Genomic DNA, 57,671 nt, shown 5'->3' on the forward strand with positions numbered 1-57,671 from the left:
GTATAAAACGCTGTCAATTGCACCGCGTAAATCATTGCCGCTTATTGAAATTCCGTTTCCGGGTCTGCTGTCATCCATTTGACCACGATAAACCAACAGATCTTGTTGGTCAAACAAATAAAAATCAGGAGTACAAGCCGCTTGATAGGCTTTGGCTGCTTCTTGTGTCGGATCAAATAGATAGGGGAATTCAAAACTATTTTCAAATGCGTATTCGGTCATTAACTCTGGTCCGTCTTGAGGGAAATTAATACTATCATTGCTAGAAATTGCAACGATTCCGAGACCTTGAACTCGATAATCATTGGCTATGCGAACAACCTCTTCTATAACATGATGCACAAAAGGACAATGGTTGCAGATGAACATAACGAGCGTTCCTTTTTCACCTTTACAATCACTAAAATTGAAATTTTTAGTTTCAGAAGTTCTATCGTTTAGGTAAAAGTCAGGAGCTTTAGTCCCTAATGCGAGCATGTTTGATTCGATTCGAGCCATGGTAGAATTGTTTTAGAGTTTAAAGTTATAAAAAATGCCTTGTTTTATGCGGTTAAAAAAGTAAATTTAAATTAAAATATAGAAAAGATGATTAGTTGGCAAGATTTTGAAAAAGTAGCCATGCATGTGGGAACTATTTTAGAAGCAAATGATTTTCGGGAAGCGAAAAATTCCGCCTATCAATTGATAATTGATTTTGGCAACGAAATCGGAATTCTAAAATCGTCTGCGCAAATAACTAAGCGCTATACAAAAGAAGCATTAGTAGGTCGTCAAATTGTAGCTGTTGTGAACTTTCCTAAGAAACAAATAGGAAAGTTTCTGAGCGACTGCTTGGTGCTTGGAGCCGTGGGTGATGCTGGCGATATAGTATTGCTGGCTCCAGATGTGAAAATCGAAAATGGATTGAGAATTGGATAACTATAAGTTTTCTACAAAGGACTTTAAGTAATCTTGTCCTTCTTCCCAAATACCAAGATTAGATTCGCTATTGATATGTCCTTTAGGTCCAATAGTTGTAAATTGACTTCCCCAGCTTTTGGATAAGAATTCAGCTCGTTCTGTACTTACATATGGATCATTAGTACTTGTAATTACCAGGGATGGAAATGTTAATTTATTAAAAGGTATAGGGGCGAAATTCCAAAGGATATCTGGAGTATGTTCCGAAGAGTCAACGTCAGCGGGTGCTACTAATAAAGCACCTACAATATTTTTATTTTGAAATTGATTGGCCCATAGTGTTATCAAAATAGCGCCTAAACTATGGCCAACTAGTATTGTAGGCTGTTGGAGCTCCTGAATAGATTCGTTTAATTTTGCTAACCATTTGTCAAGTATTGGTTTTTCCCAATCTTCTTGTTCAACCATATTTGAGTTGGGATATTTTTTATGCCAAAGTCGTTGCCAATGATTGACTCCAGAGCCTCCAAGTCCTGGAATGATAAGAAGATGTGGTTGCATATTTAGAAGTTTTAACATTGAAAATAATTAGCGAATTCGTTTCCAACAAAAATAAGGAATACTTTTTTGAGAGTTTATAGAATTGGAATAAAAAACGAATGCTTTTTCAGTGCTATAATTAAAAGTAATATTTTAAATTTACAATCTGATGCACATAAACATTGTAAGTACAATTGTTTGCTTTATCTAAACCACCATTCATGAAGAATACTATAGCTGAACGTATATATGATTTTATAAAAGATTATCCACCTTTTAATTTAATTTCAAAACAAACACTTTTGGAGATTGCTAAAAGTGTTGAAATTCAGTATTTTGAAAAAGATACAATTATCTTCAATCAAGACGATATTCCACACGAACATTTTTATATTATCAATCAAGGCTCAATTCGTTTGTATCGATTTGTAAATAATGAAAAGCAAAATTTAGATATTTGCGATGAAGGAGATTTGTTTGGTTTACGTCCGTTGATTATGAATGAAAATTACCTCATGGGAGCTTCCGCAAATGAAGAGGTGATTTTATATGGAATTCCTATAAGTTTATTTCATGATATTATTGCGAATTACCCTAAAGTGAGTCAGTTTTTATTAGCGAGTTTTGCAACCAATACGCGTGATCCTTTTTCGGATAAACATAAAGGAAAATTGTTCGCAAATGTGGCCTCTGTTCAAAAAGTAGAAAATAGTTTTGCCGAAGTGCAATCCGCTAAATATACTAAGAATCCCGTTATGTGTACGGAGGAAATTAGCATTAAAGAAGCTTGCCAAATCATGAGTACAGCCAAAGTGAATTCGATTATTGTAGCAGATAATAAGATTCCAATGGGTATTATTACCGACAAAGATATTCGTATTAAAATAGGAACAGGTTTATTTTTAATTGAGGATAAAGTAAGTGCAATTATGACCTCACCAGTCATTACTTTTCCTGAAAAAATAACAGTTGCCGAAGCACAAATAGCCATTTTGAAGCATAAGGTTTCCCATATTTGTATTACAAAAGACGGAACAAACACTTCGGAATTAATAGGAGTTTTAGGAGATCACGATCTGAATATTATTCAAGGTAATAACCCGATTTTCTTGATTCGTGAAATTAAATATGCTAAAGATGTAGAAACGCTACGTTATATACGGGTACAGGCGTCAGAATTGACTAGTGGTTATTTGGAACAAGAAATCCCTATTTATTTTATTACTAAAGTCATTTCTGAAATCAATACTGCTATTACCAAAAGAATTATTAAGTTGAGTATTGCAGAAATGGGCGAGCAACCTCCAGTAGCTTACACTTGGTTAGCGATGGGAAGTCAAGGAAGAAAAGAGCAATTATTGATTACCGACCAAGATAATGCTTTAGTTTTTGAAAATGTACCAGAGGAGGATTATCCAAAAGTAAAAGAGTATTTCTTGAACCTGTCAACTAAGGTCACGGAAAAACTAAACACGGTAGGATTTGAGTATTGCCCTGCAAATATTATGGCGAGTAATCCAAAATGGTGTAACTCATTGAAGGAATGGAAAAAACAATTTAAAGATTGGGTGAATCACCCTACCTCTGATAAAATTTTATTAAGCATTATTTTCTTTGATTTTGAATATATTGACGGTGATAAAGATTTGTATAATCAGATGTCTGATAGTGTGTTTCGTTATATTAAGGATAAAGAAATATTCTTAAGTTTTTTGAGTAAAGCTACACTGAATAATCCTGCGCCATTAGGGTTTTTTAAGCAGTTTTTAGTAGAGCAAGATGGGGAGCACAAAGACCAATTTGATATTAAGAGTAGAGCCATTCGTCCGCTGGTAGATGCCGCTCGAATCTTTTCCTTACATCATAATCTCAAAATTAACAATACGATTGCACGGTATGAAAAACTGATGGAAGTAGAGCCTCAAAATCGTGACTTTTTTGAGTCTTGTGCCAATGCGTTTAAAATTTTATTACAATTTAGAACTCTACAAGGATTAGCCAATAATGATGGTGGTAAGTTTGTAGATATTAATAATTTAAGTAAAGCCGATCGGTTGAAATTAAAAAGTTGCTTCAAGCCGATTAAAAACATCCAAGAATCGCTTACAACCCGATTTAATGTAGCATTAATTCAATAGACTATGTTTAAAATTTTTAAAAGAAAAAATCATCCCGCTTTTTGGAAAAAACACATCGAAACTGTTCGGAACTGTAAGGGCTATAATAGTTTTGAAGATATACGTTTTGTAGTTTTGGATACTGAAACTACCGGTTTTGATTATGACAATGATCGTATTTTATGCATAGGCGCTGTTGCTATAAAAAATAATAAAATTCAGGTTTCGGATTCCTTTGAAGTATATATTAAGCAAGATATATTCAACAAAGAAACGGTTAAAATTCATGGTATTCGTAGAGATGGAACCGAAGTTAAAGTAAGTGAAGAAGAAGCACTTATTCAGTTTTTAGAATATCTGGATGATGCGATTATCGTGGCGCATCATACCAAATTTGATATCACAATGATGACCAAAGCGTTGCGTAGAATAGGAGGGGGAACTATTCGTTCAAAACAATTAGATACCAATTTTATCCATAAAAAATTAGCAGCTGGGGATCGTTTCAAAAAAATGTATTCACTGGATGAATTGTGTGCCATTTATAATGTCAAAAAACACGATCGTCACACTGCTTTGGGGGATGCTTTAATTACTGCTTATCTATTTTTGAAACTGACTTATAAATATAAGAAAAATAATGTTCTTGACATTGAAGGTTTGATTAAGACCAATTATCAGTTGTATTCTTGATTGTATTATCCCTATAAGAATATTTAGGATTTTAAATTAGTGCAATTTGTAATTTTTAAAAAACAATTGAATTCGAAAAAACGAATGTTGTTGTGTGCCAAATGCCCTAGCCCCGATATCCCCGAAGCGTCGGGAGCGGGAAATAGCTCCTAAATATTTTTAATTCTCTTAAACCATTTGTATATTTCAATCCAAAGAACTGATACACCGCTTACTAAAATACAAGTCAAAATGTGATTCCAATCTAGGGGGACTACTTTGAAGAAATTTGCGAATAGGGGAATATAAACTATCATGGCGAGTAGGATTAGGGTCAGACTATTCATGAAAACCATCATGTTGTTTTTGTTTTTTAAGGAAGCAAATACCGAGTAGTAAAACGAACGATTGACCAGTGATAAAATGATATTTGATAAAACTAAAGTGGTAAAGACCATCGTTCTTGTGAGGTTTTCAGTACCACCGTTTTGAACTGTTAGTTGGTACACAAATAGTACCCCCAGAGTGATAGCAAGTCCTTGTATTACACTTAATCCCATTTCTTTTAGTGATAAAAATGTTTTTCCAAGTTGTCTTGGGGGTTGCTTCATGCTGTTTTTTTCGGCAGGTTCATTTTCATATACAATCGAGCACATAGGTCCCATAATCATTTCGAGGAAAATCACATGAACAGGTGTGAAAATATCGGGATAAATCCATCCCAAAAATAACGGAAGTGAAACCGTTAGAATGATGGGGATGTGGATGGATACTATGTATTGTACTGCTTTTTTGATGTTGGTATAAATACGTCTTCCTGCGGCTACAGCGACAATCATTTTGGATAAATCATCATCGACTAGTATAATATCGGCGGCGCTTTTGGCAATTTCTGTGCCTTTTTTTCCCATGGCGATACCAATGTGAGCCGATTTTAAAGCGGGGCCATCATTGACTCCGTCGCCAATCATGGCAACGAGTTGGTGGTCTTTTTTGAGTGCGTTGATGACCGCCAATTTTGCTTCTGGAAACATGCGAGTAAACAAAACGTTGCTGTGGATGGACTTGATAAGTTGTGCATCATCCAATTTCATAATCGCCTCGCCTTCCATGACTTGATTGGTATTGGTTATTCCGGCACTTTTGGCAATAGATTGGGTTGTCGGACTATTGTCTCCCGTAATTACTTTAACCTGGATTCCGGCTTCATAAAATTGTTCAAAAACTTGTTGAATGTTTGGTTTGGGAGGATCGAAAAACACGACTAAACCCAAGAATTCGAAAGGTAAATCTTGTTGATCTTCGGGGAAATTATTGGATTCGAAACGAGATTGTGCGACTCCAAGAACGCGGTATCCTTCGGATGATAATTTAGTAATCGTATTTTGGATGGTTGTTTTATCGATCGTGTTGAGGTTGCTGACTTTTAAAATCGTTTCAGCTCCTCCTTTGGCGGCTATGATTCTTTGTTTTGTAGCATTTTCAAATACATGCGTCATCATTGGCGGTTTGCCTTCGAGCGGATATTCGTGAACGAAATTAAATTCTCTACGTTGGTCTGCAGTTGTGTTCGCTTCGTACACTTTGTGGAGTGTTTTTTCCATTGGGTCAAAAGGCACGGGTTCGCTCGCCCACATGGCAATTTCAATTACTTTTTGAGCTTCGGGAGTATTCCAGTTTTGTTTGTCGTACAATTGATTGGCTGCAAACGCATAGACTGATTGTAAAACCATTTTGTTCGCGGTGATGGTTCCCGTTTTATCGGTGCAGATTACCGTGGCACTTCCTAGGGTTTCTACAGTTCTGATTTTCTTGATGATGATTCCTTCTTTCATCAATCTCCAAGAACCTAACGCCATAAAAGTGGTAAAAGCGACCGGAATTTCTTCAGGCAAAATAGACATTGCCAATGTGAGTCCTTTTAGTAAACTATTGAGAATGTCATGCGTTTTATAAAAATAAACACCCCAAACCAACAGGAATACAATAATCCCGATGAGAGCCATTCCTTTGACAAAATTCTCGATTTGGAGTTGTAGTGGTGTCGGTTCTTCTTTTGCGTCTAAAAGAGCGGTTCCCAATTGCCCCATTTTGGTTTGGTTTCCAATAGCGGTAACGTGAAAAACAGCCAATCCAGTTGCGACCAATGTCCCGCTAAAAACGTTTTTGTTTTCTGTTTGATCCGATTTGAAAACGCTGTAGGCTTCTCCTGTAAGAGTGGATTCGTTGACCGAAAAGTCATTGCTGTGTACTATTTCGCCGTCGGCATTGACGGTGGTTCCTTCTTCGGCAATGACCAAGTCGTTGATAACAATGTCTTTGGTTGGTATTTTTATTGCCAGTCCATTACGGTAAACGGTACTGAGGGGTTCTGTCAATTTCTCTAAAGCCTCAATGGCTTTACGGCTGCGATTGTCTTGAAAAAAAGAAATACTCGAAACCGCTATGATAGCTGCTAACATGAAATAAGCTTCACTGTTTTCGCCCAAAACAAAATAAATGATTGTAACTGCTATTAATAATAGCAACATCGGTTCTTTTAGAATATCTATAATCGCGCTCCACCATTTGTATTGGGATTTATGGACTTGCTCGTTGGCTCCAAATTCTTTTCGAGATTGGAGTACTTCGGCATCAGTGAGTCCGATGATATGTTGCGGGATATTAATTTCTTTTGACATCTTTACCAAGGAATTGTATTACTCAAATATACCGATTTATTGGCGGTTCAGTTGTGTTTCAGTGGGCGGTGTTTGAAATTGATATTCAGACTAGATATAAATAAAAAGTAATGTATTACGATTTTTTTTAAACCATATAAGAAATATAAGAGTATAAAAGAATTGGATTGGAATCTTTTTTTGGAACGCAGATTTGAGAAATTAAAGAAATGAAAAAGGAGAAATTAGTGAAAATTGGTGCAATTTGTATCTGTTTTTAAATCAAAATAAATCAAAGTTTTTGGAACACTGATTAGAGAAATTTGAAAAATCTAAAAAAAGAAATAATCAAAATAAATCTGCATTAATCTGTGTTTATTTTATCCGCAAAGAATTAGTGCCAATTCGTGAAATTGCTTCACCTGTTCGCTTTCGCTCGGGTTGTGCCTAGTTTTTTAGTTCACTTAAATCTGTGTTATATTTAGCTGCCTGATGCACCACCATTTGTGGAAATGGAATCTCAATTCCTTCTTTGTCGAAAGCGATTTTTAATCTTTTTCGGAGTTCACCAGTGACTTCCCATTGTTTGCTACCAGTTGTTTCTCCTAATATTTTTACAATAATTGCAGAGTCAGCGAAATCATTAACACGCAAAAATTGCGGTGCTTTGAGAATATGTTCTTTTAATACGGGATCATTAGCAAGATCATTTCCTACTCGGTTGATGACATCTATTAAGTGATCTAAGTCAGTACTGTATCCTACCCCCATGTCAAGGTTGACTCTTGCAAAATCTTTAGATAGATTCGAAACTGTTTTTATTTCACCATGCGGAATGTGATGAACTGTTCCGTCAATATCTCTAAGTGTAGTTTTGCGTAAACTAATATTTTCTACAGAACCACCTAATGTGTCAAATTTCACAACATCTCCTATTCGATACTGGTTTTCTAGAATAATAAAAAGCCCTGTAATAACATCTCGAATAAGGTATTGACCACCAAAACCAAAAGCCAAACCTACAATTCCTGCCGCAGCAATAATAGGAGCAATTTCGATTCCAAATTCACTTAAGATCATTAATGAGCTTATAGTGATGATAACTATTTTGGAAGTGGTAGTGAAAATTTGAATTAAGGTGTTTTCTCTTTTTTCTTCAGCTTCCTTGCTTAGATGTTTCTCTGGGCGAACAGCAATCCGTACTGCTTTGGCTATGAATCGAACAAGGATTTTATGTATAATTAAAGCGCCGATTGCAATAAAAAGGACTTTAATTCCATTAGACATCGTCCATGCAATTGTTTTTTCGGCGTATAGATTTGCGTATTTTTCAAATATTTTAATGAGGTAATCTGTATTCATACTATTTTTTAAAAAGGATTATTTGATTATAAGAAATGCTACCTTATTTCTAGATTTTTGCAATTTAAAAATTTTTTAGCAGTCTCTCCAATGCCAGTTGTTTTTATTGTGTTAAAATCATTTATATTAACATTTTAAAAAAGCCTATTAAACAAAAAGTCCAAAAACGAACTCGTTTTTAGACTTTTTGTTTTTTGAATACTAAAAGAAAATCCGATTAAATATCGTCAAATTCAATATCCGTAAAAGTTGAAGTTTGTGGTAATACAGCTTCTTCAGTTGTTGCTTTACCCGTAATATATTCTTTTTTGAAATCTTTTTGATGTCTTTCAGAGATTACCTCTTCGCCTTTGTGGTTCAAGACATACGAAGTCATTTCTTCAAGAATTTCAGAGAAAGCGGTAAAATCCTCTTTGTATAAATATATTTTGTGTTTTTTGAAGTGAAAAGAACCATCTTCTTCAGTGAACTTTTTACTTTCGGTAATCGTTATATAGTAATCGTCGGCTTTAGTTGCTCTTACATCAAAGAAATAAGTTCTTCTCCCAGCACGTAAAACTTTAGAAAAAATTTCTTCTTTTTCTAACATATCATTTTCTCTCATAATCCTTTCTGACAATTTATGGTTATTAAATCGTAACCAAAAATCCTAAAAAAATAGTTATTAAACAACAATTAAAGCAATTCTTTTTCCGAAAGTTGCTTTAAGTACAAGGATGCATAGTAGCCCTCTTCATTTATCAACTGGTTATGAGAACCTTGTTGAATAATTTTACCTTCATCGATTATTATTATTTTGTCGGCATTTTTGGCTGAGGATATTCTGTGGCTTACAATAATAGTAGTTTTGTCTTTACAGATTTCAAAAAGGTTATTCAAAATCTTTTCCTCGGTTTCAGTATCCACTGCTGATAAACAGTCGTCCAAAAGTAAAATAGGAGGGTTTTTTATAATCGCTCTAGCGATAGAAACCCTTTGTTTTTGACCGCCCGAAAGGGTGATCCCTCGTTCTCCCAATACGGTGTCATATTTGTTTTTGAAACCTAAAATATTTTTGTGAACCACAGCGTTTTTGGCCGCTTGATAGACTTCTTCATCCGTTGCGTCTTCTTTCCCAAATTTGATATTGTTTTTTATCGAATCCGAGAACAGAAAAGCATCTTGCGGTACAATCCCAATGCTGTTGCGCAAATCATACAAATTCAAACTGCTAATTTCTTGACCATCTATCTCAATTTCGCCTTTACTCACATCATAAATACGCGAAATCAAAGACAAAATAGTCGATTTTCCAGATCCTGTTTTTCCTAAAATCGCCAGAGTTTCCCCTTTATTGACCGTAAAACTAATGTTTTGCAAAGCCACAATATTCGTGTCTTCATAAGTATAAGTCACATTTTTAAAAGCAATAGCCCCTTCAATAACAGAATGTTCCGGATTAGTATTCGTGATTTCGGGTTCAATTTTCAAGAACTCGTTCAATCGTTTTTGCGACGCTTCCGCCTCTTGAACCATCGACGAAACCCAACCCAACGAAGCCACCGGCCAAGTCAACATATTGACATATAAGATAAATTCGGCAATCGTTCCAATGCTTTTTATCGTTCCTTCAATATACATCAAACCACCAAAATAAATAACCACCAAGTTACTAATCCCAATAAGCGCCATCATCAAAGGCCCAAACAACGATTGCACTCGTGCCAAATCCAAGCTCTTGCTCTTACTCTCATGAGCCAAATCGACCATGTTATTTTGGTGTTGATTTTCTAGCGAGTACGCTTTAATCACACGTACTCCCGAGAATATTTCTTGAGAAAAACTCGAAACTTTAGACAAATATTGCTGAAAAACAGTACTGCGTTTGTTGATTTCAGTACTCAGTTTGAAAATTGCATAAGATAATAATGGTAAAGGCAATAGCGTATATAGCGTCAATCGCGGCGATACATTATACATATACAAAATCACGATGGCAAATCGAAAAATGGTGTTGATAGTGTACATCACCGCAGGCCCAACATACATCCGCACTTTGGAAACATCCTCGCTTATGCGGTTCATCAAATCGCCCGTTCTATTCTTTTTATAAAAGTTTTGTGTCAGATTTTCGTATTGTTTAAACACCTCGTTTTTCAGGTCAAATTCAACATGACGAGACATCACAATCAAGGTTTGACGCATCAAGAAAGTCAAGAAACCCGCAATGATAGTCGTGCCAATAATCAACAAAATATTATTGATTAACTCCGCTTGTAACACCGACGTAGGAATCGATTTATCCTTGGAGAAATTTTCGATGGCTTGAAACGATTTACTAATCAACTTGGGCGTAAACAGCGAAAATATCTGCGCTATAATGGTAAATACAATCCCCATCAAAAAACGGTATTTGTATTTGGAAAAGTATTTATTTAGATAACCTAATTCTTTCATGAGTAAGCAATAACTAGTGAGTTTGGGTACAGGAAACGGATTTCTTTAAAAGCCGTTCAAAGTGCAAAGATAACCGTTTCAAGATAATTAATTGTTAAAGTAAAGTTGTAATACAGCTATAGATTCCCAGATTAAAAATAGTTCTTTGGGCGTGCCAGCAATGACAAAAGGGGCAAATTTAGTTTGCTGTCAATTGCCCCTTTTGTCATTGCCGTCGGGCTTTCGGCTATATCTCTCCGTTTCACTACGAGGATACCGCCTCAATCCCTCACGCAAAATGGACTTGCGAGATAAAATTTGTTTCTAAAGTTTATTTAGTGGAATTATTTGTAAGAATTTTTTATATATTAGCTTAATGAATAGTAAGTTATATTAGTGACGCTAAGTCTCATGATAATGGGCCGATTGAAGCCGTTTTAGAGGCCTATGTGCTAGGTGTCAATAATTTAAAATTAAAACATGAAAAATAAGTTTAAAAATCAACTATTTCACTTAACACGAGAACTTGGTTTTTCTCCTTCAGATTTTCAACTTTCCAGTTAATACAATGTTTCAAAAAGTACGACTTGAAGTTATGCAGAAATCTAAAGAAGAGCAAATTCCTTGGGAATCTACATCATTAACTGCTGATTTCTATTTCAACAATTGATTACTATCTTCCACGACGTTAGGTTGTGAAAAATGAAGATATTTTAAAAACCAGAAATTAAAGTAAATGAACCAATCTTGATTTTAAAACCCGTTGACTCGAACTTGTAGACAAATCTAAAGGTTGGCGCAGGTATTTACCTGTGCCCACAAACTAGAGCAAGCACAATAATAGAAAGTTGTAATCATTAAAACGGTTACAGCTTTTTTGTTTATTTCTAAATGCTAAATTGTTAAGTATGGATTTGTTTTGGTTTTCAATTGGAATGGCCACAGGTAGCCCGAAGCGTCGGGAACAGTAGTAACCAAATATGGTACTCCTAATAATTGCTAGTGATTTGGTTCTTTTTTGAAATTTAAATTTTATTTTAAAAAAGGAATAACTACTTTTGCCTTCTAATTAATAAAAGTTCTTACAAGGTGGTAAACAGAAGACACATTCGCGTCAAAGTAATGCAATCCATTTATGCGATGCATCAAAATGGTTCTGATAATTTTGAGAAAGAAGAAAAATTTCTTTTTTTCAGTATAGATAGTATTCAGGATTTATATCTTACCATGATTTCATCGTTGATGGAAATTTGTAAAAAAGAAGCTGAGTTTTTGCACAAATCAAGTTTGAAACACTTGGTTACTGCTGCGGAACGCAATCCCAACAAAAAATTCATCAATAATGCTGTTTTTGAAATTTTAGCTGAAAATAACTCGCTAAGTATTGCTATCGAAACACGTAAAATTGATTCTTGGTATTTGAATGGCGATTATATTGTATTGTTGCTGAATGCGGTAAAAGCGAGTCAGTATTATATTGATTATATGAGCAATGCAAAGCAATCTTTTGAGGAAGATAAGCAGTTGATTGTGGATTTGTTTACGCATGTAATTGTTCCAAACGAAAAGTTATACGAGCACTTAGAAGACGATAAATTGACTTGGATTGACGATATTCCGTTGGTGAATACTTTAATTATTAAGCAATTGAAAGCATTGAAGCCTATCATGGATGATAACTTTAGAGTGCCAAAAGTATACAAAGATACTGAGGATAAGGATTATGCTAAAGATTTGTTTAGAAAAACGGTCTTGAACGAAAAACAATTAGGACAACAATTTGCTGATAAAACGCCGAACTGGGATAGTGATCGTATTGCAGAATTGGATACGATTATCTTAAAGATGGCGATTTGCGAATTATTGAAATTCCCTTCGATTCCTGTAAAAGTAACCTTGAATGAGTATTTGGAATTAGCTAAAGAATATTCAACGCCTAAGAGTAGTGTGTTTATCAACGGTATTTTGGATAATTTGGTCAAAGAAATGACTGCTAATAAAACCTTATTAAAAACCGGTCGCGGTTTAATGTAATTAATATTAAATTTTAAAATAAAAAAAAATCATGGAACAATTAAGTCAATTTGCACCCTTTTTATTAATGTTTGTGGTTATCTATTTCTTTATGATTAGACCACAACAGAAAAAAGCAAAACAAGAAAAAGAGTTTGAAGCTACATTGAAAGTAGGGGACAAAATTATTACTAAAAGCGGTCTTCACGGAAGAGTTTCTGAACTTGGAGATGCTACTGTGGTAATCGAAACGATGTCAGGAAAATTGAAAATGGAACGTTCTTCTATTTCTATGGAAATGAGTGCTTCATTGGCAAAAAAATAATCACTATTTAGGTGACATTAAGAAGGCTGTTCTATTTAGGACAGCCTTTTTTTTTACCATTAAGAGATTAAGAGAATTTAGGCTTAATTTTCTTAATCTCTTATTGGTTAGTATTTTTTTTTAATGGTTTTAAAAAAAAATTAGTTCCTAGATTTGTCTAATCCATAATCAGGTAAAGCAGTCAATTCGGCAATTTTTACAATTACTTCTACTGCTTTTTGCATGCTTTCTACAGGTACATATTCGTATTTTCCGTGAAAGTTATGTCCGCCTGCAAAGATATTTGGACAAGGTAATCCCATATAAGATAATTGACAGCCATCAGTTCCGCCACGAATGGGTTTGATGATTGGTTTTATATTAACTTCTTTCATGGCTTTAGCAGCGATATCCACAATATATTTTACAGGAACGACCTTTTCCTTCATATTGTAATATTGGTCTTTGACGTCAGCAATGACAATATTTTCGCCAAATTTCTTGGCGTATTTTTTGTTGAATTTGCGAGTGATTTTTTCGATTAGTTCTTTACGTTTCTCGAATTTTTTCTTGTTGTGGTCTCTAATGATTAGTTCTAAGACTGTTTCTTCAATACTTCCGTTTAAGTGGTGAACATGAAAAAATCCTTCATATCCTTTGGTTTCTTGTGGTGTTTCCTCTTTTGGTAAAGCATTGATGAAGTCATTGGCAAGCAACATGGAATTAATCATCTTTCCTTTGGCATAACCTGGATGTACGCTTTTTCCTTTGAAAGTTATTTTAGCTCCAGCGGCATTAAAATTTTCATATTCTAGTTCGCCAATTTGACTTCCATCCATGGTATATGCCCATTCGGCTTCAAATTGAGCAACATCAAAATGGTGTGCTCCACGACCAATTTCTTCGTCTGGAGTGAAACCAACTCTGATTTTCCCATGCTTAATATCTGGATTGTTGACTAGAAACTCCATTGCAGTAACAATCTCGGTAATTCCCGCTTTGTCATCTGCACCTAGAAGTGTTGTTCCGTCAGTAGTAATTAAGGTTTGCCCTTTGTATTGCAATAAATCCTTGAAATAACTTGGTGATAAAACGATGTTTTTCTCAGCATTTAGAATAATGTCTTTTCCGTCGAAATCGCGAACAATTTGTGGTTTTACATTCGCTCCAGAAAAATCTGGGCTAGTGTCAAAATGGGATATAAAACCAATAGTTGGTACTTCATGGTCAACATTAGAAGGCAAAGTCGCCATGATATAGGCTTTGTCATTAATGGTAACATCTTTCATTCCGATAGCTTTCAAGTCGGCTACAAGTTTGTTTGCTAAGTCCCATTGTTTGGCAGTGCTTGGAGTTGTTTTTGATTTTGAATCCGATTCGGTGTCAATCGTTACATAACTGATGAAACGGTCTATAATAGGTTGCATAGATTTGTTTTTTTTGTGAAGTGGTAAAGATACCTTTTTTGGTCTAATTAAAAGTTTGGTCCGCAAAGATTCGCAAAGAGAAACCACAGTGGTTCGCAAAGTTTTTCTACACAGTTTGCCATTCCGTAGGAATCTCTAGCGAGTGTTTTTTTAAACAGTGATTAGAAGAATTAAAGAAATCTAAAAAAAAATCTATGTTAATCTGTGTAATCTGTGTTTACTTTTTTTGACACTGATTTGGGAAATTTAGAAATAAATTTGTGCCAATTCGTGTTTGTTTTCAATCCACAAAAGTTCAAAAATAATCTGTGTTAATCTGTAAAAATTGTGTTTGTTTTTATTTCATCTGCTCCAAAAGTCTAATAATCTTATCTAGTTTTTCGATTTCGATGGAGTTTAATTTTGCGGCAAGCGCTTCAATTTCGAGTTTGGCTTCTTTGTTGGTGTTGTAATCGTCTTGTGCTTGCACGCGGTCTCTTTCGCTTTGACGGTTTTGAGCCATCATAATAATCGGAGCGGCATAAGCAGCTTGAGTAGAAAATAAAAGATTGAGTAGAATAAAAGGATAAGCATCCCAATGTTTGAAATAAGCAACCATGTTCAGGCCCATCCAAATGATTACAAAGACAGTTTGAATAATGATAAACCGCCAAGACCCCATTCCTTTCGCTACTTTGTCAGCAATTAGGCTACCAAATCCAAGGCTTTCACGATGTCTTTGATGCCAGTTTTTATTGAAATTCATAAGTGTTGTTTTTTATTTAAAAGTACCGAAACTTTCGGTTTTTATGGACGTTTGTATCTTAAACTTTCAGTGGAAATTTAAAGAAAAGAAAGGTTTTAAAAATTGTTCTTAACTATTTCTTTTTCGGCTAGATAGTACTATTTTTGCAGGAATTAAAAAAACATCCATGTACAAGTTATTACTACGTCCCTTATTTTTTTGTTTTGACCCAGAAGAGGTTCATTATTTTACTTTTTCATTAGTGCGTTTCACTTCCAAAATTCCAGGTTTTAGTGCTTTGTACAAAGCCTTGTTTTTGGTAAATGACAAACGATTAGAAACAGAAGTTTTTGGTTTGAAATTCAAGAATCCAGTAGGATTAGCCGCTGGTTTTGATAAGGATGCGAAGTTGTACAAAGAATTATCCAATTTTGGATTTGGTTTTATTGAAATAGGAACGTTGACACCAGTTGGACAAGAGGGAAATCCTAAAAAACGTTTATTTCGATTAAAAGAAGATTCGGCTATTATTAACCGAATGGGGTTTAATAACGGTGGGGTTCAAGAAGCGGTTGAACGATTGAAATCCAATAACGGAGTTTTGATTGGTGGTAACATCGGTAAAAATAAATTAACACCTAATGAAGAAGCAACATCAGATTATGAAATCTGTTTTGATGCACTTTACGATTATGTAGACTATTTTGTAGTGAATGTAAGTTCGCCAAATACTCCAAATTTACGTGCGTTACAGGACAAAGAACCGTTGACACAATTATTACAAACGCTTCAAAATAAGAATGTGGCAAAGCCAAAGCAAAAGCCAATTCTACTAAAAATTGCGCCCGATTTAACGGACGAGCAATTGTTAGATATTATTGATATTATCAAAGAAACCAAAATTGCGGGTGTCATTGCAACCAACACCACTATTTCACGTGATGGTTTAGAATCCGAGAATAAAGCCGAAATGGGGGGATTGTCTGGAAAACCATTGACGAAACGTTCGACAGAAGTGATTCGATTTTTATCTCAAAAAAGTAATAAAGCTTTCCCAATCATTGGAGTAGGCGGTATCCATACTGCCGAAGATGCAATTGAGAAATTAGATGCAGGAGCGAGTTTAGTACAGTTATACACTGGTTTTATTTATGAAGGACCCGCTTTGGTAAAAGCAATCAACAAAAAGATATTGGCTAGAAAGAATTAATATTTCTATGTTTGTAGATTGTCTTCAACAAGCTCAGACAGATGTTTGATAATAAATAAGGCGCAATGAAATTTTCGTTGTGCCTTATTTATTTCTACGCCTCTTTCCATAATTTTTGAACGGTATTTAGGTCTTTTTTCATTGCGCCAAAAACTACTTTTTTATCTACTGTGATGGTTTTATTGCCTTTTTCGGCACCACCTAAGTCGTATTCTAGGTGTAAAGAAACAGGTGGTTTTAGACCGTACTTCTTCAATAGTTTAAAATAAGAGGTAAAATCAACCATTCCTTCTCCAATAGGAGTATCGGTCGCTTCCCATTTTCCGTTTATTTTCATCCATTTGAAATCTTTTAAAACAATAGTTTTAATTTGCGAATGTAAGAGTTGCAGTCCATTCACCCATGAATAACCTCCTTCAGCCGTTGCATGCCGTATATCGTATTGCGTGCCAAAATAGTTTGGATTAGCCGTTTTTAAAACAGCTTCAATCTCCCAAAAAGAAGCGCCAACAGTTGTTCCAGCATGATTTTGATAACAGCCTACAATATCAAACTGCTTGTTTAATTCGCTTAGTTTTTTAATTTCTTTTTGGTATAGAAGCAAATCATTTTGCATCGAAATGTTTTCTGTGTACTTGAACCAATCCGTTCTATAAAATCCAATGTTTTCTATAGCTGCTGCCTTGATAATAGCAACGTCCAAAGGATTGTTGACACTTGAAATTGCAGTCGTGATCATGCTACAATTTGAACCTGCTTTTTTAATATCACGAATCGCTTTGGGTAAATCAGTTTGAACCGATAAAGGATCCACATGACCTTTTGGGCGAACGGTTAAATCCAAACCAGCAAATCCTATTTCAGCTGCTGCTTCCCCTGCCTGGTAATAATTTAAAAATTGTAAATGTTTTGAAAAAACATTTACAGATAAGCTGTCCATATCAGTTTCTGCCGCTTGAAATAAAGGAAACGGAAAATCAATAAAAGGAATTGCCGTCATTCCTATTGCTGATTTTTTTATAAATTCTCTGCGATTCGTTGGAGTCATGATAAAGGGCTTTTTGAATTGGTTAACCAAAAATAATGAAAATTATTGTAATTCTATAAAGTCATGAATAAGCATTTCTTAAATTTTCAAAATAATAGAAATGTTTTCAAGCTTACTTTTTAAATTATACGGATATTTGTATTCTTTTATTTTTTAAAGCACATTCATGTTCAATATCATTCTCATTTTTGGTTGTTTACTATTAGGTATCATTCTGCAAAACATCAAAAAATTCCCTGTTTTAGAAGCTTATAAAATACTTAATAAAATAGTAGTAACTGTTTGTTTACCAGCTATTGTATTGTATTATATTCCAAAATTAACTTGGAGTAACGAGTTGCTGTTTCCAATAGGTTCCGCTTGGATTTCCTTTATTGTGGCTTTTGGTCTGTTTTATTTTTTAGGAAAAAAGTGGGGATGGTCTAATAAGTTGATAGGATGTTTAGTACTTACAGCTGGTTTGGGAAACACGTCTTTTCTGGGGTATCCTATAATAAGTGCTTTATATGGCGAACAAGGGTTAAAGATGGCCATATTAGTAGATCAGCCAGGTACGGTTGTAGTACTTTCAACCTTGGGGATTTTTGTAGCGACTTATTTTTCAAAAGATAATTTGAAACCCATTCAAATGTTGGTTCGTGTTTTTAAGTTTCCACCCTTTGTCTTTTTCCTAATTGCGTGTTTGTTAAATGTTTTTTCGATAGAATTAAATGATAATTTTCAAACGGTATTCAAAGGATTAGGGAGTATTATGGCGCCCCTAGCATTGACATCCGTAGGGCTACAATTGCGTTTTGAGAGTAAAAGTCAGCATTGGCGGTTTTTAGGTTTGGGACTCTTGTATAAGTTAATTTTGACTCCAACTTTAATATTTGTGCTTTATGTTATAATTCTAAAACAAAAATCAGCCATGATAGATGTAGTGTTGATGGAAACGGCGATGGCTTCCAATATTACAGCCAGTATTTTGGCAACAAGTTACGGCTTGAAACCGCGGTTGGCGAGTATGATGGTAGGTTACGGAATCCCTATTTCCTTTATTACATTAATTTTTTGGTATTTTGTAGCTCAGTGGATATAATTGTAATCCTTTTTAGTCTTTATTTATGATTTTAATCATAAGCCGTCTGCGTTTTTTTAACTAATTTTAAGGAAATTTAAAAATCAAAATTATCATGGCAACAATACGATTAGGAGATATAGCTCCAGATTTCACTGCAGAAACATCACAAGGAACAATAAAATTTCATGAATGGTTAGGGGATTCTTGGGGAGTACTTTTTTCTCATCCAGCAGATTTTACCCCTGTTTGTACGACCGAGTTAGGTACAGTAGCAAATTATTACCCTGAATTTCAAAAAAGAAACACGAAAGTTTTAGCACTTAGCGTGGACGGAGTTGAGTCACACCTAAAATGGATCAAAGATATCGAGGAAACACAAAACGTGACCTTACAATACCCAATTATAGCCGACGAAGATAGAGCTGTGTCCACACTTTATGATATGATTCACCCTAATGCAAACGAAACCTTTACGGTTCGTTCCGTGTTTATCATTGGATCAGACAAAAAAGTTAAACTAACCTTAACTTATCCAGCTTCAACGGGTAGAAATTTTGACGAATTATTACGTGTGATCGATAGTTTACAATTGACGGCAAACTATAGTGTAGCTACACCAGCGAACTGGAAAGACGGTCAAGATGTAGTGATTTCGCCAGCCATCAAGGACGAAGATATTCCTGCTAAATTCCCAAAAGGATTTACCAAAATAAAATACTATTTAAGAATGACACCACAGCCTAATAAGTAAGGTTGTTCATATAACAAAAAAGGGAATTCAATAAGTATTGAATTCCCTTTTTTTATGTCTTTTGGGCATGCCCCTCCGAAAAAATCGGGTCGGGCTCTACGCTATATCTTTATGGCTTTTGAAAAAAAAAGCCATAAAGGATGCCGCTTCTATCCCTCATGCAGTAGGTTGGTTACGAGGTGATTTTGGATAAGATGTAGTTTTTTGGATTTATCTAAACTAAGAAGATTCAGTGAAAATTATGTAGTCACTATATATTCTTAGATTTAATTTAAGTATACCAATAATTTACTTTATTAGAAGAAAATTATTGGTGTCGATTTTTATATTTTTCCAGTCAATTTCTATTACGTCTTGAATCATTCTTGTCAAATCATGAAAGTTATAGGGTTTGACAGCATAAAAATTAGCTCCAAGGCTGATGCTCATATCTATGTCTGATTTATTAGAACTAGTAGAATAGATGATTACGGGAAATTGATTAATACTAGGTTCATTACGAATTTCTTCCAAAAACTGAAATCCAGATTTTCTAGGCATATTTAGATCTAAAAAAACAACTCCGTTGTTGTGCTTATTTTCTTTAATGCTTTGCAACAAATTCTCTCCATTTTTATGAATATGAAGTTGTATTGAATCATTAGAGTTATTAGTTATACTATCTACAGCATCATTAAATAGCATTAAATCATCGTCATCATCATCAGCATAAAAGATATTGAGATCACTCATTATAATAAATTTAGATCGTAAAATTATCTTTTTTTATTTGACAAAATTTCATGTTTTTGAGTGTAATTTTATAAATTTTATTGTTTTTGGCTACTTTAAATCTTCATTAAGCTCCTGTATTGCTATTCTTCTTTTTTCTTTTAAATTTTTAAAATGTGTGGGGTTGAAGCCTGTGATTTTTTTAAATTGAGTTGAAAAAGCAGATAGGCTACTGAAATGTAGTTTAGTCGCGATTTCAGAGAAATTGGATTCTTCAAATAATATCATTTCTTTGGCTTTTTCCATTTTAATCAAATTTATGTAATTAATGATTGTAGTAGAGGTTACTTCAGAAAAAGCATTAGAGATGTAATTGTAGTCAAAGTCTAATTTACTGGTTAAGTATTCTGAGATGTTGACTTTTATATGTTTATCAGAATTGATGTACTCTTGACAGGAGTTTTTAATTTTTTCGATTAAGATTCCACCTTTACTCTCAATTATTTCAAGTCCTACTTTTTTTATTATGGAATTTAGTTTTTGCTTTTTTTCGGCACTTAGTTCCTCTTTTATAATAGCCTCTCCAAGTTCTACTTTTACAGGATGTAAATTCAACTCTTCTAGTGCATCAGTAACAAACACTTTGCAGCTTTCGCAAGCCATATTCTTGATATAAATTTTCATCTGGATGCTTTTTAATAAAATCTATTTTCTGATTTCACATTGTAAATATATAGTTTTTGGATAAAAAAAATCTAAATCTTTATACATTATAGAGGTATTTAAAACAGTTAAATTGCACAAATTAATTTATGAAAATAAAATACTACTTAAAATAATTAATGTTTTAAAAAATATCAAAAGAGTTTTCTGCATTTTTTAGTTTTCTGTTTTATAAATTTCTTGTCAAGATAAAATTTCTTGTTTTACCTTCATTCTGCCCAGGATAGAAACGGAAAGCCCGTAAGCAAGCGCACCCTTAAAAAACAAATCCCCAAACAGCGACCGTAGGAAGCTCGTCTTGGGGATTATGTTTTTTTGGGTGCGCTGTACGGACTTGTAGTGCATGAGCCTGAATTGGCAGCCTAATATTTATGGTACATTCTCTAAAAGCCTAAATTAATCTTAGCATATTGCAATAATAAAATGGTTTTAGCATCCTTTATTTCACCAGTGACAATCATGTTGTAGGCTTTGTCAAACGACCATTCTAGGACTTCTATTTCTTCTTGCTCGTGTTCTAGTCCACCGCCTTCGCTTACCTTCATGTCGGTGTTATATTCGCCTACAAAAAGATGTAGAATTTCAGTTACAGCTCCTGGAGAAACGAAGGTTTCCATAACTTTTTGAACGTCAGTAATGCGGTAGCCAGTTTCCTCTTCAGTTTCGCGGATAATGCATTGTTCAGGATGGTCGGCATCTAGGAGTCCGGCGCAAACTTCGATCATCATTCCGCTTGGGTTTCCGTTTAAATAGGAGGGAAGCCTGAACTGTCGGGTTAAGATGATGGTTTTTTGTTCTTTATTATAAAGTAAAATCCCTGCTCCATTGCCACGGTCATAGACTTCTCTTTTTTGGGTAACCCAATTTCCTTTTCTGTTAAGGTAGTCAAAGGTTACTTTGTTAAGAAGGTACCAGTTGTCTGATAGCAATTCGGTGTTTTGAATTTTTATATTTGGATTTTCCATGGAAATAGTAGGGTAAAAAAAACGCTCTGAAATTTCAGAGCGTTTGGTGTTATTTAATGATTGTTTGTTTTCTGTCTGGACCTACAGAGACAATCTTGATAGGCACTTCGACTTCTTTTTCAATGAAATCAATATATTCTTTTAACTCAACAGGCAACTCATCATAAGTTGTCATTCCAGTTAAATCTTGTTTCCATCCTTTGAACTCTTGGTAAACAGGAGTCACGTTTTCTGGCTCAATGTTGTATGGGAAGTGTTCAATATTTTGTCCTTTGTAGTTGTAAGAAGTACAAACTTTTAAAGTTTCAAAGCCTGAAAGTACATCCCCTTTCATCATCATTAATTGCGTTACTCCATTCACTTGAACAGCATATTTCAAAGCTACGATGTCTAACCATCCGCAACGTCTTTGTCTTCCTGTAACAGATCCAAATTCGTTACCAACTTTGGCCATTGTAGAACCATCTTCGTCAAAAAGTTCTGTTGGGAAAGGTCCGCTACCTACACGAGTGGTGTATGCTTTGAAAATTCCATAAACCTCTTTGATTTTGTTTGGTGCAATACCTAAACCTGTACAAGCTCCAGCAGCGGTAGTGTTAGAAGAAGTTACAAACGGATAAGTTCCGAAATCAACATCTAATAAAGAACCTTGCGCTCCTTCACATAGAATTGATTTACCAGCTTTTTGAGCTTGGTACATGTATTCTTCACTATCAATAAAGTCTAGTTTTTTGATTTCTTCGATAGATTCAAAAAATTCAGCTTCCAATTCTTCTAAGTTGTATTCTAATTCCACTCCGTAGAATGCAATCATTGCTTGGTGCTTATCAGCAAGTGCGCGGTATCTTTCTTTGAAATCTTCTAATTCGATATCACCCACTCTAAGTCCGTTACGACCCGTTTTGTCCATATATGTTGGTCCAATTCCTTTAAGAGTAGAACCAATTTTAGCTTTTCCTTTTGAAGCTTCAGAAGCTGCATCTAGTAAACGGTGTGTAGGTAAGATTAAGTGTGCTTTTCTAGAAATAATTAATTTCTTTTTGATATCGATGTTGAATTTTGCTAATCCTTCGATTTCTTTTTGGAAAACAACTGGGTCAATTACGACTCCATTTCCAATCACATTTACCGCAGTTTTATGAAAAATTCCAGAAGGGATAGTTCTTAATACGTGTTTTATACCGTCAAATTCTAAAGTGTGTCCTGCGTTTGGACCTCCTTGGAAACGGGCAATAATATCGTAATTTGAGGTAAGAACATCAACAATTTTTCCTTTTCCTTCATCTCCCCATTGTAATCCTAGTAATAAATCTACGGTCATTTTAATTTCTTTATTAAATCGTTAATCTGTTTTGGTAGTCAAACACAATTAGGCTCGACATTTTATATAAACTAAATATTTCTTTTAATTGTTTTCTTCCTTCTTTTCGGAAACTTCATCAATTTCGGTTGCCTCTTCTATTTTTGGTTTTCTTTTGGCTCCGTAAAAGTACAAGGAATGATTGGTTATTTCAACATCAAATATGTCTTCAATGGTTTTTTTGATGATTTGAATTCTTGGATCGCAAAATTCCACCACTTCACCGGTATCAGTCATGATCAAATGATCGTGTTGCTTATCGAAATAGGACTTCTCGTAATGTGCTTGGTTTTGGCCAAACTGGTGTTTGCGGACTAAAGCACAATCCAAAAGCAATTCAATCGTATTATATAAGGTAGCACGACTCACACGGTAGTTTTTGTTTTTCATTTTGATGTACAAATTTTCTACATCAAAATGTTCTTCACTATCGTATATTTCCTGGAGAATAGCATAACGTTCTGGCGTTTTTCTATGTCCTTTTTTTTCAAGATACATTGTAAAAACATTTTTTACAATTTCTTGGTTTTTGTTGTTATCTGTGGAAATGAGTGTCATATTCGGCAAAGATAAATTATTATTTTAATACTTAGTTAGGATTGAATTTAATTTTGCTAAAATTGAAAAAATAGATTCCAATTGAAACGGGATTAAATATTTAAAACTAATCTGTTTTTTAATTCGTGTAAACGCGAGTCACTTTGTCTACTCCGTCAATTTTCTTGATATTGTCAATTAATTTTTTCAAAATGCTATTGTTTTGAACAATTACAATTACTTGTCCTTTGAAAAGTCCTGCTTCACCACTCAAAGAAATACTTTGGATGTTTACGTTCATGTTATTTGAAATTACTTTTGTCAATTCATTGGTAAGGCCAAGTGTATCCATTCCTGTGATGTTAAGCATGGCTTTGAATTCTTGTCGGCTAGAGTCAATCCATTTGGCGGGCATAATACGGTATGCATAATTAGACTGCAAAGCAAGTGCATTAGGGCAGTCTTTTTTATGAACTTTTATTCCTTCATTAATAGTAACAAAACCAAAAACATCATCACCAGGAATTGGGTTGCAACAAGCAGATAATTTATAATCTAGTTTATCTTGCTCCTTTCCAAAGACCAACATATCATAATTATGATTTAATATGTGTTTGTGAATGTCTGGAGAAGCTGTTTTTTCAGAGCGCTTAATTTTATTTTTAAAGAAATTGATTAAAGTATTCCCCTTTTGAGCTGCGTAATCTTTTAACTGTTGGTTCTCAATTGAGCCTACACCCACTCTGTAGAATAAATCGAGACTTGTTTTAAGGTTGAAAAAATTGACTAATTCATTAACGGTGGTTTCGTTTAAGGTTACTTTTAAATGTTTTAGTTTACGAGTAAGTAGTTCTTTACCGTGTTCTGCGATTTTCTTAGTGTTTTCGTTAAGGACACTTCTTATTTTGTTTTTAGCTCTTGAAGTGGTGACGTAATCTAGCCAATGTGCGGTGGGTTTTTGATTAACTGAAGTGATAATTTCGACTTGATCGCCACTTTTTAATTCATAATTCAAAGGAACCAACTTTCCGTTTACGCGAGTTCCACGAGTTTTGATTCCAATTTCAGAGTGAATACTAAAAGCGAAATCTAACGAAGTAGCTCCTTTAGGTAATGATTTAATATCTCCCTTAGGTGTAAAAATGTAGATTTCTTTAGAGTACAAATTCATTTTGAAATCTTCGACAAAATCCACTGCATTGGATTCGGCATTTTCAATCGCTTCTCTCAAAAGGTTGAGCCAAACATCCAAACCGTGTTCTTCGTCAGCACCGTTTTTGTATTTGTAATGTGCTGCATATCCTTTTTCAGCAATTTCGTCCATACGCTCACTACGCACTTGTACTTCTACCCAGCGACCTTTTGGTCCCATTACGGTGATGTGCAAAGCTTCATAACCTGTGGATTTTGGCGAGGAAATCCAGTCTCGCAAACGACTTGGGCTGGGTCTATAGTGATCTGTTACAATAGAATATATTTTCCAAGCTATAAATTTTTCATCATGTGGAATGGATTTATAAACGATACGTAACGCAAATTTGTCATAAACTTGATCGAAACCTACGTTTTGCGCTTGCATTTTTTTACGTATCGAATAAATAGACTTTGGGCGACCTTTTATGATGTAGTCTAATCCTTCAAGATCTAAGGTGGCTTTTAGTACAGCAGATATATCCTTGATGTAATTATCTTGTTGTTCCTTGGTTTCTTTTATTTTGCTGACAATTTCGTTGTAAATCTCAGGTTCTGTATATTTTAAGCCTAAATCTTCTAGTTTGGTTTTGATATTATACAATCCTAATCGATGGGCAAGAGGTGCATATATATACAAGGTTTCAGAGGCTATTTTTTCTTGTTTATAGTCATCCATGGAGTCCATAGTTTGCATATTGTGCAATCTATCGGCCAGCTTAATTAAGATTACTCGAACATCATCGTTCAGTGTCAATATCATTTTTCTAAAGTTCTCCGCTTGCATAGAGACTTTTGTGTCTTTTTGAACTAATGATATTTTAGTAAGCCCTTCAACTAGCTGTGCTACCTTTGGATTGAACATTCGTTCGATATCTTTTACAGTTATCGGTGTATCTTCAACTACATCATGCATTAATGCTGCGGCAATGGAAGTTGCTCCCAGACCAATTTCTGAGGCTACAATTTTGGCTACAGCAATAGGATGAAAGATATATGCTTCACCTGATTTTCGGCGTTGTTCTTTATGTGCGTCAACTGCCACATCAAAAGCTTTGCGAATAAGTTTTTTATCTTCAACGGTTAAAGTCTGGTAACTAATTCGAAGTAATTCTTTGTATTCTTGAGCAATAGCTTTATTTTCTTTCTCGATGTCGATTTCTATCATAACGGGGGTGTTCAATTTCTAAAAATAAGTATAAGTAATTAGATATGCAAGCGAAAGAGAAGGCTAATTTGAATAGATTTTATTTAATGATAAAGCAAATGGACTTCAGTTATTATTAACGATTGAAGATTAACGATTTTTGATTTTAGAACTTGACCTTTGCTATTGAATTTTGACTTTAGCTAAAACCCGCGTTGTCTTTTGGCTTCAAAAATTAAGATAGCGGCAGCAACCGAAACGTTCATACTATCAATTTCGCCTTGCATGGGGATGATGATGTTTTGTGTAGCAGCATCACGCCATTCTTGGGTAAGTCCTGTGGCTTCTGTACCTACTACAAGTGCTGTTGGTGTGGTATAATCTTGCGTGTGATAGGAAGTTGAGTTTTGTAACGTAGCACAATAGAAATTTATATTTTTTTCTTTTAGGAAAGCAATAATTTCAGCAGTAGATCCAGTCGCAATTTGGTTAGTGAACAAACAACCTACGCTAGAGCGAACAATATTAGGATTATACAAATCACTTTTAGGATTAGCAATAATGACAGCATCGAGATTTGCAGCATCGGCAGTACGTAATAAAGCACCAATGTTTCCTGGTTTTTCAGGAGCTTCTGCAATTAATATCAGTGGATTACTCGATAGTTTTAGATTAGATAAATGCATCGGTTTTGTTTTGGCTACAGCCAAAATACCTTCGGTAGTATCACGATAGGCTAATTTTTGAAAAACTTCTTTGTTGATTTCGATATAATCAGCCGATTGTGCCACTTTTTTAGCTTCTGAATCAGAACAAATTTCGGGATAAAATAAGACCGTTTGAATTTCGTAACCTCCTTTGAGAGCGATTTCGATTTCTCTTTTACCTTCAATTATAAAAGTACCTGTTTGTTTGCGGTTTTTAGCTTTGTCTTGTAATAGAACTAAAGATTTTATAAAAGGATTTTGGATAGAAGTAATTTGTTTCAATTGTAGTGGTTTATTGTTTTTTATCTGTCAATTGTAATTAGCATAGTAACATTGGTTTTTTATAACCAAATTCCAATTTTGCTCATTTCAAAAAAATAAAAGCTAAGTTTTAAAAAGGCTAAGATACTATAGAATTTTTGAAATTTAAAACACAATAATTTGTATCTAGGAATTGACAGTCATTGTGGCTTATTTTAGCTACTTTTGCGGAAATTTAGAAATAAAAACATGTTTTACTTAATTCAAATTATAGGAATACTGGCTTTTGCTATGTCTGGAGCATTAACGGCAATGAATAAAAAGATGGATCCTTTTGGGGTTTTTATTATTGCATTTGTTACTGCTTTGGGAGGTGGGACATTGAGAGACGTTTTGATAGGCCAAACACCAGTTGGATGGATGCAAGATTTGATTTATGTGCATTTGGTTATTGCAGGTTTTGTATTAGCTATTTTTTTTCGTAAAAAACTGGAGCATTTGAGAGTGTCATTCTTTTTGTTTGATACCATTGGATTGGGAGTTTTTACATTAATTGGTTTAGAAAAAGGAATTAACATAGGGCTTCATCCAATAATTTGTATTGCAATTGGTACCATGACAGCTTGTTTTGGTGGGGTAATTCGAGATATTTTGTGTAATGAAATACCCGTAATTTTTAGAAAAGAAATCTATGCTACCATTTGTATTTTTGGTGGAATTATCTTTTTTGGGTTGAAGGAATTTGGATTAAATAATGATGTTTTGTATTTGATAACATCGTCTATCATTATTTCTATAAGGCTGATGGCGGTTAAATTCAAATTGTCGTTACCCTCATTGGAATAGAAACTATAATCGAATTTTTTATTTTGCTAAAAATAAATAACCCGCAAGAGGTTTAATATATTCAGGTTCATTTAAATATAGTATATAAAAATAAGTTCCAAAGGGTACTGGTCCGTTTCCTACTATTGACCCTTTATTTGCAAATCCGTCCCATTCCTCAGTTGTATTATTTCCTTCCCAAATTAATCTTCCCCATCGGTTGTAAATTTCAAGTTTGTAATTCAAGAAAACATCTTTCAATCCAGCAATATGAAACTTGTCATTACTTCCATCATTATTAGCTGATATGAAATTATAAACAGTGGGAGGACAGTTCTCAGTGGTTAATAGGAATGATGTTATGCTGGAGCAAAAGTCATTCTCTAAACGTACATAAATAGTCTTAGGAGTATTTTTTGCAACATAATTGGAGCTGTTAAATATTGGATCACTCTTTTTCTCTGCATTTTCCAGCGTTTCATAAAATTGTACAACATCTGCAGGATTTACTTTTACCAAATCTTCATAATTCGAAAAATCAAAAGTTCCTCTTCCAAGTCCTTCATTACAGACTTCTTTATTTTCTAAAATGCTAAATAAAGGTGATTTTGGTATACGAACTTCTACTTCAAAACTGTTGTTGTTTTCTACGATTTCAGCAACTATTCCTGTTCCTGTACCGTTGTCGTCAATGACTGATTTTAGAATAAAACCATCAGGAATAGTATTCGGAATTTCTATCGTAAGTTGATCGTTTATAGTTTCACCAATAGCGATATCGGTTTGACTAAATGAAATTTGAATAAGGCTATTGTTGGCGTAAAATGCAATTGGCGTATTTGCAGGAAGTGTATTGGTGGCGTCTATATTTGAAATTGAATAATCAACCACAATTGTTTTTGAGTCACAGTTCATATTTGCTTTATTAATACTTATGGTGGCGTCAGGAAGCTGACTGTTTAATTTGGTGACAATAGCATTAATTATTACAAAATCTTGACCAGAAGTGAGTTTGATTTGGGCGGAAGTATCTCCAATTTTTATGTTATTTTGAATAGAGTAGCTGTCTAAATCCATGTTGTATAATTGATTTGAATTTGTGAAGCTATTGGTGCCATTAAAGGCATTGTTGACCGGGTTCAAAGGTGGGTTACTAATTGAGTTCCCATTTATAGTTAAAGTTTCATTTACGGCAATTCCCGAATCTCCTTCCCAAGCTAGGAATCCAATTTTCGCATCTTTATTATCAATGACATTCAGACTGTTTAACGTGATGTTGATTTCGTCAGGGACTGCTTGTAATCCGTCATATACATTGAGTTGGTTGAGCGGTAGATTGGCGTTTTTGTAAATAACGATAATGGCCCAACCTGCAAAATTAGTACGGTTATAAAAACTATCATAAATAAAAGCAGAAACATCTAAATCGGATAAGGTGTAATTTCCAGTTCCAGTTGATTTAACTTGTTCTGTTACATCTTTAAAAGCACTGAAATAATCAAAAAGAAATCCAGCTGTTGGTCTTTGATGGCTGAAAGTTCGGTCTGGGGTAATTATTTGGTCGTTTAATTTTACTTCAAAATCTCCCGTACCACAACCAGCCCAGTATAAATAGGCTTTTTCGATTTCGTCATTCGGATCTATATTAAGTGTTGCTGAAGATGTTGTATAGATGTAAGGAAAAAACATAAATGAGTTTTCTTCAGGGTTTAAAGTGTTTCCAAAAAAGACAAAATCATACCTTCCGTTAAATTGTTTTAGTAATGAAATATCTTGACCAAACGTAATGGTAGCAAAAAATAGAATCCATCCTAAAAGTATGTTTTTAAGATATTGTTTCATTTTAGATACTGAGGTTAGATTCACTCAAAGTTACGAAGGATTTGTATTTTAATTTAAAGAATCGATAAAAAGTCTTATTTTCACGCTTTATAAACTGTGAATTTTGAATCAATATCAAGTAAAACAATACCAAAACTCCAATTATGAACAATGGAATGAATTCATTAGCCAAGCTAAGAATGCTACGTTTTTGTTTCATCGTGATTTTATGGAATACCATCAAGATCGGTTTGAAGATTACTCTTTGATGGTTTATGATGATAAGAAACTGGTTGCCGTTTTGCCAGCTAATAAAGTAGGCGATCAACTTTATTCTCATCAGGGATTGAGTTATGGAGGTTTAGTTTATCAAGAAGATTTAAAGTTAAGTTCTGTAATCAAAGTATTTCAGGTAATTCTGGATTTTATGTTTTCTAGTGGCATATTGAAATTACAGTTAAAGACAATACCTTTTATTTATTATCAAAAACCGGCACAAGAATTAGAGTATATTTTGTTTTTATTGGGAGCCAAATTAATTAGACGTGATACATTGTCCGTTATTGATTTAACTGAAGATTATGCTTTTTCAAAACTTAGAAAAAGAGGGGTTCAGAAAGCTGTTAAAAATCAATTGGTTATTAAGGAAGAAGATAATTTTGATGCATTTTGGAATCAAGTGTTGATTCCAAATTTACAAGAAAGACACCAAGCACATCCCGTTCATACAATTGCGGAAATAACAAAATTGAAGGAAATATTTCCTGAGAATATTAAACAATTTAATGTATACAAAGGCGATGAAATTGTAGCAGGAACTACAGTTTTTGAAACCAATAAAGTGGCTCATTGTCAATACATTTCTAAATTTGAAAAAGATGAAAATTTAGGAAGTTTAGATTTTTTATATAACTTTTTGATCATAGAAAAATACAAAAACAAACATTTTTTTGATTTTGGAATCTCCAATGAAGATCAAGGTAAAAAGCTCAATGAAGGTCTGTCTATTTGGAAAGAAAGTTTCGGGGCCAGTACCATTGTACATGATTTTTACGAAGTTGAAACAGCAAATTTTGCTTTGCTTAAAAATTGCATGATATGATTTCATTTTTAGATTTAAAAGAAATAAATAGCCATTATGAACTTGATTTTCAGGAAAAAGTAAAAACGTTCCTAAATAAAGGAAGGTATATTTTAGGAGATGAGGTTAAATCTTTTGAAAAACATTTTGCTTCTTATTGTGGCACCAAACATTGTATAGGTGTAGGTAATGGACTGGATGCTTTAGTCTTGATATTTAAAGGATATATTGCAGTAGGAAAACTCCATAAAGGTGACGAAGTTATTGTTCCAGCGAATACCTTTATTGCAAGTGTTTTAGCTATTTTACAAGCAGATTTAGTACCTGTTTTTGTAGAACCAGATATTGAAACTTATAACATTGATCCCGACTTAATTATTGAAAAGATCACGCAAAAATCTAAGGTGATTTTAGCAGTACATCTTTACGGTCAATTGGCAGAAATGGATAAAATCAATGCCATTGCTTTAGCTTATGATTTATTGGTTATAGAAGATGCTGCACAAGCTCATGGTACCATTTTAGATAATAAAAAGGCTGGAAATTTTTCTCATGCAGCTGCTTTTAGTTTTTATCCAGGAAAAAATTTAGGTGCTTTGGGAGATGGAGGAGCAATCACTACTAATGATTATGAATTAGCAGAAGTGTTATTCTCTTTAAGGAATTACGGTTCAACGATTAAATATAAAAGTGAATTTATTGGTGTGAATTCAAGGCTGGACGAGTTGCAAGCGGCATTTCTAAACGTGAAATTACCACAATTAGATGATGATAATGAAAGTCGCAGAACGATTGCAAAACGGTATTTATTAAAAATAAAAAATGATAAAATAGTGTTGCCTATTTGGGATTGGTCAAATAATCATGTTTTTCATTTATTTGTTATTCGAACTAAAAAAAGAGACGATTTACAACAATATTTACTTGAAAATGGTATTCAAACCGTGATACATTACCCTATTCCACCACATCAGCAGAAAGCGTTAAAGGAATGGAATTATTTATCTTTACCTATTACCGAAATGATACATCAAGAAGTTTTGAGTTTGCCAATAAGCCCTGTTTTGACTATAGATGAAGTTGATTTTATTATTAAAACTGTAAATAAATATTAAATAGATTTTATGAAATTACATGAGTTAAAATTATTTATCAAAGGATACGTGCCTGAAAAAATTTGGATCTCACTTATTAAGGTATATAATTTTATAAAACTTAGAGATCTCCGTAATTTATATTTAATTAAAAAAGCACAGGAGAGACATAAAAAAGCACTTGAAATCGTTCAGGGCAAAACAAAAATAAGAGTTGCTTTCTTTTTGACTCATGAATCGGTATGGAAATATGAGGTGCTTTTCGATTTAATGTTGCACCATCCTATATTTGAACCTGCATTGTTTGTTTGTCCTGTTGTTAATTTTGGTATGGAAAATATGCTACTTGAGATGGATAAAACATACAAAGCATTTAAAATTAAAGGATACGATGTTGTTAAAACTTACGATAGTGAAACGGGAATATACTTAGATATTCAAAAAATTTTCCCTCCGGATATTGTGTTTTATACTAATCCCTATAAAGGTTTACAAGATGAAAGATACTATATCACTAAGTTTCCAAATACGTTAACTTGCTATGTTCCTTACGCTATAATGACTGTTAATATAGAGGGTATCTATAATACAGATTTTCACAATCTTGTTTGGAGAATTTTTTCAGAAACTCCAATTCATAAGGGAATATCAATGCAAAAACAAACAAATAACGGGCAAAACTGTATTGTAACTGGATATCCTGGTTTTGATCAACTTTTAATTAATAAAAGCCCAAATAGTACTATTTGGAAAAATCCAAATTCTAGTTTAAAGAAAATAATATGGGCACCACATCATTCTATGATCGAATTCAATAAAGTGTCAAATTTTTTAGAATATTATGATTTTTTTATAGAATTAGCGGATAATTATAAGGATAAATTGCAAATTACTTTTAAACCACATCATTTATTAAGAGTTAAGCTAGAGGATGATTCCTATTGGGGTAAAGAAAAGACAAATATATATTTTAACAAATGGGAAAGCCTAGAGAATGGTCAGTTTGAAGATGGTGATTATATTGATCTTTTTTTAACCTCAGATGCACTAATTCACGATTGTGGTTCATTTATGTCAGAATACCTTATTACAGGTAAACCATCACTTTTTATGGTTAGAGATGAGTCAGTTATGGAGTATTGGACTGCTTTTGGTGAAAAAACTGTAGCAGCACATTATCAATCCAGAAATAAAAAACAATTAATTGATTTTATTGAAAATGTTGTGTTGAATGAAAACGATTTGATGAAAGAAGAACGCAATATTTTTGTGCAAAATAACCTGATTCCAAAAAATAAGTTAACTGCATCTGAAAATATTTTACAGTATTTAGAGAGCCAAATTTTTCAATAATTTAAGATGTTTATAACTTTAGAAGTTATTTAAAATATAGTTATGAAGAAGATGACAGTGCTAATTTGACTAAAGAAGTTAAATACAAATAAATTTTAATTTTAATAAATGTCTAATACCTCTCTAAAGTCAAGAGCAACAAAAGGAATTATTTGGTCGACTATTGATAAGTTTGCAGTTCAATTTGGGCAATTTACAGTAAGTATTGTACTTGCTCGCATTTTAATGCCTGAAGATTTTGGACTAATAGGCATGTTAGCCATTTTTATTGCGATCGCTCAAACTTTTATAGAAAGTGGTCTAGGTACAGGATTAATTCAGCGTCAAGAAAGAACTGATGTGGATTTTTCGACATTATTTGTTTTTAATTTAGCTGTAAGTACTGTTTTTTATTTTATATTATTTATCTCTGCCCCCATAATTGCAAGCTTTTTTAAACAACCACTACTAATAGATTTATTAAGGGTACTAGGATTAAATTTATTCCTTATTGCTTTTACAATAGTGCAACGTACCAAATTAACGATTATTCTTGATTTTAAATCCATAGCCAAAAGTAATGTTGTTGGAGTAGTATTTGGAGGGTTCTGTGGTGTAATTGCGGCAATAAATGGCTATGGAGTATGGTCTTTAGTTTTTCAAATTCTTGTAGGTTCATTGGCTTCATGTATTTCTTTGTGGTATTTAAGCGCTTGGAATCCATCTTTTGTTTTTTCAAAAAAATCTTTTAACTCCTTGTTTGGATATGGATCAAAACTTTTAATAGCAGGCCTGTATGCACAATTATTAAATAATGTTTACCATATTTTTTTAGGAAAATTTTATCCCCCAGGTTTGTTAGGATATTATACAAGAGCTAAGAATTTTGCGGATGTATCTGCTGGCACTATCTCTAGTGTTTTGCAACAAGTTACGTTCCCAATACTAGCATCGATACAGAAGGACAAGGAAAAAGTAGTGTCAATTTATAGTAAAATGATTCGCCTGTCGGCATTTATCATTATTCCGCTTATGACTCTAATTGCTTTGCTGGCAAAGCCAATAGTAATTGTTTTACTAACGGATAAATGGATTTCTTTAATTCCACTATTGCAATGGATGGTTTTTTCTCGAATTTTTTTACCAATGAGTGTAATTAATTTGAACTTATTGAATGCTATTGGACGTTCCGATTTATTTTTAAAAGTTGATTTATCCAAGTTTCCAATTACAGTAATAGCAATGATTATCACTATTCCTTTAGGTGTAAAAGCAATAATTATCGGGCATGTTATTACATCAGCAATTTTTTTTATTATAAACGCATATCTTCCAGGGAAATTTTATGGTTATGGGCCTATGCACCAATTTAAAGATATGTTACCTATTGTGGGAATAACAAGCCTAATGGCAATTTTGGTTTTTCTATTTACTATTATGATACAGAGTTTAGTTTTACAATTGGTTCTTGGAATAATTCTTGGATTAGTTTCTTATTTGTTAATTTGCTGGTTAGTGAAATTAAAAGAGTTTACGGAATCTTGGGAATTAGTCTCCAATATGTTAAATGATTATTTTGCTAGAAAATAGTGTTTTAATAACTCTTGCTATGGTTTTAGAAATGTTTTAATGTCTCAAAACCGAATTTCATATTTTTATTCAAAATTATTTCAAATGGTTATTCTAAGTTCCATTTATTTTTGAAAACCACAATTACGAAAACGTTTTAGGTTGCGTTTTTTGTTACGTATTATTCAGTAATAGGTCTATTTTAGTGAGATTTAAAGCTTAATTAAACGGCTATTTACTTGTTTTTAGAGAATTTATTAAAAAATTATTTTTTTTTTTTTTTTTGATCTCAATATTTAATGTAGTCTAAGTTTTATATTTAAAAGTTGTAAATGTTAAATGTCTGTTTTTTTTAAATATTTTCATTCTAGAAATTATATATATAGCTTAATTTTTATTCCTTTTTTTTACACTTATGCTAAATTAAAAAAACAATTATTAAATTCTCGAAAAATAAATCTTGATTTCATCGATTTTATGAAAAAATCAAGGAGGAAATAGGGTCATTGCTAGTCTTAAATAACTAGTACATTTGTACCATAATAATTTTAAAACAAAGAAAGCATGAAAAATTCAATTGTATTATTAGTGATTGCAATGATAATGAATGTAACATTCGTTTCAGCAAAAATCTTGGATCCTAGAAAGAATTATGCGAACACTACTCAAGAATTAGCAAAGTTGTTGGATCCAGAATCTACAATGGGAAGTTTAGAAAATGATGAAAAAGTTGTAGTTGAGCTTTTAGTAACTCAAACAGGAGAATTAATTGTCATAAATACTTCTACTGATAATGAAGAGTTGTCAAATTATATCAAAGATAATTTGAATTATAAAAAACTTTCTTCTGGTGAGTTGAGTGAAGGTAAAGGTTATGTATTTGTAGTTAATTTTAAAGCAGATCCTAATCTATGAAAAATCGTAAATTCTTAAAATGTTAAAAATCCTAAGTTGTGAAACTTAGGATTTTTTTTTGTTTTCTATTTTGCATTATAGATAAAATAGAAGCTCTGATCTAATTTTTGACTTCTAGCTATGACTTTTATATTTCTTCATTTTTTTAATGATTTGTATTAGAGTTGTTATGAAATGATTTAAATCGAAATTTTTGAAGTGTAGTAGTTTAAATGCTTAATCATAGTTTAGTTTCCTCTCTATAGAAAATACCCCAAATAGCATCTAACTTTTTGGGGTTTTTTTATAAGTACTAGCTTTTATTAATTTCCTTTAGGAAATAAGTTCAAATTGCGAATTTCATAAAGTGGCTACCAGGCTAACAATCATTTTTTTACTGTTTTGTGTTTTGTTGGTCGTTTGTGAGCTATTTGATGATGATTTGAAGCTAATAATGCAAAATATGAGGTTAATTGTAAGTCAATTACTCTGCATTGTGCGGTTTTGATTGTAGGTTCGGTTGGTTGTTTAAAATTTATTTAAGTTGAAAACCAGCGCCAATGTAACGTAAATGTTAAGCGAATGTTTCTTAAATGTTAAATATTGTTATTTTTTACTTTTTTTTAATTCCAGATAATAAATATGAAGCATAATTTTAATCCGTTATTATTACACATCTTCTAAAATAAGGTTGATATTATTGTATACTCAAAAATTATAACCTAGAAACATTGATTAGAGCCTTCTTTTGAGTGTAAAGTCACGGTATTGTTAGTCTCAAACATACCCGTACATTTGTACCATAATAATTATAAAACAAAGAAATCATGAAAAAATCAATTGTATTATTAGTGATGGCGATGATGATGAATGTAACATTCGTATCAGCAAAAGTATTGGATCCTAGAAAGAGTTATGCAAGTACAGCTCAAGAGTTATCTAGTTTTTTAAACCCTACAACTCCTGTTGGAATATTAGAGTATGACGAAGTAGTTATGGTTAAGTTTCTTATAACTGAAACAGGTGATATCGTTGTTTTGAATGCTGCTACAGATAATGAAAAATTAGCTGAGTACATTAAAGAAAAGTTGAACTACAAAAAACTTTCTGCTAATGAATTAACTGCAGGACATCGTTATGAATTTGAAATAAACTTTAAATCATAATGACCTATGAAAAAATTTGAGTCCATTGAAAAATAAAAATCCTAAGTTGTGAGACTTAGGATTTTTTTTGTCTGTAACTGATTTTCTGTGAAATCAAAGGAATCCGTTTATTTATTTTTACGGAATGAAGTGATCACTTTGGTCAGTAGTTAATAATGGTTGATTTTTTTAAGTTAAAATAATACTCAAAATGTTAAATTTTTATTTTCTATCAAAAAAGGGCAACAGCGTTTTTATTGATAATGTATAATTTAAAGTGTTTTTTTTATGGATTTTACGATTTAAAATAATATTACTGATTACCTCAGTTGTATTGACTTAAATACCTGTTTTAATCAAAACGTTAATAAAAATCAGTGCTGTTTTTAGACTGTAATTATGATATACATTTGCAGTGTAAATATTTTAAAATAATAATAAGTTATGAAAAAATCACTTATAATATCAGCAATTGCATTAGTATTAAATGTTGCAATAGCATCTGCGAAGGAAGCAGCCCCTAAGAAAAATTATAGTGCTGCTAAGGAAGAAATTACAAATTTATTAACACCTTCTGAAGGAGTTGGTGAATTGGATAATGATGTGTTTGTAAGAGTGAAAGTAATTGTTACTCCAAAACATGAAATAGTAGTGCTAAAAACGAATGCTAAAAATAAGGAATTAGATGGCTATATTAAAGAATCTTTGAATTATCAAAAAGTTTCCTCAAGTGAATTAAAACCCGGTCTTAATTACGAATTTGAAGTAAATTTTAAATCAGAATTGTAGTCATTGAAAAACAAAAAATCCTAAGTTGTGAGACTTAGGATTTTTTGTTTTTACCAAAATTAAATTTTACTTTTTCAACGACTTGTATTTTTGGTGGTGTTTTTTTGTCTTTGGACTTAAAAGATGGTTTTTTCTTAAAATCTTTTTTACCAGGTGTTTGATCTCCTCTTGCACCTTCACTGTCTTTAGGTGTTGCTTTGAATTCTGCTCTTTCTTTAGTGTTATCTTTAGGTGGTATTTGTGCTTTATGTTTGGCTAATACATCTTTTGGGTTCTTTGGGTTTTCTTTGGTTCCTCTTAGATGAATAACTAATGCGTTTAAGAAATTACGCAACACTTGATCGCCACATTCCATATAGTTTGGGTGTTTCTCATCACGAAAAAAAGCACCTAATTCTGATTTTGTAATTCTAAAATCAACTAGCTCTAAAATTTCTACAATTTGATCATCACGAAGCATTAAGGCTACACGTAATTTTTTGAAGATATCGTTATTGGTCATCATTACATTAAATTTTTTTACAAAGGTACGTTTTAAAAGCAATTCATTCGAATATTAAACTCAGTATCGATTGAGAATCGCTATTATTTTATCTAAATCTTTCTTTTTGTGATTAGCAGTAAATACAATTCTGTTTAATACTCCTGCAAGATTAGGATAAGAAAAATGCGTTATAATTATTTTCTCCTTATTAAGTACTTCATTTAGACCTAAAATTACAGGATAAATCACGGGATAATTTGAGTTGAATTTACTTTTGTCTTTAGGAATAAGTTTAGAGTCGATGTAAGCTAGCTTCTCTAGCAATTTACGATGTTGTTTTATGTAAATATTCTTTGCGTCAGCGAGAGTTTGTACAAAAGCGGGATTCATACCTGCACTGGAAACAAAGCTATCATTAATGCGAACTTGTTGAATGAATTCTTTATCCGAAGCAATTACACCTCCCGTTAGTCCAAAAGATTTTCCCAATGAAGAAAACATTATTTTTCGATTTATATTAGGGAAGTTTATAGTTGAATAAATACCGCACCCATTAATCCCTAAAAGTCCTAGCGAATGCGATTCGTCAATCACCAAGGTGATTTCTTTTGTTGGAGCAATAGATTTTAGAACTGATAAATCTATCGCTCCAAGATGGGACGAGGGGACAGCATCTGTAAGAATAGTGATTTTTTCATTGGTAGTGTCGACTAATCTAGGGTTGATTTCTCCTTCTATAAATACGGGTAAACTATTTTGTGCTTTTAGAGCAGAATGTGTCTCTGGAAAATAAAAAAAGCAGTCTGTGACGGGAGTTAAGGTTTCAATAACTAGTTTCCCTGCCAGCATCCCTGAGGTAACGGTAAGTGCCGCCTCAGATTGAATGAAATTAGCCAAATATAGCTCTCCTTCCTCATAAGCCTCGAGTTGAATATTGGCATTTCTAGAGCTACCATAAGTAGTTCCCCATTTCAAAATGTTTTTGATGAGTAGCTTTTTGAAACTTTTATGGTTGGGTAAACCCAAATAAGCAGTGCCTCCAAAATAGAGATAGGTATCTTTATTAATAGTTATTTTTCTGTCTGGGCATTTAGTGACTTTCATAGTTTGATTTATTTTAAAACTACTCCAGTACCATTCTCGGCTGTATACCCCACTTTTCCTTCTAGAATACTAACTCCATATGCAATATCTTCAGATAACAGCAATGGTCCGTCCATATCAACATAATCCAACTGTGGTAATAAATGTGCAATAGCTGAAATTCCTACTGAGGATTCTGTCATACAACCTATCATAGTTTTTAATCCTAATTTTTTTGCCTCTTGAATCATTCTTCTTGCAGGAGTAAGTCCTCCACATTTGACTAATTTAATGTTTACACCATGAAAATGTTGGTGACATTTAGCTACATCACTTTCAATAATGCAACTTTCATCAGCAATTATAGGCAAAACTGATTCTTTATAAACTTGTGCATGACCTTCCCAGTTATCAGCTCTTAAAGGTTGTTCAAGAAATTCAACTCCTAGTTTTTTTAATTCTTTTGCGTTATTTATCGTTTCTTCAACACCCCAGCCACAATTTGCATCAATTCTGAAAATAGCATCGGAATGTTTACGAAGCTCTTTTACAATAGCGATGTCTTCCTGTGTTCCCAATTTTATTTTATAAATAGGCCAAGGCAGTTCTTTCATTTTAGAGACCATTTTTTCTATAGAATCAATTCCGATAGTGTAATTTGTCAAAGGATTATTTTCAGTGGTGTATTGCCATAAATCATATAATTTTTTCCCTTTTTTCCGTGCATATAAATCATTATAAGCCATGTCTATAGCGCACAAAGCAAATAAATCATCTTTAAGGAATGGGTGTATTTTGTTCCAAAATTCTTCTGGGCTTTCCTCTTTTGTAGATTCAATTTTAAACCGAATCGCTTCTAAATCTGCGGTCATTTTTGGAATTGTGATATTGTAGTAGGGGTTAGAAGTTGCTTCTCCGTAACCTGATAGTCCTTCACTTTTTAATTCAACTATCATTGATGGTTGAATATCTATAGATTCTCTAGAAATGGTGAAAGTATGTTTTAACTTTAAATCGTAAGCTCTAATAATAAGTTCCATATATCGTGCTATTGTCAGTTTTTTATAATAATTCTAAATTTAATGAAATTAAGCAATAATAGTATCAGTTTTAAATTTTTTTTCGAGTGTTTACTTTGCTTTTTTCTATTAAAAGCTTGATTATTAGTATTTATCTTTTATTATAATTATACTTTTGGAATGTCTTTATATCCTTATAATAGAATATGGTTTTGTTGAAAAAGGGGGGCAATAAAAATTATATTATCGAAAAATCAATTGTTTTTTGCTTATTGTGATAAAATTGATAAATTAGCATAAATTAAATATTTGAATGGACGTTTATCAAGAAAAAAAGAATTTACTATTGGATATGATTGCTTATGCAACAGTCAATGAGCAATTAGATAAAAAGGAATTTGATTTTCTATTTATGTTAGCCAATACTTTGGATATTGAAAAAGGAGGCTTTATGGATTTGTTCTATAAAGGGACTACATTGAAGATGCTCAAAGATGAATCTGTTCGTATTTTGCAATTTTATCGTTTAGCTATGTTAATGCAAAAAGATGGTATTTTGTTTATAAAAGACGCCACTGCAATCAAACAATTTTCAATTCACATGGGTGTCAATCTTGATGCCGTTAAAAAAGTACTAAAAAAGATGAAAGCTGCTCCAGATACTCAAATTAGTATCAATGAGCTGTTGCGCATTTTTAAAGAAGCGACTTATTAACTGAGTTTTTCTTGTAAAGCTTTGATTTCATCTCTTAATTTTGCTGCTTGCATAAAGTCGAGTTCTTTAGCCGCTTTCTCCATGTTTTTTCGTTTTTCTCGAATGCGTTTCTCTAGTTCCGCTTTGGATAAATATTCATTTTGTGGTTCGGCAGCAAGGTCTAAAGTGAGTCCTAATTCGTAATCAACCAAAGGGTTTTTGGTAAAGGCACTTTCAATTTTTTTGTTCAAAGCTTGAGGAACAATATTATTGGTTGTGTTGAAATTCATTTGTTTGGTTCGGCGGTAATCCGTTTCATCCATGGTTTTTTGCATACTAGCCGTAATTTTATCGGCATATAAAATTGCTTTTCCGTTCAAGTTACGAGCGGCACGACCAATAGTTTGTGTCAATGAGCGATGGCTACGCAAGAAACCTTCTTTGTCTGCATCCAAAATGGCTACTAACGAAACTTCTGGTAAATCCAAACCTTCACGGAGTAAATTCACTCCAATCAATACATCAAATAATCCTTTTCGTAAATCTTGCATGATTTCAATTCGCTCCAAAGTATCTACATCTGAGTGAATATAGCGGCAACGAATACTCACTTTTGTTAAATATTTAGCCAATTCTTCAGCCATTCTTTTGGTTAACGTTGTAACTAATACACGTTCATCCAACTCGCAACGTATCTGAATCTCTTCAATCAGATCATCAATTTGGTTCAAACTCGGACGTACTTCTATAATTGGGTCTAATAATCCTGTAGGACGAATAACTTGCTCTACATATACACCTTCACATTTTTCCAATTCATAATCTGCCGGTGTGGCTGACACATAAATTATTTGATTCTGCATCGCTTCAAACTCCTCAAATTTCAATGGACGGTTGTCCATAGCAGCAGGTAAACGGAAACCATAATCTACCAAATTTTCTTTTCGACTGCGATCGCCGCCGTACATGGCTTTTACTTGTGACAGCGTTACGTGACTTTCATCCACAACCATCAAAAAATCTTTTGGAAAATAATCTAGTAAACAGAAAGGTCTTGTACCTGCTAATCGACCATCGAGGTAACGAGAATAATTCTCTATTCCTGAACAATACCCCAGTTCTCGAATCATTTCCAGGTCAAAGTTGGTGCGTTCTTCCAGACGTTTGGCTTCGAGATGTTTGCCTATTTCCTTAAAATAATCCACTTGTTTAACTAAGTCTTGTTGGATTTCCCAAATGGCACCTTGCAATACATCAGGTGAAGTCACGAACATATTGGCGGGATAAATAGTCAGTTTTTCGAATTTTTCAATAACCAAAGCAGTTTTGATATCAAAAGATTCAATTTCTTCAATTTCGTCTCCAAAAAAGTGAATGCGATACCCATCATCCGCATAGCTAGGATAGACTTCTACTGTGTCACCTTTAATTCTGAAATTTCCGGGTGTAAAGTCTGCTTCCGTTCTGGAATATAAACTTTGTACTAAACTATGAAGTAATTTGGTTCTGGAAATGACTTGGTCTCGTTCGATTGCAATCACGTTTTTTTGAAATTCGACAGGATTTCCAATACCGTACAAACAAGAAACTGACGCGACTACCAAAATATCTCTTCGTCCTGAAAGTAGGGAAGAGGTGGTGCTCAAACGCATTTTTTCCAGTTCTTCGTTGATGGATAAATCCTTTTCGATAAAAACCCCAGTCACAGGCATAAAAGCTTCAGGCTGGTAATAATCGTAGTAGGAAACAAAATATTCTACCGCATTGTTGGGGAAAAATTGCTTGAATTCGGAATAAAGCTGAGCTGCTAACGTTTTGTTGTGTGCCAAAACCAAAGTAGGACGCTGTACTTCCTGAATCACATTGGCCACCGTAAATGTTTTTCCAGAACCTGTAACTCCTAAAAGAGTTTGGTATGGGTCACCATCGTTAATTCCCTGGACAAGTTTTTTAATTGCTTCGGGTTGGTCTCCTTTGGGTTGGTAATCAGATACGACTTGGAAATTCATTGGTATTTCGTTGCAAAGTTTAAGAGTACAAAGTTACAAAGTTATTGGTAAATAGAATTAGCGATTCACTAAACCACTTGATTACTCTTCTCAAACTTCCATTCTTCTTGTTGTTTTTCACTCAAAAAAGACCAAGCTAGAATACGACTTGTCTTTTGACCTTGCGCCATATCGATTGTTCTAATATTTGCTGCTTTTACTTTGTTTAAAACGTTGTAAAGACTTTTGAGGTGCGATTGTTTTGCTACTAATGTTGTAAACCATAAACACTGCATAGGATATTTGGCACTTTCGTATATCATTTGAGAAATAAAACGGAATTCACCGCCTTCACACCATAATTCTGAATTTTGGCCACCAAAGTTCAAAATGGGCTTGGTTGTTTTTTTATTTTCTAAATTATTTATTTTACGAATACTTCCCTGTGTTGCTTCTTCTTGTGAAGTATGAAAAGGAGGGTTACAAAGAATAAATTCAAATTTATCTTCGGGAGTAATGATATTATTAAAAATAAAACGAGGTTCAGTTTGTTGTTGTAGACTAATAGTATCAACCAATTTTGGATTGGATTCGATAATTTTGCTGCAATTATTCAGCGCATTTTCATCAATATCTGTTCCTACAAAACTCCAACCGTAAATGGAATTTCCTAATATAGGATAAATGCAATTGGCTCCAATACCGATATCAAGACCTTGAATACTTTCGCCTTCAGGAATTTTTCCTCCATTGGATGAAGCTAATAAATCGGCAATATTATGAATATAATCTGCTCTGCCTGGAATGGGTGGGCATAAATAATCTTTAGGAATGTCCCAGTTTTGTATGCCGTAATAGGTGATTAATAGGGCTTTGTTTAAAGCTTTGACCGCTTCGGGATTACTGAAATCTATTGTTTCAATTTGGTGTTCATTAATAGCAACAAAGTTTTTTAGCGCCGGATATTGTTCTATTAAAAGTTTAAAATCGTATCGAGAACGATGTTGATTTCTAGGATGTAAATTGGTTTTTTCTGTAAGCTGCTTGGACATTATTATTTCTATTTCGGGAAAAGGATTTAAAAAATATTTGTTGTCCTAATCATGAGCAAGTTATATAAAAAAGAACAACTTTTCTAGCTTTTTAAGGATAAAATTAATCCATACATTCCATAAGGAGTAAATCACCTTCGGTATGTTCTATTTTTACGATTCCATCTTGGTAAACGTGGTTACTGCTACCTGTTTTATACCCTATAGTTAAACTGTCATTTTGTAAAGGATAAAATAAGTTTTCGGATGCTATACCAGTCACATGTCCAATGGGAATCAAGGAAATAGGAGTATTAGCGGTATACCATTTTTCGAATTTTCGAGGTAATAAAAATACTTTGGAATGGTCGTCAAGGATGACAATTTTTAACAAATCACGATAGCGAACAATATTGGTCAAATTGGTAATCGTATGGTCAGCTCTACGTCCTGTTGCCCAAACTACGTTGACGGCTGGAATTTTTTTTTCGATCAAATAATCAAAAGCTTTTTCTAAGTCAGTTTTGCTTTGGTCTGGTGTATGTACTACTTCCAGTGGGTATTGTTTTTCTTTGTAATAATTGGCGTCAAAACCCCGGTCAAAATCACCCAACAAAACATCTACTTTTATGTCCATTTTCATTACGCGTTCTATAGCTGAGTCGAGTACGATAACTATTGGTGACCATTCTAGTAATTGACCTAATAATTCTGGGTGACAGGAAGCACCATTGGCAATTATCAAAGCAGGTTCTTGATCGTCTCTAACGATATGATGTGAGGACATAATAGGAGTTTTGTGGGGTAAAGATATAAAATTTGAAAGTTAAATAGTTTTTTTGCGTTTGGGATAAAAATGAATAGCCCACAAACAAATGTAGCGATAGCGTAATTTGTTGAGAACTTGTAATGTCCCGAAGCGTTGGGAGCCCGAACCAAAGTTTTTACGGAGTCCCGATAGCTATCGGGAGCCCAAATTTATCATTTACTTTTCTACTATTGAACCGTATAAGTTCTTGTGTCTATCTCTGATAAAGCAAAGTATCCTAGCGGATAATTATTTTTGTCGGTGGTGTTGATGATGTTTCCACGTACGGTTGCAGGTGGTGCTTGAAATGGACCACCGCCACCACCGCCAGCAATACTAATCAAGATATTCATGTAGTTGTAGTACGCTTTTGTAATGCCATAATGGGTTATTTTGACTTCGTCGCCTTTTTTTAAATCTTGGTTTTGGGATAAACTAAATATACGATTCCCTTGGAAAAAAGTATCTTCATCTCCGTAAAAGGTTTGAGTGACTTGATTGGTGTAGCTGTATTGGTATAAATAATAATTGACTTCTGGAGCTGGATCAGTGTAAAAAGTTTTAATTTGAATGGTTTTTCCTGTAAAACCACCGTCATTTTTTTGAACTACATCCTCAATTGGTGCGACTGATTTTAGTGTTTCGCTCGCAGTATAGATCTCGCCATTGTTTACCACGGTTAGAGTGTATGTTTCGTTGGTTTTTGGAACAAAATCGCTGCAAATATATTCGCCTGTATTTCCTATTTCGTTAAAGTTGAAAGTAATGTTACTGCTGTTTTTTATCATAATTGTGGCTCCAGAAACCACTGGGATTTGGTTGCTGAAATACGAAGTAGTCGTTGTTAATTTAATTTTTTGGTCTTTACCGGTAGTTCCTTTTACCCATTTGATGGTTGCCTCAATAACTAATTTTGGAGCAGCAGTATTGAGATCAACTTGGACAACTTCTTCACAGCTGCTCAGAAAAAGTATGGAGATAAGCGCTATTAGTATGTTTGTTTTTTTCATTTTATTAGAATTTAAAATTATAACTTACTGCAGGAACCATTCCGAAGATAGAAGTTTTTATCGCTTCATTGGTACCAGTATCTGAGTTTTGTCTAAAATTGATGGAAGCTGCATTTTTACGATTGTATAAGTTGTAAATGCTGAAAACCCATTCGCCTTTCCAGTTTCTATCTTGGTTTTTTGTAGGTGTTAAGGTAGCAGAAACGTCAAGGTGATGGTAGGTTGGTAAGCGATTTTCGTTGCGTAAGCCGTAACTCGGTACTACAATTCCAGAGTAGTAATATTGACTGTTTGGATAGGTTACGGGTTGACCAGTTTGTAAAACAAAATTGGCACCAAAGCTCCATTTTTCGCTCTTTTTGTAAGCTCCTGTAACGGCAAGGTTGTGTGTTTTGTCGTAAACTGAATTGTACCAAGCACCATTGTTTATCCCTAATTCTTCTGCCGTTCTTCCCGGTGTTTGTTGTTCTGATTTGGATAAGGTATAAGAAATCCATCCATTGAACTTACCTTCGTTTTTGCGCAACATGATTTCTAGACCATAAGAGCGCATTTGTCCGTTGAGAACAATTTGCTCAATGGCTTTGTTGGCAATCAAGTCGGCTCCATCTATGTAGTCCAAACGATTTTTGATTTTCTTGTAATAGGTTTCTACTTCTAATGAATACATGTCTTTATTGAAATTTTTGAAATAACCCAAAGCAACTTGATCCGCAATTTGTGGTTTGATGAAATTGTCACTTGGCATCCAAACATCCAATGGAGTAGGAGACGAAGTGTTAGAAATCAATTGTAGGTATTGGACCATTCTGTTGTAACTGCCTTTTACTGAAGTGTCATCTGTGAGCTGGTATGAAACCGCTAAGCGAGGCTCTAGATTATTGAAGTTTTGAATGATTTTGTTTTTGTTGTAGAATTCAGTTCCTGTAGGTGTTGCTTTTTGGTAAATCTGTAAATCTGTATTGAAAATGACAGGGTTGTCATTGGTATATATATTTACTGTAGATTGACCTAAACGGTAAAACATACTGTAACGCAAGCCATAAGTAATGGCGACTTTTTTGGAAAGTTCTTGTTCTGCGCTCACATATAAGGCGGGCTCAAAAGCATATTTTTTATCCAATTGATCAAAGTTAATTCCAGAACTCACATCTGAGGGTTTTATAGTTCCCGGATTAAAGGAATAATAAATAGCATTCATGCCGTAATTCAGTTTGAATTTGTCAGAAATATAATTTTTGAAATCGTATTTAATATTGTAATTCTTAATCCCCGAATCCCATTTGAAACCTACAAAATCTAAATCTAATCCATAGTAGTAATCGCTATATATTAAGGATAAGTTTGAGAATAGTTTATCCGAGAATAAATGGTTCCATCTTAAGTTTAGAGTTGCATTTCCATACGTATTAGAGAAGCTTTTGCTAATAGCAAATACATCACGCCCAAAATATCCAGATAAGTATAAGTTGTTATTTTCATTGAGTTTATAACTCAATTTGGTGTTTAAATCATAAAAATAAGCCGAGTTGTCTTTTTGGTCTTCGGATAGTTTTAAAAATAGATGGGCATAAGAACTTCGTCCGCCAATCAAGAACGAGCCTTTATTTTTTACCAAAGGACCTTCTAGTAAAATACGGCTAGCAATTAATCCAATACCTCCATTGGCATGAAAGGATTTACTACTTCCATCTTTTTGGTAAATATCCAAAACTGAAGATGCTCTTCCTCCAAAATTAGCCGGAATTCCACCTTTATATAATTTTAAATCCTTGATCGCATCGGGGTTGAAAACAGAGAAAAAACCAAAGACGTGAGAAGAGTTGAAAATGGTAGCTTCGTCCAAAAGGATTAAATTTTGGTCAGCACCACCACCACGAACATTAAATCCAGAAGCCCCTTCGCCAGCATTAGTTACGCCCGGAAGTAGTAAAAGTGATTTAATAACGTCAACTTCTCCAAGTACCACAGGCATTTTTTTGATGGAAGAAATAGAGAGTTTGTTTACGCTCATTTCTGGTTTTCGAATCAAGATACTGGTATTTGTTCCTGTTACAATTACTTCATCCAGTTCTTCTTGACTGTCTGTTAAATTGAGATTTAATTTGGTGTTTTTGTCTAATGTAACTTTCTTAGTAATATTTTTGAAACCAATATAACTTATTAATACTGTGTAAGAGCCTTTGGGGAGAGTAATGGAGTAAAAGCCGTATTGATTGGTGTTAATGCTAGATTGGGTTTCAGGGATGTAAATATTGACACCAATCAAGGTCTCATTATTTTTGTTGTCAGAAATGATACCGCTTAATGTGAATTTTTGCTTTGATTGTTCTCTATCGCTCTTGTTTTGGGCGAAAGTAGTGACGCTAAAGGCTAAAAACAGTATTAGTGTGAAGGTTTTTTTGTTCAACATACTTTAAATAATTTGAGATGCAAATTTGGTAAAATTATAAGTAATTAGCTAGTAAACAAACTTTAAAACACTGTTAATAAAAAAAGACAACCGTTTCGGGTTGCCTTTTAAGTATTTATGTAGAAAAAAAATTAAGCTGTTTTCAAAACAGAAATTTTATCTAGTATAGTATTGAACGTTGTACTTGGTCGCATCGCTTTGCTTACTAATGCTGGTGTGGGTTGGTAGTGACCACCAATTGCTTGTGGTTTCCCTTGAGCAGCTATTAGTTCACTATTAATGGTAGCTTCGTTATCCGTAAGTTCTTTTGCAATTGGAGTAAAAATCGCTTGCAATTCAGCATCTTTAGTTTGAGCGGCCAAAGCTTGAGCCCAATACATTGCTAAGTAAAATTGAGAACCACGGTTATCAATCCCACCTATTTTTCTAGCTGGAGATTTATCATTTTGCAAGAAAGCATCATTTGCTTGGTCTAAAGTTTCAGATAAAACAATTGCTTTTTCATTATTCAAAGATTGTCCTAAATGTTCCAATGAAGCACCAAGAGCTAAAAATTCACCTAATGAATCCCAACGTAAGTATCCTTCTTTTGTAAATTGTTCAACGTGTTTTGGAGCCGATCCACCTGCACCAGTTTCGAATAATCCACCACCATTCATTAATGGAACGATAGATAACATTTTTGCAGAAGTACCTACTTCAAGAATTGGGAACAAATCAGTAAGGTAATCACGCAATACGTTTCCAGTTACAGAAATAGTATCCAATCCTTTGATGATTCTCTCGCAAGTGAAGTCAGTTGCAGCAATAGGATTCAAGATACGAATATCCAATCCGGTTGTATCGTGATCTTTTAGGTATAGATTTACTTTTTTGATGATTTCTCTATCGTGCGCTCTGTTTTCGTCTAACCAGAAAACAGCAGGAGTAGCAGACAAACGAGCTCTGTTTACAGCTAGTTTAACCCAGTCCTGAATTGGAGCATCTTTCGCTTGACACATTCTGAAAATGTCATTCGCTTCAACCGCTTGTTCCATTAAAACGTTTCCGTTAAGATCAACTACACGAACAGTTCCGTTAGCCGACATTTGGAAAGTTTTGTCATGAGAACCGTATTCTTCTGCTTTTTGAGCCATCAAACCTACGTTTGGAACAGATCCCATTGTAGTTGGGTCAAAAGCACCATGTTTTTTACAAAAATCGATAGTAGCAGTATAAATTCCAGCATAACAACGGTCTGGAATAATAGCGATAGTATCTTGTAGTTTTCCTTCTTTATTCCACATTTGACCAGAAGTACGAATCATTGCTGGCATAGAAGCATCAACAATTACATCCGAAGGAACTTGAAGGTTAGTAATTCCTTTGTCAGAATTTACCATTGCCAAAGCTGGACCGTTAGCAATCGCTTGATTGATGGCAGCTTCAACTTCTGCTTGTTGTGTGTGTCCTGCAATTTTTGCATACACATCACCTAAACCGTTTGTAGTGTTTACACCTAGTTCAGCAAATAAAGCAGCGTATTTTGTAAATACATCAGCAAAATAAACTTCTACAATAGCTCCAAAGATAATTGGGTCAGAAACCTTCATCATCGTAGCCTTCAAGTGTACAGAAAGTAAAACGCCTTGTGCTTTAGCCTCAGCAATTGTTTTAGCAACAAAAGATTTCAAAGCATTCAAGTGCATTACTGAACTGTCAATGATTTCACCTACTTTCAATGGAGTACTTGCCTTCAGTACAGTAGTTGTACCGTCTTGCCCAACAAATTCGATTTTCACATCGGTAGTGTCAGCCACAGTAACCGATTTTTCACTTCCGTAAAAATCACCTTCGGTCATAGAAGCAACGGCAGTTTTAGAGTCAGCAGTCCAAGCACCCATAGAGTGTGGGTTTGCTTTTGCGTAATTTTTCACTGCTTGTGGGGCTCTACGGTCAGAGTTTCCTTCACGTAAAACTGGGTTTACAGCAGAACCTGTGATTTTAGTATATTTTGCTTTGATTTCCTTTTCAGCATCTGTTTGAGGGTCTTCTGGGAAATTAGGGACTTTGAATCCGTGCGCTTGCAATTCAGCAATAGCTCCTTTTAATTGAGGTACAGATGCAGAAACGTTTGGTAATTTGATAATATTTGCTTCTGGATCAGTAGCTAGTTTTCCTAATGCTGCCAATGAATCTTTTACTTTTTGATCCTCAGTTAAAAACTCAGGAAAGTTAGCAAGGATACGAGCTGCAACCGAAATGTCTTCCGTTTCAATTTCGATTCCTGCAGTTGCAGTAAAAGCTTGAACAATTGGTAAAAAAGAATAAGTAGCTAACAAAGGTGCTTCGTCAGTTAATGTGTAAACAATCTTTGATTTTTGTGTCATTTTTATAATTTTATAATCGTAATTCTTAAGGCAAGAATGTAAAATGTATGATTTGCTTCGAATAAAGCGGTGCAAAGATATGAAAATCAGCGTAAAATACGGAGAAGTTTACTAGAGAAATAACCGATTTATGGTATAACTAACTACATAGGTTTAAAATGTTATTTTTTTAATGAAACAGCCTTAATTTGAGAATTCTACTTTAGGGTGTTTTTATCTGTTAGTTTTGGAGCAGAAAGTGAAAGGTGTTTTTGCCAACATCGTCCCGCTCCCGACGCTATATCTTTGCTTTTTTAAAGAAAAAAAGCAAAGGATGCCACTTCTATCGGGGTTAGAGAGGGAGACTTTGATCTTTTGTTAGTTCAGTGTTGAATAAACTTTAAAAACAAAATAGTAATGCCTTTTCTCCCGTGTTTTCGTGATAGCAAATCCGTTCCATTCGTGTCTAAAGGCAAACGCATGAGTTTAAAAGTAAAAAACAACCATGAATTACAAGAAATACACGAATTTAGATGTTCTGTAATTGTACTAATTATCAAGTTACTTAAAAATTGGTGTAATCAATTTTTTAGAGTTTCAGTGATTTGTGCAAATTCGTGATCCCGAAGCTTCGGGACGTGTCTAAAAACAACTAGTGCCTTCGCTTTGATTCGTGTTCTATTTGCCCGCAATAAGTCAAAAAAAAAGTCCCGAACATGTCGGGACTTTTATGATAAAGGGATAGATGACTATCTTCTTTTGTCTTTGATTCTTGCTTTTTTACCAGTAAGTTCTCTGAAGTAGAAAATTCTAGCTCTACGAACTGAACCTTTCTTGTTGATTTCAACTTTTTGTAAAGCTGGCAAGTTAACAGGGAAGATACGCTCAACTCCAACTGCGCCTGACATTTTACGGATTGTAAAAGTTTCAGTACTTCCAGAACCTCTTCTTTGGATTACTACTCCTTTGAAAAACTGAGTTCTAGTTTTTTCACCCTCTTTAATTTCGTAGTAAACTGTGATTGTATCTCCAGCTCCGAATTCAGGGAAATCTTTTTTTGCAACATATTCGCTATTAACGAAATCAATTAAATTTGCCATTTTAAATGCTAATTATAGTTTTTGAATTAGAGCAACATTCACGGATCTCGCCAGAGGTTAGTCTAAGTGGGTGCAAAAGTAAAAAAAAGATACGAGTTATAAGTTATGAGTTGTGAATTATTTTGAAAAAAGTTATGAATTATTACAGTTGTAGTCCTCGTAACTTGTTAACTCATACTTCATAACTCATAATTACTAATTCTCTTCAAGCAAGTCCGGTCGTCTCGTTTTTGTATGTTCATACGCCATATCCTCGCGCCATTTGTCAATTTTTCCAGAATGGCCACTCAGTAAAATATCGGGAACTTTCCATCCTTTGTAATCTGCGGGTCTTGTATATATAGGTCCTGACAATAAGCCATCTTGAAAACTATCTGTCAAAGCCGAGGTTTCATCACTCAAAACTCCAGGAATTAATCGTATTAATGCATCCGATAAAACCAAAGCACCTAGTTCACCACCACTCAAAACATAATCACCAATCGAAATTTCTTTGGTAATAAAGTGATCTCTCACTCGTTGATCTACTCCTTTGTAATGTCCACAAAGAATAATGATATTCTCATACATAGACATGGTGTTACACATCTTTTGATTTAAGGTTTCTCCATCAGGCGACATATAGATAATTTCGTCATAAGTTCTTTCGGTTTTCAAATGGGTAATACAATCGTCAATTGGTTGTACGTTCATCACCATTCCAGCACCACCACCATAAGCGTAATCATCCACACTTTTTTGTTTGTTAGTCGTGTAATCCCTTAAATTATGAAAATGAACTTCAACCAGTCCTTTGTCAATAGCACGCTTCATAATCGAAGCTTCAAACGGACTTCTTAATAATTCAGGTAAAACGGTAATAATATCGATACGCATGATTTTCTTCTATCTAATGAATCGGCAAAGTTACGAAAGCAATATTCAATTGCAATTGCAATTGCAAAAATCAAATTTTAATTGTCTAAAAAAATCAAAGACAAGTTCAACGTTCAAAAATTCTGTACCTGCTTGGCCATCGACATTCGTTAAAACAAAACAATATTCATGTCCATCGTCGTGAAATCAAAATTGTAAAGTTTTCCTAATAGTTTTCTAGTAGAATTCATTCTTCTTAGTTTTACAATTCTAATAAAAAACGACTGAAAATGAAATTCAAATTTTTGATAGGACTCTTTTTTTTAACACTAGGGTCTTTCGCTCAACGAGAACAACTGCAATGGCTAGATATAAATTTGAGTAATTATGATTATCCTTATCCCGTACATTTTATCCCGGTAAACATTCAGCAGCAAGAACTCAAAATGGAGTACATGGATGTGAAACCAGATAATTATAATGGGAAAAATATTCTCTTGCTTCACGGTAAGAACTTCAACGGAGCGTATTGGAAAACAACTATAGAAGCCTTGACAAAAAAAGGATTCCGTGTAATTGTACCAGACCAAATAGGTTTTGGGAAATCATCAAAACCCGATAATTTTCAATATTCTTTTCAACAACTAGCGCAGAATACCAAACAGATATTAGATAGTTTAGGAATCAAAAAAACGGCTGTTTTAGGTCATTCTATGGGCGGAATGGTAGCCACTCGTTTTGCATTGCTATATCCTGAAGTTACAGAGAAATTGATTCTTGAAAATCCAATAGGTTTAGAAGATTGGAAACTTAAAGTACCTTATAAAAATGTAGATTGGTGGTACAAAAACGAATTGAAGCAAAGTTACGAAGGGATCAAGAAATACCAATTAGAGAGTTATTATGACGGCAAATGGAAGCCAGAATATGATCAGTGGGTAAATCTGTTGGCGGGTTGGACTTTAAATTCTGACTTTAAAAAAATAGCCTGGAACTCCGCTTTAGCGTATGACATGATTTTTACGCAGCCTGTAGTGTATGAATTTCAAAACATAAAGGTGCCAACACTTTTAATTATTGGAACGCGAGATAGAACGGCTTTAGGAAAACCATTAGTAACCGAAGAGATTAGAAATACAATGGGATTGTACTCCGTTCTAGGTAAAGAAACTCAAAAGAAAATTGCGAATTCTAAATTAGTCGAAATTCCAAATATTGGACACATGCCACATATCGAAAGTTTTGATAAATTTATTCAGCCGCTAACAGCGTTTTTAGAAAAATAATAAATTACGGATTAAGGAAAGTTGTCCTTGGGGATAAATAACCAACACAATAAGAAAAATAGACAACTTAAATAAACTAGGACAGTAATACATTTGTTCTATTAATAAAATAATAAATGATGAATATAGAAAATAGCACAATCAGTTTACAAGCCACTTTAGATAATGCAAAGAACGCTTGGGAAGTAAAAGCACCAGAACAAATTAAAGAGATTTATGCTGAAGGAATTGCTGATGTAACACGTCAAAACGTGATTGCAAACGCGATAAAAAATGATGATATAGCACCGGATTTTATCCTTACAAATGCCACTGGAAAAGAAGTGAAATTGAGTGATTATCTTAAAAAAGGACCTGTTGTTTTAACGTGGTACCGTGGCGGATGGTGTCCTTATTGCAATATGACCTTGCATTATTTGCAAGAGCAATTGCCTAATATTCAATTAAAAGGAGCAAACTTATTAGCACTAACTCCTGAGTTGCCGGATAAATCAATGTCAACTGCTGAAAAACACCAATTGCAATTTGAAGTATTGAGTGATATAGGAAACAAAGTAGCTAAAGAATATGGAATCGTTTTTAAACTGACTGATGATGTTGCGGCTTCTTATCAAAAAGGATTTGATTTACATGGTTATAACGGTGATGAATCGGATGAATTACCTTTGGCCGCCACTTATGTAATTGATCAACAAGGGAAAATTGTCTATACATTCTTAGATGCTGAATATAGAAATAGAGCTGAAGCAGATGCTATCTTGAAAGCTCTTGAGGCTCTTAAGAAATAAGTTAGTTCAAAAATTTATGGAGTACCCTTAAAAGAGAAAGTCTTCTGAGGGTATTTTTAGTGATAATGCGAATCACAGATTGAGGAAATGTTTAAAAAAAGAGGAGATAACTTTTAAGTAATTGGCTTAATAGTTTTGAAATCAGTATTTTAAAAGTGTTCGTCACGCGTTTAAACATATAGTTATTCAGTCTTAATCAGTGAAAATCTATTCAGTAATCTGCGAGAAATTTGAAAAATATTTTAAAATATAGCTGTGAGCGATTCAGTAATAATAAACTAGATTTAACAGACTAATTAGATTGGACTGTATTGGACTATTTTTTGGTATTAGAACAAAGTTTCTATAGGTTAACGCTGAATTACTGGAGGTTATTTTGTAATCTACTTTAGGGAAAACGCCGATTACGTAAGTGCATACGGTAATGTGAGAGGAGGCAAAGTTAAATTTTAAAACTTGACTTTGTCTCCTACTTTAATTAAAACTTATTTCTTTTTAGCACTCTTCATATTCAACATTTCTACAAATAGAGAAAATGAAATTGCAAAGTATAAATATCCTTTAGGAATAGGAGTCACGTGACTACCAAAGATTAAAGCATTAGATAAATGTGCACTTTCTGTCAATAGCATCATACCAATCAAAATCAAAAAGGCTAATCCTAAAATCTGAATCGATGGATTTTTGTTCACAAAAGTTCCCACTGGAACCGCAAATTGCATCATGATAAAAACTGAAATCACTACTGCCGTTACCATAATATACAAAGCCCCTTCAACACCATTAGTCATCCCCACAGCCGTCAGAATACTATCAAAGGAGAAAACCAAGTCAATCATAATAATTTGAATAATCACACTTTGGAACGATTTAGCGGCGGCTTTACCTAATTCGGCCTCTTCATCCCCTTTATGATCCACCTTTTCACGGATTTCATTCGTGCTTTTATAAATTAAAAACAATCCACCCGCAAGTAAAATCAAACTTTGTCCCGTAATTCCAGCTTGAAACCAAGGTAAATCAACCGTAAACCAAGGTTCTTTCATTTGGATTAACAAGTTGATTCCAAATAATAACGCAATACGCATAAACATCGCTAGGAACATCCCGATTTTAGTAGCTCTTTTACGGTCTTCCTCGGGTAATTTACCGGTAGCAATCGAGATAAAAATAATATTGTCAATACCTAGGACTATTTCGAGAAAAGTCAAGGTTAATAAGGCAATCCAAGCATCCGGATTCAAAAATACTTCCATTTTTATATTTAGTTAATTGTTTTTTTTATTGAGTTTTGAAATTGCTTTTTGTCACAAAGTCACAAAGTTTTGATTTTTGATATTTGCATTTGACATTTGCCTATAGCTTCTCAGCCGTTCCCCGTTGCTTATTATCATTTCCTACCATTCCGTATTCAAACAAATAAGTGTTCTCTTCGGTAGATAAAATCTTGATGTTGACCGCCTTTTCTTCCGCCATGCTTTTCGGGTGCAATTTGCGCAGTACATATTCACAATCATTCACCCATCGGATCGACGCCGTGTCCGTCTTCCCCTCATAAGTTTCAATTTCGATACTGTCATTTCGCTCAAAAAAGGTCGTTTTCATTACACCATCAATCTCGCTTTCAAACTTAAATTTCCCCGTTTTAAAATCGGTACAATCTCTAGCAGGCTCTTTGCAGGCAGCCAAAAAAAGCAACCCACCAATAAGTACAATCTTTTTCATTTTTATTTTTTGAGCCTTATCCAGCTGTTCACGACAAGTCCTCCGTGCTATTCCTTTTTTTCTACTGACATAAAAGGAGCTTCTTTCAGTCGCTCTTTTATGTCAAGAAAAAATAGGAATATCCTGTTCGGGCTTTCCGTTGCCATCTGGGGCAAAAGGCATTATTTGTTATCCAAACGCTTTATTTCAGCATCGGTAAAGTTCTTAATTTCTTTCGCTTTAGCAAATTTATCCGTGTTATAATTTTCAGAATTATTCCGAGCAATCGATAGGCTATCCCAAGAACTATTTTTCAATTCTTTAGCATAAAAAACCATCTGTCCCACATGATAAGAATAATGCGCCAGTTGGCGGTTGATGGCTTCTAGAACCGTATGGCCTTCGTTTCGGATGTAGATAATATCCAAAAGTTGCTCCTGTTGCAAACCATCCAAAGTAGTCATTAAACAGTCCCAGCCTTTATCCCAAGATTCCAAAACCGCTTCTTTATTGGTTAGGTCATTTTCAAATTCCGCATCACGCTGACGCCATTCTTTCTCACCATCGGTAGTCAAGAAATTTGTCCATCTCGACAACATATTCCCCGAAAGGTGTTTGACAATCGTAGCCATACTATTTGTGTCTTCATTCGTTTGTACAAAAAGCTGATTGGGTTCGATTTGAGTCATTGCTTTCTCTCCCAAAGTTTTATAATAAAGAAACAGCTTTTTGACGCTTTCTAAATAAATTGAATTGGCTTCCATCTTATATTATTTTAATACCTAAAAGTACTAAAAAAAGGATTTGTTTTTTTAATCCAGTTTACAGAATAGGATGTCACTTTTTGTGTTTAATTGGTCAAAGTGTATTAGTGGTTCTTTTCGTTCAATCAGTCAAATAAATAAAAAAAGTTGCTTTCAGTTTCGATTTTCCGTATTTTTAATCCAGACAAGAAAGAAAATAAATCAGTCCAAATTGAAATATACTTACTTATGAAAAACGCTAAATTACAAGCATTTATCCCCCTTTTTTATATCGTTTGGTCTGATGATTTATTGACTAAAAAAGAGTTTTTTACTTTACAGTATTATATCGATTCGCAAGATTGGCTTTCGGTAGAGGATAAAATAGGGTTACTTTCCAGAATAACTATTTCAAATCCGCCATCTCGTCAAGACCTTACCGATTGGAAGAATACAATAGAACAATCTATTCAGGATAACCCTGAAGTGAAATCTATTTTTGAACTAGCGGTTGTACTTTCTAAAAATGATACTACGGTTCAAAACTTAGAGGTTTCTTTTGCAAAACTCGAAAATGATTTGGGAATTCTAGGAGAGGAAGCCATTAGTAATTTTAAAACAAAAGCAAAATCTTTTACGGTTAATCAGCAAGCCGAAGCGAGTTTTGATGTCCGAAAAATAACAGATCTATTAGACGGAGAACAAGCGCACATTATAAATAAAGTAAAATCGATAATTTCTAGACCTGAATTTAAGTTAGATGCCGCAATGGATATTGGTGTGTACCGCCAAAAGGTATTTGACTGGTGTACAATTTTAGCTAAGGAAAACCTAGGAAATATGGCTTATCCCAAGCAATATGGCGGCGGCGGAAATATCGCTGATTATTTTGCCATTATGGAAACCCTGAGTTATCATGATTTGAGTTTGGTAATTAAATTTGGTGTACAATTTGGACT

At 33.8% G+C, this 57,671-nt stretch carries 51 protein-coding genes (2 of these 51 running past the window's edge); 20 read left to right on the forward strand and 31 right to left on the reverse strand.

Annotated elements, in window-relative coordinates; translation table 11 throughout:
* Positions 1 to 498, reverse strand: partial view of a thioredoxin family protein gene (locus tag ABZP37_RS08360; RefSeq protein WP_366187232.1) — the 5' portion only. The gene continues 60 nt to the left of window position 1, outside the view; 498 of the gene's 558 nt are visible here — the first part of the coding sequence; it begins with the start codon at positions 496 to 498; its stop codon lies off the left edge, out of view.
* Positions 499 to 585: 87 nt separating this feature from the next.
* Between ABZP37_RS08360 and ABZP37_RS08365 the strand changes: the two genes are divergently transcribed.
* Positions 586 to 918: a tRNA-binding protein gene (locus tag ABZP37_RS08365; RefSeq protein ID WP_366187233.1), complete on the forward strand. Its 333-nt coding sequence runs from the start codon at positions 586 to 588 to the stop codon at positions 916 to 918.
* Here the strand turns inward: ABZP37_RS08365 and ABZP37_RS08370 are convergent, their stop codons facing one another.
* A complete protein-coding gene (locus tag ABZP37_RS08370; RefSeq protein ID WP_366187235.1) occupies positions 919 to 1,461 on the reverse strand; it encodes an alpha/beta hydrolase in 543 nt (180 codons plus the stop codon).
* Positions 1,462 to 1,661: 200 nt separating this feature from the next.
* On the opposite strand from ABZP37_RS08370, the gene ABZP37_RS08375 reads away from it, so the two are divergent.
* Positions 1,662 to 3,578 (forward strand): DUF294 nucleotidyltransferase-like domain-containing protein, encoded by a 1,917-nt coding sequence (locus ABZP37_RS08375; protein ID WP_366187237.1) that lies wholly within the window; start codon positions 1,662 to 1,664, stop codon positions 3,576 to 3,578.
* A 3-nt stretch (positions 3,579 to 3,581) separates the two neighbouring features.
* Complete coding sequence (locus tag ABZP37_RS08380) at positions 3,582 to 4,250, forward strand: 3'-5' exonuclease (RefSeq protein WP_366187238.1); 669 nt, start codon at positions 3,582 to 3,584, stop codon at positions 4,248 to 4,250.
* Positions 4,251 to 4,399: 149 nt separating this feature from the next.
* On the opposite strand, the gene ABZP37_RS08385 is transcribed toward ABZP37_RS08380, so the two are convergent.
* From ABZP37_RS08385 to ABZP37_RS08400, 4 genes are all read right to left on the reverse strand, one after another.
* Positions 4,400 to 6,910 (reverse strand): cation-translocating P-type ATPase, encoded by a 2,511-nt coding sequence (locus ABZP37_RS08385; RefSeq protein WP_366187240.1) that lies wholly within the window; start codon positions 6,908 to 6,910, stop codon positions 4,400 to 4,402.
* A gap of 426 nt (positions 6,911 to 7,336) precedes the next feature.
* A complete protein-coding gene (locus ABZP37_RS08390) occupies positions 7,337 to 8,251 on the reverse strand; it encodes a mechanosensitive ion channel family protein (RefSeq protein WP_366187241.1) in 915 nt (304 codons plus the stop codon).
* Positions 8,252 to 8,468: 217 nt separating this feature from the next.
* Positions 8,469 to 8,855: a PUR family DNA/RNA-binding protein gene (locus ABZP37_RS08395; RefSeq protein ID WP_366187242.1), complete on the reverse strand. Its 387-nt coding sequence runs from the start codon at positions 8,853 to 8,855 to the stop codon at positions 8,469 to 8,471.
* 71 nt (positions 8,856 to 8,926) lie between these two features.
* On the reverse strand, positions 8,927 to 10,687 hold the full coding sequence (locus ABZP37_RS08400; RefSeq protein ID WP_366187244.1) for an ABC transporter ATP-binding protein: 1,761 nt from the start codon (positions 10,685 to 10,687) through the stop codon (positions 8,927 to 8,929).
* A 1,101-nt stretch (positions 10,688 to 11,788) separates the two neighbouring features.
* Between ABZP37_RS08400 and nusB the strand changes: the two genes are divergently transcribed.
* Entirely contained in the window at positions 11,789 to 12,700 is a 912-nt protein-coding gene (gene nusB, locus ABZP37_RS08405; protein ID WP_366187498.1) for a transcription antitermination factor NusB, read from the forward strand.
* 31 nt (positions 12,701 to 12,731) lie between these two features.
* Positions 12,732 to 13,004: a preprotein translocase subunit YajC gene (gene yajC / locus ABZP37_RS08410; RefSeq protein WP_366187246.1), complete on the forward strand. Its 273-nt coding sequence runs from the start codon at positions 12,732 to 12,734 to the stop codon at positions 13,002 to 13,004.
* Positions 13,005 to 13,144: 140 nt separating this feature from the next.
* Here the strand turns inward: yajC and pepT are convergent, their stop codons facing one another.
* Both pepT and ABZP37_RS08420 read right to left on the reverse strand, forming a co-directional pair.
* A complete protein-coding gene (pepT, locus tag ABZP37_RS08415; protein WP_366187247.1) occupies positions 13,145 to 14,410 on the reverse strand; it encodes a peptidase T in 1,266 nt (421 codons plus the stop codon).
* Positions 14,411 to 14,747: 337 nt separating this feature from the next.
* Positions 14,748 to 15,155 carry a DUF1003 domain-containing protein gene (locus ABZP37_RS08420; protein WP_366187249.1) on the reverse strand — a complete coding sequence of 136 codons (408 nt, stop codon included), beginning with the start codon at positions 15,153 to 15,155 and terminating at the stop codon, positions 14,748 to 14,750.
* Positions 15,156 to 15,321: 166 nt separating this feature from the next.
* Here ABZP37_RS08420 and ABZP37_RS08425 point away from each other — a divergent pair, with 166 nt between their 5' ends.
* Positions 15,322 to 16,344: a quinone-dependent dihydroorotate dehydrogenase gene (locus tag ABZP37_RS08425; RefSeq protein WP_366187251.1), complete on the forward strand. Its 1,023-nt coding sequence runs from the start codon at positions 15,322 to 15,324 to the stop codon at positions 16,342 to 16,344.
* Between the two features lie 94 nt (positions 16,345 to 16,438).
* Here ABZP37_RS08425 and ABZP37_RS08430 read toward each other — a convergent pair whose 3' ends face one another.
* Complete coding sequence (locus ABZP37_RS08430; RefSeq protein ID WP_366187252.1) at positions 16,439 to 17,392, reverse strand: TIM barrel protein; 954 nt, start codon at positions 17,390 to 17,392, stop codon at positions 16,439 to 16,441.
* A 166-nt stretch (positions 17,393 to 17,558) separates the two neighbouring features.
* Here ABZP37_RS08430 and ABZP37_RS08435 point away from each other — a divergent pair, with 166 nt between their 5' ends.
* Together ABZP37_RS08435 and ABZP37_RS08440 are read left to right on the forward strand one after the other, a co-directional pair.
* Complete coding sequence (locus ABZP37_RS08435) at positions 17,559 to 18,473, forward strand: AEC family transporter (RefSeq protein WP_366187254.1); 915 nt, start codon at positions 17,559 to 17,561, stop codon at positions 18,471 to 18,473.
* Positions 18,474 to 18,567: 94 nt separating this feature from the next.
* Complete coding sequence (locus tag ABZP37_RS08440; protein WP_366187256.1) at positions 18,568 to 19,206, forward strand: peroxiredoxin; 639 nt, start codon at positions 18,568 to 18,570, stop codon at positions 19,204 to 19,206.
* A gap of 288 nt (positions 19,207 to 19,494) precedes the next feature.
* On the opposite strand, the gene ABZP37_RS08445 is transcribed toward ABZP37_RS08440, so the two are convergent.
* From ABZP37_RS08445 to ABZP37_RS08475, 7 genes are all read right to left on the reverse strand, one after another.
* Complete coding sequence (locus ABZP37_RS08445) at positions 19,495 to 19,938, reverse strand: response regulator (RefSeq protein ID WP_366187257.1); 444 nt, start codon at positions 19,936 to 19,938, stop codon at positions 19,495 to 19,497.
* 90 nt (positions 19,939 to 20,028) lie between these two features.
* Positions 20,029 to 20,601, reverse strand: coding sequence for a helix-turn-helix transcriptional regulator (locus tag ABZP37_RS08450; RefSeq protein WP_366187259.1), 573 nt, complete (start codon positions 20,599 to 20,601; stop codon positions 20,029 to 20,031).
* Positions 20,602 to 21,023: 422 nt separating this feature from the next.
* Positions 21,024 to 21,605, reverse strand: coding sequence for an NUDIX domain-containing protein (locus ABZP37_RS08455; RefSeq protein WP_366187260.1), 582 nt, complete (start codon positions 21,603 to 21,605; stop codon positions 21,024 to 21,026).
* 49 nt (positions 21,606 to 21,654) lie between these two features.
* Positions 21,655 to 22,926, reverse strand: coding sequence for an adenylosuccinate synthase (locus ABZP37_RS08460; RefSeq protein WP_366187262.1), 1,272 nt, complete (start codon positions 22,924 to 22,926; stop codon positions 21,655 to 21,657).
* Positions 22,927 to 23,010: 84 nt separating this feature from the next.
* Positions 23,011 to 23,523, reverse strand: a complete 513-nt coding sequence (locus tag ABZP37_RS08465) for a transcriptional repressor (RefSeq protein WP_366187264.1) — start codon at positions 23,521 to 23,523, stop codon at positions 23,011 to 23,013.
* Between the two features lie 118 nt (positions 23,524 to 23,641).
* The gene (locus ABZP37_RS08470) at positions 23,642 to 25,861 is read right to left on the reverse strand and encodes a RelA/SpoT family protein (RefSeq protein WP_366187265.1); all 2,220 of its coding nucleotides are present in this window, start codon (positions 25,859 to 25,861) and stop codon (positions 23,642 to 23,644) included.
* 182 nt (positions 25,862 to 26,043) lie between these two features.
* On the reverse strand, positions 26,044 to 26,829 hold the full coding sequence (locus ABZP37_RS08475; RefSeq protein ID WP_366187267.1) for an RNA methyltransferase: 786 nt from the start codon (positions 26,827 to 26,829) through the stop codon (positions 26,044 to 26,046).
* A 228-nt stretch (positions 26,830 to 27,057) separates the two neighbouring features.
* Here ABZP37_RS08475 and ABZP37_RS08480 point away from each other — a divergent pair, with 228 nt between their 5' ends.
* Positions 27,058 to 27,654, forward strand: coding sequence for a trimeric intracellular cation channel family protein (locus ABZP37_RS08480; RefSeq protein WP_366187268.1), 597 nt, complete (start codon positions 27,058 to 27,060; stop codon positions 27,652 to 27,654).
* A gap of 18 nt (positions 27,655 to 27,672) precedes the next feature.
* On the opposite strand, the gene ABZP37_RS08485 is transcribed toward ABZP37_RS08480, so the two are convergent.
* Positions 27,673 to 29,475 carry a gliding motility-associated C-terminal domain-containing protein gene (locus ABZP37_RS08485; RefSeq protein WP_366187270.1) on the reverse strand — a complete coding sequence of 601 codons (1,803 nt, stop codon included), beginning with the start codon at positions 29,473 to 29,475 and terminating at the stop codon, positions 27,673 to 27,675.
* Between the two features lie 103 nt (positions 29,476 to 29,578).
* Here ABZP37_RS08485 and ABZP37_RS08490 point away from each other — a divergent pair, with 103 nt between their 5' ends.
* The 7 genes from ABZP37_RS08490 to ABZP37_RS08520 all read left to right on the forward strand — a co-directional run bounded on the left by ABZP37_RS08490 (position 29,579) and on the right by ABZP37_RS08520 (position 37,358).
* Positions 29,579 to 30,556: a GNAT family N-acetyltransferase gene (locus ABZP37_RS08490; protein ID WP_366187271.1), complete on the forward strand. Its 978-nt coding sequence runs from the start codon at positions 29,579 to 29,581 to the stop codon at positions 30,554 to 30,556.
* Complete coding sequence (locus tag ABZP37_RS08495) at positions 30,553 to 31,650, forward strand: DegT/DnrJ/EryC1/StrS family aminotransferase (RefSeq protein WP_366187273.1); 1,098 nt, start codon at positions 30,553 to 30,555, stop codon at positions 31,648 to 31,650. Before ABZP37_RS08490 ends, ABZP37_RS08495 begins: the two co-directional genes overlap by 4 nt.
* A gap of 9 nt (positions 31,651 to 31,659) precedes the next feature.
* The gene (locus ABZP37_RS08500) at positions 31,660 to 32,982 is read left to right on the forward strand and encodes a CDP-glycerol glycerophosphotransferase family protein (RefSeq protein WP_366187274.1); all 1,323 of its coding nucleotides are present in this window, start codon (positions 31,660 to 31,662) and stop codon (positions 32,980 to 32,982) included.
* A gap of 108 nt (positions 32,983 to 33,090) precedes the next feature.
* Positions 33,091 to 34,551, forward strand: a complete 1,461-nt coding sequence (locus ABZP37_RS08505; RefSeq protein ID WP_366187276.1) for a lipopolysaccharide biosynthesis protein — start codon at positions 33,091 to 33,093, stop codon at positions 34,549 to 34,551.
* Between the two features lie 543 nt (positions 34,552 to 35,094).
* Positions 35,095 to 35,445, forward strand: coding sequence for a hypothetical protein (locus ABZP37_RS08510; RefSeq protein WP_366187278.1), 351 nt, complete (start codon positions 35,095 to 35,097; stop codon positions 35,443 to 35,445).
* 806 nt (positions 35,446 to 36,251) lie between these two features.
* Positions 36,252 to 36,590 (forward strand): hypothetical protein, encoded by a 339-nt coding sequence (locus tag ABZP37_RS08515; protein ID WP_366187280.1) that lies wholly within the window; start codon positions 36,252 to 36,254, stop codon positions 36,588 to 36,590.
* A 423-nt stretch (positions 36,591 to 37,013) separates the two neighbouring features.
* Positions 37,014 to 37,358 carry a hypothetical protein gene (locus ABZP37_RS08520; RefSeq protein WP_366187282.1) on the forward strand — a complete coding sequence of 115 codons (345 nt, stop codon included), beginning with the start codon at positions 37,014 to 37,016 and terminating at the stop codon, positions 37,356 to 37,358.
* Between the two features lie 34 nt (positions 37,359 to 37,392).
* Here the strand turns inward: ABZP37_RS08520 and ABZP37_RS08525 are convergent, their stop codons facing one another.
* The 3 genes from ABZP37_RS08525 to ABZP37_RS08535 are packed head-to-tail and all read right to left on the reverse strand — an operon-like array spanning position 37,393 to position 39,965.
* Positions 37,393 to 37,860 carry a DUF1456 family protein gene (locus tag ABZP37_RS08525; RefSeq protein WP_366187500.1) on the reverse strand — a complete coding sequence of 156 codons (468 nt, stop codon included), beginning with the start codon at positions 37,858 to 37,860 and terminating at the stop codon, positions 37,393 to 37,395.
* A 60-nt stretch (positions 37,861 to 37,920) separates the two neighbouring features.
* A complete protein-coding gene (locus tag ABZP37_RS08530) occupies positions 37,921 to 38,946 on the reverse strand; it encodes an aminotransferase class I/II-fold pyridoxal phosphate-dependent enzyme (RefSeq protein WP_366187283.1) in 1,026 nt (341 codons plus the stop codon).
* A gap of 8 nt (positions 38,947 to 38,954) precedes the next feature.
* Positions 38,955 to 39,965, reverse strand: coding sequence for a dipeptide epimerase (locus ABZP37_RS08535; RefSeq protein ID WP_366187284.1), 1,011 nt, complete (start codon positions 39,963 to 39,965; stop codon positions 38,955 to 38,957).
* A gap of 292 nt (positions 39,966 to 40,257) precedes the next feature.
* On the opposite strand from ABZP37_RS08535, the gene ABZP37_RS08540 reads away from it, so the two are divergent.
* Entirely contained in the window at positions 40,258 to 40,659 is a 402-nt protein-coding gene (locus ABZP37_RS08540) for an excinuclease ABC subunit B (protein WP_366187285.1), read from the forward strand.
* On the opposite strand, the gene uvrB is transcribed toward ABZP37_RS08540, so the two are convergent.
* The 8 genes from uvrB to trmD form a co-directional block, all read right to left on the reverse strand.
* Positions 40,656 to 42,647: an excinuclease ABC subunit UvrB gene (gene uvrB / locus ABZP37_RS08545; protein WP_366187287.1), complete on the reverse strand. Its 1,992-nt coding sequence runs from the start codon at positions 42,645 to 42,647 to the stop codon at positions 40,656 to 40,658. The genes ABZP37_RS08540 and uvrB overlap by 4 nt on opposite strands.
* A 68-nt stretch (positions 42,648 to 42,715) precedes the next feature.
* Positions 42,716 to 43,678 (reverse strand): 23S rRNA (adenine(1618)-N(6))-methyltransferase RlmF, encoded by a 963-nt coding sequence (rlmF, locus tag ABZP37_RS08550; protein ID WP_366187288.1) that lies wholly within the window; start codon positions 43,676 to 43,678, stop codon positions 42,716 to 42,718.
* A 103-nt stretch (positions 43,679 to 43,781) separates the two neighbouring features.
* A complete protein-coding gene (locus tag ABZP37_RS08555; protein ID WP_366187289.1) occupies positions 43,782 to 44,444 on the reverse strand; it encodes a thiamine diphosphokinase in 663 nt (220 codons plus the stop codon).
* Between the two features lie 209 nt (positions 44,445 to 44,653).
* Entirely contained in the window at positions 44,654 to 45,475 is an 822-nt protein-coding gene (locus ABZP37_RS08560; RefSeq protein ID WP_366187290.1) for a DUF4249 domain-containing protein, read from the reverse strand.
* Between the two features lie 4 nt (positions 45,476 to 45,479).
* Positions 45,480 to 47,888, reverse strand: coding sequence for a TonB-dependent receptor (locus ABZP37_RS08565; protein WP_366187291.1), 2,409 nt, complete (start codon positions 47,886 to 47,888; stop codon positions 45,480 to 45,482).
* A 131-nt stretch (positions 47,889 to 48,019) separates the two neighbouring features.
* On the reverse strand, positions 48,020 to 50,257 hold the full coding sequence (locus ABZP37_RS08570; protein WP_366187292.1) for an NADP-dependent isocitrate dehydrogenase: 2,238 nt from the start codon (positions 50,255 to 50,257) through the stop codon (positions 48,020 to 48,022).
* A gap of 728 nt (positions 50,258 to 50,985) precedes the next feature.
* Complete coding sequence (gene rplS, locus ABZP37_RS08575) at positions 50,986 to 51,336, reverse strand: 50S ribosomal protein L19 (RefSeq protein ID WP_366187293.1); 351 nt, start codon at positions 51,334 to 51,336, stop codon at positions 50,986 to 50,988.
* Positions 51,337 to 51,531: 195 nt separating this feature from the next.
* Positions 51,532 to 52,212 carry a tRNA (guanosine(37)-N1)-methyltransferase TrmD gene (gene trmD / locus ABZP37_RS08580; RefSeq protein WP_366187294.1) on the reverse strand — a complete coding sequence of 227 codons (681 nt, stop codon included), beginning with the start codon at positions 52,210 to 52,212 and terminating at the stop codon, positions 51,532 to 51,534.
* Between the two features lie 269 nt (positions 52,213 to 52,481).
* Here trmD and ABZP37_RS08585 point away from each other — a divergent pair, with 269 nt between their 5' ends.
* A complete protein-coding gene (locus ABZP37_RS08585) occupies positions 52,482 to 53,477 on the forward strand; it encodes an alpha/beta hydrolase (RefSeq protein ID WP_366187295.1) in 996 nt (331 codons plus the stop codon).
* A gap of 119 nt (positions 53,478 to 53,596) precedes the next feature.
* Positions 53,597 to 54,265, forward strand: a complete 669-nt coding sequence (locus ABZP37_RS08590; RefSeq protein ID WP_366187502.1) for a peroxiredoxin-like family protein — start codon at positions 53,597 to 53,599, stop codon at positions 54,263 to 54,265.
* Positions 54,266 to 54,750: 485 nt separating this feature from the next.
* On the opposite strand, the gene ABZP37_RS08595 is transcribed toward ABZP37_RS08590, so the two are convergent.
* From ABZP37_RS08595 to ABZP37_RS08605, 3 genes are all read right to left on the reverse strand, one after another.
* A complete protein-coding gene (locus tag ABZP37_RS08595; RefSeq protein WP_366187296.1) occupies positions 54,751 to 55,521 on the reverse strand; it encodes a TerC family protein in 771 nt (256 codons plus the stop codon).
* A 100-nt stretch (positions 55,522 to 55,621) separates the two neighbouring features.
* Complete coding sequence (locus ABZP37_RS08600) at positions 55,622 to 55,990, reverse strand: DNA topoisomerase IV (RefSeq protein WP_366187298.1); 369 nt, start codon at positions 55,988 to 55,990, stop codon at positions 55,622 to 55,624.
* 161 nt (positions 55,991 to 56,151) lie between these two features.
* Positions 56,152 to 56,733 (reverse strand): DUF1572 family protein, encoded by a 582-nt coding sequence (locus ABZP37_RS08605; protein WP_366187300.1) that lies wholly within the window; start codon positions 56,731 to 56,733, stop codon positions 56,152 to 56,154.
* A gap of 228 nt (positions 56,734 to 56,961) precedes the next feature.
* On the opposite strand from ABZP37_RS08605, the gene ABZP37_RS08610 reads away from it, so the two are divergent.
* A protein-coding gene (locus tag ABZP37_RS08610) for an acyl-CoA dehydrogenase (RefSeq protein ID WP_366187301.1) crosses the window boundary here: on the forward strand, positions 56,962 to 57,671 show its beginning. It continues 1,543 nt past the right edge of the window; only the first 710 of its 2,253 coding nucleotides appear in the window; its start codon is at positions 56,962 to 56,964; its stop codon lies off the right edge, out of view.

This window comes from Flavobacterium ovatum, assembly GCF_040703125.1.
GTDB lineage: Bacteria > Bacteroidota > Bacteroidia > Flavobacteriales > Flavobacteriaceae > Flavobacterium > Flavobacterium ovatum.

Excerpts from the sequence above, each read along its gene's own strand:
- ABZP37_RS08365 (WP_366187233.1), top strand. The coding sequence starts at position 586 with ATGATTAGTTGGCAAGATTTTGAAAAAGTAGCCATGCATGTGGGAACT.
- ABZP37_RS08370 (WP_366187235.1), bottom strand. The coding sequence starts at position 1,461 with ATGCAACCACATCTTCTTATCATTCCAGGACTTGGAGGCTCTGGAGTC.
- ABZP37_RS08375 (WP_366187237.1), top strand. The coding sequence starts at position 1,662 with ATGAAGAATACTATAGCTGAACGTATATATGATTTTATAAAAGATTAT.
- ABZP37_RS08380 (WP_366187238.1), top strand. The coding sequence starts at position 3,582 with ATGTTTAAAATTTTTAAAAGAAAAAATCATCCCGCTTTTTGGAAAAAA.
- ABZP37_RS08385 (WP_366187240.1), bottom strand. The coding sequence starts at position 6,910 with ATGTCAAAAGAAATTAATATCCCGCAACATATCATCGGACTCACTGAT.
- ABZP37_RS08390 (WP_366187241.1), bottom strand. The coding sequence starts at position 8,251 with ATGAATACAGATTACCTCATTAAAATATTTGAAAAATACGCAAATCTA.
- ABZP37_RS08395 (WP_366187242.1), bottom strand. The coding sequence starts at position 8,855 with ATGAGAGAAAATGATATGTTAGAAAAAGAAGAAATTTTTTCTAAAGTT.
- ABZP37_RS08400 (WP_366187244.1), bottom strand. The coding sequence starts at position 10,687 with ATGAAAGAATTAGGTTATCTAAATAAATACTTTTCCAAATACAAATAC.
- nusB (WP_366187498.1), top strand. The coding sequence starts at position 11,789 with ATGCAATCCATTTATGCGATGCATCAAAATGGTTCTGATAATTTTGAG.
- yajC (WP_366187246.1), top strand. The coding sequence starts at position 12,732 with ATGGAACAATTAAGTCAATTTGCACCCTTTTTATTAATGTTTGTGGTT.
- pepT (WP_366187247.1), bottom strand. The coding sequence starts at position 14,410 with ATGCAACCTATTATAGACCGTTTCATCAGTTATGTAACGATTGACACC.
- ABZP37_RS08420 (WP_366187249.1), bottom strand. The coding sequence starts at position 15,155 with ATGAATTTCAATAAAAACTGGCATCAAAGACATCGTGAAAGCCTTGGA.
- ABZP37_RS08425 (WP_366187251.1), top strand. The coding sequence starts at position 15,322 with ATGTACAAGTTATTACTACGTCCCTTATTTTTTTGTTTTGACCCAGAA.
- ABZP37_RS08430 (WP_366187252.1), bottom strand. The coding sequence starts at position 17,392 with ATGACTCCAACGAATCGCAGAGAATTTATAAAAAAATCAGCAATAGGA.
- ABZP37_RS08435 (WP_366187254.1), top strand. The coding sequence starts at position 17,559 with ATGTTCAATATCATTCTCATTTTTGGTTGTTTACTATTAGGTATCATT.
- ABZP37_RS08440 (WP_366187256.1), top strand. The coding sequence starts at position 18,568 with ATGGCAACAATACGATTAGGAGATATAGCTCCAGATTTCACTGCAGAA.
- ABZP37_RS08445 (WP_366187257.1), bottom strand. The coding sequence starts at position 19,938 with ATGAGTGATCTCAATATCTTTTATGCTGATGATGATGACGATGATTTA.
- ABZP37_RS08450 (WP_366187259.1), bottom strand. The coding sequence starts at position 20,601 with ATGAAAATTTATATCAAGAATATGGCTTGCGAAAGCTGCAAAGTGTTT.
- ABZP37_RS08455 (WP_366187260.1), bottom strand. The coding sequence starts at position 21,605 with ATGGAAAATCCAAATATAAAAATTCAAAACACCGAATTGCTATCAGAC.
- ABZP37_RS08460 (WP_366187262.1), bottom strand. The coding sequence starts at position 22,926 with ATGACCGTAGATTTATTACTAGGATTACAATGGGGAGATGAAGGAAAA.
- ABZP37_RS08465 (WP_366187264.1), bottom strand. The coding sequence starts at position 23,523 with ATGACACTCATTTCCACAGATAACAACAAAAACCAAGAAATTGTAAAA.
- ABZP37_RS08470 (WP_366187265.1), bottom strand. The coding sequence starts at position 25,861 with ATGATAGAAATCGACATCGAGAAAGAAAATAAAGCTATTGCTCAAGAA.
- ABZP37_RS08480 (WP_366187268.1), top strand. The coding sequence starts at position 27,058 with ATGTTTTACTTAATTCAAATTATAGGAATACTGGCTTTTGCTATGTCT.
- ABZP37_RS08485 (WP_366187270.1), bottom strand. The coding sequence starts at position 29,475 with ATGAAACAATATCTTAAAAACATACTTTTAGGATGGATTCTATTTTTT.
- ABZP37_RS08495 (WP_366187273.1), top strand. The coding sequence starts at position 30,553 with ATGATTTCATTTTTAGATTTAAAAGAAATAAATAGCCATTATGAACTT.
- ABZP37_RS08500 (WP_366187274.1), top strand. The coding sequence starts at position 31,660 with ATGAAATTACATGAGTTAAAATTATTTATCAAAGGATACGTGCCTGAA.
- ABZP37_RS08505 (WP_366187276.1), top strand. The coding sequence starts at position 33,091 with ATGTCTAATACCTCTCTAAAGTCAAGAGCAACAAAAGGAATTATTTGG.
- ABZP37_RS08510 (WP_366187278.1), top strand. The coding sequence starts at position 35,095 with ATGAAAAATTCAATTGTATTATTAGTGATTGCAATGATAATGAATGTA.
- ABZP37_RS08515 (WP_366187280.1), top strand. The coding sequence starts at position 36,252 with ATGAAAAAATCAATTGTATTATTAGTGATGGCGATGATGATGAATGTA.
- ABZP37_RS08520 (WP_366187282.1), top strand. The coding sequence starts at position 37,014 with ATGAAAAAATCACTTATAATATCAGCAATTGCATTAGTATTAAATGTT.
- ABZP37_RS08525 (WP_366187500.1), bottom strand. The coding sequence starts at position 37,860 with ATGACCAATAACGATATCTTCAAAAAATTACGTGTAGCCTTAATGCTT.
- ABZP37_RS08530 (WP_366187283.1), bottom strand. The coding sequence starts at position 38,946 with ATGAAAGTCACTAAATGCCCAGACAGAAAAATAACTATTAATAAAGAT.
- ABZP37_RS08535 (WP_366187284.1), bottom strand. The coding sequence starts at position 39,965 with ATGGAACTTATTATTAGAGCTTACGATTTAAAGTTAAAACATACTTTC.
- ABZP37_RS08540 (WP_366187285.1), top strand. The coding sequence starts at position 40,258 with ATGGACGTTTATCAAGAAAAAAAGAATTTACTATTGGATATGATTGCT.
- uvrB (WP_366187287.1), bottom strand. The coding sequence starts at position 42,647 with ATGAATTTCCAAGTCGTATCTGATTACCAACCCAAAGGAGACCAACCC.
- rlmF (WP_366187288.1), bottom strand. The coding sequence starts at position 43,678 with ATGTCCAAGCAGCTTACAGAAAAAACCAATTTACATCCTAGAAATCAA.
- ABZP37_RS08555 (WP_366187289.1), bottom strand. The coding sequence starts at position 44,444 with ATGTCCTCACATCATATCGTTAGAGACGATCAAGAACCTGCTTTGATA.
- ABZP37_RS08560 (WP_366187290.1), bottom strand. The coding sequence starts at position 45,475 with ATGAAAAAAACAAACATACTAATAGCGCTTATCTCCATACTTTTTCTG.
- ABZP37_RS08565 (WP_366187291.1), bottom strand. The coding sequence starts at position 47,888 with ATGTTGAACAAAAAAACCTTCACACTAATACTGTTTTTAGCCTTTAGC.
- ABZP37_RS08570 (WP_366187292.1), bottom strand. The coding sequence starts at position 50,257 with ATGACACAAAAATCAAAGATTGTTTACACATTAACTGACGAAGCACCT.
- rplS (WP_366187293.1), bottom strand. The coding sequence starts at position 51,336 with ATGGCAAATTTAATTGATTTCGTTAATAGCGAATATGTTGCAAAAAAA.
- trmD (WP_366187294.1), bottom strand. The coding sequence starts at position 52,212 with ATGCGTATCGATATTATTACCGTTTTACCTGAATTATTAAGAAGTCCG.
- ABZP37_RS08585 (WP_366187295.1), top strand. The coding sequence starts at position 52,482 with ATGAAATTCAAATTTTTGATAGGACTCTTTTTTTTAACACTAGGGTCT.
- ABZP37_RS08590 (WP_366187502.1), top strand. The coding sequence starts at position 53,597 with ATGAATATAGAAAATAGCACAATCAGTTTACAAGCCACTTTAGATAAT.
- ABZP37_RS08595 (WP_366187296.1), bottom strand. The coding sequence starts at position 55,521 with ATGGAAGTATTTTTGAATCCGGATGCTTGGATTGCCTTATTAACCTTG.
- ABZP37_RS08600 (WP_366187298.1), bottom strand. The coding sequence starts at position 55,990 with ATGAAAAAGATTGTACTTATTGGTGGGTTGCTTTTTTTGGCTGCCTGC.
- ABZP37_RS08605 (WP_366187300.1), bottom strand. The coding sequence starts at position 56,733 with ATGGAAGCCAATTCAATTTATTTAGAAAGCGTCAAAAAGCTGTTTCTT.